Annotated in this window: 49 protein-coding genes (2 of these 49 only partly in view); 26 read left to right on the top strand and 23 right to left on the bottom strand. The window is 50.0% G+C overall.

From position 1 onward, the window contains the following. From ACTJJJ_RS10855 to argB, 4 genes are all read right to left on the bottom strand, one after another. Window positions 1-707, bottom strand: the 5' portion of a protein-coding gene (locus tag ACTJJJ_RS10855) for a vanadium-dependent haloperoxidase (RefSeq protein WP_440701785.1). 634 nt of this gene lie to the left of the window's left edge; 707 of the gene's 1,341 nt are visible here — the first part of the coding sequence; the start codon lies at window positions 705-707; its stop codon lies beyond the left edge, outside the window. Then, complete coding sequence (locus ACTJJJ_RS10850) at window positions 695-4,024, bottom strand: VCBS repeat-containing protein (RefSeq protein WP_440701784.1); 3,330 nt, start codon at window positions 4,022-4,024, stop codon at window positions 695-697. The genes ACTJJJ_RS10855 and ACTJJJ_RS10850 overlap by 13 nt, the downstream gene beginning before the upstream one ends. Before the next feature lie 27 nt (window positions 4,025-4,051). Beyond that, window positions 4,052-5,380, bottom strand: a complete 1,329-nt coding sequence (locus ACTJJJ_RS10845) for a cytochrome c (RefSeq protein WP_440701783.1) — start codon at window positions 5,378-5,380, stop codon at window positions 4,052-4,054. A gap of 149 nt (window positions 5,381-5,529) precedes the next feature. Further along, window positions 5,530-6,318, bottom strand: coding sequence for an acetylglutamate kinase (gene argB, locus ACTJJJ_RS10840; RefSeq protein WP_440701782.1), 789 nt, complete (start codon window positions 6,316-6,318; stop codon window positions 5,530-5,532). Window positions 6,319-6,520: 202 nt separating this feature from the next. Here argB and ACTJJJ_RS10835 point away from each other — a divergent pair, with 202 nt between their 5' ends. Both ACTJJJ_RS10835 and ACTJJJ_RS10830 read left to right on the top strand, forming a co-directional pair. After that, window positions 6,521-8,629 carry a protein-disulfide reductase DsbD family protein gene (locus ACTJJJ_RS10835; protein WP_440701781.1) on the top strand — a complete coding sequence of 703 codons (2,109 nt, stop codon included), beginning with the start codon at window positions 6,521-6,523 and terminating at the stop codon, window positions 8,627-8,629. 84 nt (window positions 8,630-8,713) lie between these two features. After that, window positions 8,714-11,197 (top strand): glutaminase domain-containing protein, encoded by a 2,484-nt coding sequence (locus tag ACTJJJ_RS10830; RefSeq protein ID WP_440701780.1) that lies wholly within the window; start codon window positions 8,714-8,716, stop codon window positions 11,195-11,197. An 11-nt stretch (window positions 11,198-11,208) separates the two neighbouring features. Here ACTJJJ_RS10830 and ACTJJJ_RS10825 read toward each other — a convergent pair whose 3' ends face one another. Then, the gene (locus tag ACTJJJ_RS10825) at window positions 11,209-11,988 is read right to left on the bottom strand and encodes a hypothetical protein (protein WP_440701779.1); all 780 of its coding nucleotides are present in this window, start codon (window positions 11,986-11,988) and stop codon (window positions 11,209-11,211) included. Between the two features lie 213 nt (window positions 11,989-12,201). Here ACTJJJ_RS10825 and ACTJJJ_RS10820 point away from each other — a divergent pair, with 213 nt between their 5' ends. From ACTJJJ_RS10820 to ACTJJJ_RS10800, 5 genes are all read left to right on the top strand, one after another. Then, the gene (locus ACTJJJ_RS10820) at window positions 12,202-13,377 is read left to right on the top strand and encodes an ATP-binding protein (protein ID WP_440701778.1); all 1,176 of its coding nucleotides are present in this window, start codon (window positions 12,202-12,204) and stop codon (window positions 13,375-13,377) included. Between the two features lie 33 nt (window positions 13,378-13,410). Beyond that, the gene (locus ACTJJJ_RS10815; protein WP_188938899.1) at window positions 13,411-13,794 is read left to right on the top strand and encodes a hypothetical protein; all 384 of its coding nucleotides are present in this window, start codon (window positions 13,411-13,413) and stop codon (window positions 13,792-13,794) included. Between the two features lie 334 nt (window positions 13,795-14,128). After that, entirely contained in the window at window positions 14,129-14,371 is a 243-nt protein-coding gene (locus ACTJJJ_RS10810) for a hypothetical protein (protein ID WP_188938900.1), read from the top strand. Window positions 14,372-14,503: 132 nt separating this feature from the next. Next, the gene (locus ACTJJJ_RS10805) at window positions 14,504-14,710 is read left to right on the top strand and encodes a hypothetical protein (protein ID WP_440701777.1); all 207 of its coding nucleotides are present in this window, start codon (window positions 14,504-14,506) and stop codon (window positions 14,708-14,710) included. Beyond that, window positions 14,707-15,141 (top strand): PIN domain-containing protein, encoded by a 435-nt coding sequence (locus ACTJJJ_RS10800; protein ID WP_440701776.1) that lies wholly within the window; start codon window positions 14,707-14,709, stop codon window positions 15,139-15,141. Before ACTJJJ_RS10805 ends, ACTJJJ_RS10800 begins: the two co-directional genes overlap by 4 nt. Before the next feature lie 76 nt (window positions 15,142-15,217). Here ACTJJJ_RS10800 and ACTJJJ_RS10795 read toward each other — a convergent pair whose 3' ends face one another. The 5 genes from ACTJJJ_RS10795 to ACTJJJ_RS10775 all read right to left on the bottom strand — a co-directional run bounded on the left by ACTJJJ_RS10795 (window position 15,218) and on the right by ACTJJJ_RS10775 (window position 23,128). After that, window positions 15,218-18,340: an efflux RND transporter permease subunit gene (locus ACTJJJ_RS10795; RefSeq protein WP_188938903.1), complete on the bottom strand. Its 3,123-nt coding sequence runs from the start codon at window positions 18,338-18,340 to the stop codon at window positions 15,218-15,220. Window positions 18,341-18,364: 24 nt separating this feature from the next. Further along, window positions 18,365-19,417 carry an efflux RND transporter periplasmic adaptor subunit gene (locus ACTJJJ_RS10790; protein WP_188938904.1) on the bottom strand — a complete coding sequence of 351 codons (1,053 nt, stop codon included), beginning with the start codon at window positions 19,415-19,417 and terminating at the stop codon, window positions 18,365-18,367. Between the two features lie 56 nt (window positions 19,418-19,473). Next, on the bottom strand, window positions 19,474-20,805 hold the full coding sequence (locus tag ACTJJJ_RS10785; RefSeq protein WP_440701775.1) for a TolC family protein: 1,332 nt from the start codon (window positions 20,803-20,805) through the stop codon (window positions 19,474-19,476). A gap of 86 nt (window positions 20,806-20,891) precedes the next feature. Further along, entirely contained in the window at window positions 20,892-21,359 is a 468-nt protein-coding gene (locus ACTJJJ_RS10780) for a MarR family winged helix-turn-helix transcriptional regulator (RefSeq protein WP_188938906.1), read from the bottom strand. A gap of 299 nt (window positions 21,360-21,658) precedes the next feature. After that, a complete protein-coding gene (locus ACTJJJ_RS10775) occupies window positions 21,659-23,128 on the bottom strand; it encodes a M48 family metalloprotease (protein ID WP_440701774.1) in 1,470 nt (489 codons plus the stop codon). 263 nt (window positions 23,129-23,391) lie between these two features. On the opposite strand from ACTJJJ_RS10775, the gene ACTJJJ_RS10770 reads away from it, so the two are divergent. Together ACTJJJ_RS10770 and ACTJJJ_RS10765 are read left to right on the top strand one after the other, a co-directional pair. Further along, a complete protein-coding gene (locus tag ACTJJJ_RS10770; RefSeq protein WP_440701773.1) occupies window positions 23,392-24,204 on the top strand; it encodes a lysophospholipid acyltransferase family protein in 813 nt (270 codons plus the stop codon). A 29-nt stretch (window positions 24,205-24,233) separates the two neighbouring features. Next, window positions 24,234-25,145 carry a TIGR01777 family oxidoreductase gene (locus tag ACTJJJ_RS10765; protein WP_440701772.1) on the top strand — a complete coding sequence of 304 codons (912 nt, stop codon included), beginning with the start codon at window positions 24,234-24,236 and terminating at the stop codon, window positions 25,143-25,145. A 6-nt stretch (window positions 25,146-25,151) separates the two neighbouring features. On the opposite strand, the gene ACTJJJ_RS10760 is transcribed toward ACTJJJ_RS10765, so the two are convergent. Beyond that, the gene (locus ACTJJJ_RS10760) at window positions 25,152-26,645 is read right to left on the bottom strand and encodes a M61 family metallopeptidase (RefSeq protein WP_426292617.1); all 1,494 of its coding nucleotides are present in this window, start codon (window positions 26,643-26,645) and stop codon (window positions 25,152-25,154) included. 107 nt (window positions 26,646-26,752) lie between these two features. Here ACTJJJ_RS10760 and ACTJJJ_RS10755 point away from each other — a divergent pair, with 107 nt between their 5' ends. The 9 genes from ACTJJJ_RS10755 to accC all read left to right on the top strand — a co-directional run bounded on the left by ACTJJJ_RS10755 (window position 26,753) and on the right by accC (window position 33,674). Next, window positions 26,753-27,418, top strand: coding sequence for a hypothetical protein (locus tag ACTJJJ_RS10755; protein WP_440701771.1), 666 nt, complete (start codon window positions 26,753-26,755; stop codon window positions 27,416-27,418). 85 nt (window positions 27,419-27,503) lie between these two features. After that, window positions 27,504-28,136, top strand: coding sequence for a NeuD/PglB/VioB family sugar acetyltransferase (locus tag ACTJJJ_RS10750; protein WP_440701770.1), 633 nt, complete (start codon window positions 27,504-27,506; stop codon window positions 28,134-28,136). 44 nt (window positions 28,137-28,180) lie between these two features. Then, window positions 28,181-28,789 carry a YceD family protein gene (locus ACTJJJ_RS10745; protein ID WP_440701769.1) on the top strand — a complete coding sequence of 203 codons (609 nt, stop codon included), beginning with the start codon at window positions 28,181-28,183 and terminating at the stop codon, window positions 28,787-28,789. A gap of 61 nt (window positions 28,790-28,850) precedes the next feature. Next, complete coding sequence (gene rpmF, locus ACTJJJ_RS10740; RefSeq protein ID WP_015813599.1) at window positions 28,851-29,045, top strand: 50S ribosomal protein L32; 195 nt, start codon at window positions 28,851-28,853, stop codon at window positions 29,043-29,045. Between the two features lie 131 nt (window positions 29,046-29,176). Further along, window positions 29,177-30,115: a phosphate acyltransferase PlsX gene (gene plsX, locus ACTJJJ_RS10735; protein ID WP_090156137.1), complete on the top strand. Its 939-nt coding sequence runs from the start codon at window positions 29,177-29,179 to the stop codon at window positions 30,113-30,115. An 89-nt stretch (window positions 30,116-30,204) separates the two neighbouring features. After that, entirely contained in the window at window positions 30,205-31,200 is a 996-nt protein-coding gene (locus ACTJJJ_RS10730) for a beta-ketoacyl-ACP synthase III (protein ID WP_188938915.1), read from the top strand. Between the two features lie 48 nt (window positions 31,201-31,248). Further along, window positions 31,249-31,815 (top strand): elongation factor P, encoded by a 567-nt coding sequence (gene efp / locus ACTJJJ_RS10725; protein WP_188938916.1) that lies wholly within the window; start codon window positions 31,249-31,251, stop codon window positions 31,813-31,815. Window positions 31,816-31,819: 4 nt separating this feature from the next. After that, window positions 31,820-32,302 (top strand): acetyl-CoA carboxylase biotin carboxyl carrier protein, encoded by a 483-nt coding sequence (accB, locus tag ACTJJJ_RS10720; protein ID WP_188938917.1) that lies wholly within the window; start codon window positions 31,820-31,822, stop codon window positions 32,300-32,302. A 28-nt stretch (window positions 32,303-32,330) separates the two neighbouring features. Continuing rightward, window positions 32,331-33,674 (top strand): acetyl-CoA carboxylase biotin carboxylase subunit, encoded by a 1,344-nt coding sequence (accC, locus tag ACTJJJ_RS10715; protein ID WP_188938918.1) that lies wholly within the window; start codon window positions 32,331-32,333, stop codon window positions 33,672-33,674. Window positions 33,675-33,749: 75 nt separating this feature from the next. Here the strand turns inward: accC and ACTJJJ_RS10710 are convergent, their stop codons facing one another. From ACTJJJ_RS10710 to ACTJJJ_RS10685, 6 genes are all read right to left on the bottom strand, one after another. Further along, on the bottom strand, window positions 33,750-34,121 hold the full coding sequence (locus tag ACTJJJ_RS10710) for a DUF5618 family protein (RefSeq protein WP_188938919.1): 372 nt from the start codon (window positions 34,119-34,121) through the stop codon (window positions 33,750-33,752). Between the two features lie 24 nt (window positions 34,122-34,145). After that, window positions 34,146-34,571: a helix-turn-helix domain-containing protein gene (locus tag ACTJJJ_RS10705; RefSeq protein WP_188938920.1), complete on the bottom strand. Its 426-nt coding sequence runs from the start codon at window positions 34,569-34,571 to the stop codon at window positions 34,146-34,148. Window position 34,572: 1 nt separating this feature from the next. Then, window positions 34,573-34,905: a type II toxin-antitoxin system HigB family toxin gene (locus ACTJJJ_RS10700; protein ID WP_188938921.1), complete on the bottom strand. Its 333-nt coding sequence runs from the start codon at window positions 34,903-34,905 to the stop codon at window positions 34,573-34,575. An 80-nt stretch (window positions 34,906-34,985) separates the two neighbouring features. Further along, window positions 34,986-36,293: a Gfo/Idh/MocA family oxidoreductase gene (locus tag ACTJJJ_RS10695; protein ID WP_440701768.1), complete on the bottom strand. Its 1,308-nt coding sequence runs from the start codon at window positions 36,291-36,293 to the stop codon at window positions 34,986-34,988. 134 nt (window positions 36,294-36,427) lie between these two features. Then, the gene (locus ACTJJJ_RS10690; RefSeq protein WP_440701767.1) at window positions 36,428-37,750 is read right to left on the bottom strand and encodes an Nramp family divalent metal transporter; all 1,323 of its coding nucleotides are present in this window, start codon (window positions 37,748-37,750) and stop codon (window positions 36,428-36,430) included. Window positions 37,751-37,803: 53 nt separating this feature from the next. Then, the gene (locus ACTJJJ_RS10685) at window positions 37,804-39,264 is read right to left on the bottom strand and encodes a TonB-dependent receptor (protein WP_188938924.1); all 1,461 of its coding nucleotides are present in this window, start codon (window positions 39,262-39,264) and stop codon (window positions 37,804-37,806) included. Between the two features lie 93 nt (window positions 39,265-39,357). Between ACTJJJ_RS10685 and ACTJJJ_RS10680 the strand changes: the two genes are divergently transcribed. Next, window positions 39,358-39,771 (top strand): gamma-glutamylcyclotransferase family protein, encoded by a 414-nt coding sequence (locus ACTJJJ_RS10680; RefSeq protein WP_188938925.1) that lies wholly within the window; start codon window positions 39,358-39,360, stop codon window positions 39,769-39,771. On the opposite strand, the gene ACTJJJ_RS10675 is transcribed toward ACTJJJ_RS10680, so the two are convergent. Then, the gene (locus tag ACTJJJ_RS10675) at window positions 39,746-40,513 is read right to left on the bottom strand and encodes a type III pantothenate kinase (protein ID WP_188938926.1); all 768 of its coding nucleotides are present in this window, start codon (window positions 40,511-40,513) and stop codon (window positions 39,746-39,748) included. The two genes, ACTJJJ_RS10680 and ACTJJJ_RS10675, sit on opposite strands and share 26 nt — an antisense overlap. 141 nt (window positions 40,514-40,654) lie before the next feature. Between ACTJJJ_RS10675 and ACTJJJ_RS10670 the strand changes: the two genes are divergently transcribed. After that, window positions 40,655-44,047: a glycoside hydrolase family 2 TIM barrel-domain containing protein gene (locus ACTJJJ_RS10670; protein ID WP_440701766.1), complete on the top strand. Its 3,393-nt coding sequence runs from the start codon at window positions 40,655-40,657 to the stop codon at window positions 44,045-44,047. A 114-nt stretch (window positions 44,048-44,161) separates the two neighbouring features. Here ACTJJJ_RS10670 and ACTJJJ_RS10665 read toward each other — a convergent pair whose 3' ends face one another. Genes ACTJJJ_RS10665 through ACTJJJ_RS10645 form a run of 5 tightly spaced genes read right to left on the bottom strand, consistent with a single transcriptional unit; the run spans window position 44,162 to window position 48,337 of the window. Next, on the bottom strand, window positions 44,162-44,725 hold the full coding sequence (locus tag ACTJJJ_RS10665) for a YceI family protein (RefSeq protein ID WP_188938928.1): 564 nt from the start codon (window positions 44,723-44,725) through the stop codon (window positions 44,162-44,164). A gap of 8 nt (window positions 44,726-44,733) precedes the next feature. Continuing rightward, entirely contained in the window at window positions 44,734-45,621 is an 888-nt protein-coding gene (locus ACTJJJ_RS10660; protein WP_440701765.1) for a DUF5777 family beta-barrel protein, read from the bottom strand. Window positions 45,622-45,633: 12 nt separating this feature from the next. Continuing rightward, the gene (locus ACTJJJ_RS10655; RefSeq protein ID WP_440701764.1) at window positions 45,634-46,149 is read right to left on the bottom strand and encodes a ubiquinol-cytochrome c reductase iron-sulfur subunit; all 516 of its coding nucleotides are present in this window, start codon (window positions 46,147-46,149) and stop codon (window positions 45,634-45,636) included. A gap of 54 nt (window positions 46,150-46,203) precedes the next feature. Beyond that, a complete protein-coding gene (locus ACTJJJ_RS10650; protein WP_440701763.1) occupies window positions 46,204-47,787 on the bottom strand; it encodes a hypothetical protein in 1,584 nt (527 codons plus the stop codon). Further along, window positions 47,768-48,337, bottom strand: coding sequence for an RNA polymerase sigma factor (locus ACTJJJ_RS10645; protein ID WP_188938932.1), 570 nt, complete (start codon window positions 48,335-48,337; stop codon window positions 47,768-47,770). Before ACTJJJ_RS10645 ends, ACTJJJ_RS10650 begins: the two co-directional genes overlap by 20 nt. 266 nt (window positions 48,338-48,603) lie before the next feature. On the opposite strand from ACTJJJ_RS10645, the gene ACTJJJ_RS10640 reads away from it, so the two are divergent. The 6 genes from ACTJJJ_RS10640 to ACTJJJ_RS10615 form a co-directional block, all read left to right on the top strand. Next, window positions 48,604-50,403, top strand: coding sequence for an ABC transporter ATP-binding protein (locus ACTJJJ_RS10640; protein WP_426292606.1), 1,800 nt, complete (start codon window positions 48,604-48,606; stop codon window positions 50,401-50,403). Further along, window positions 50,400-52,229: a MutS-related protein gene (locus ACTJJJ_RS10635; RefSeq protein ID WP_440701762.1), complete on the top strand. Its 1,830-nt coding sequence runs from the start codon at window positions 50,400-50,402 to the stop codon at window positions 52,227-52,229. Before ACTJJJ_RS10640 ends, ACTJJJ_RS10635 begins: the two co-directional genes overlap by 4 nt. A gap of 151 nt (window positions 52,230-52,380) precedes the next feature. Further along, window positions 52,381-53,697: an RIP metalloprotease RseP gene (rseP, locus tag ACTJJJ_RS10630; RefSeq protein ID WP_188939030.1), complete on the top strand. Its 1,317-nt coding sequence runs from the start codon at window positions 52,381-52,383 to the stop codon at window positions 53,695-53,697. Further along, window positions 53,697-54,281: a DUF6702 family protein gene (locus tag ACTJJJ_RS10625; RefSeq protein ID WP_229223340.1), complete on the top strand. Its 585-nt coding sequence runs from the start codon at window positions 53,697-53,699 to the stop codon at window positions 54,279-54,281. The genes rseP and ACTJJJ_RS10625 overlap by 1 nt, the downstream gene beginning before the upstream one ends. 135 nt (window positions 54,282-54,416) lie before the next feature. Further along, window positions 54,417-56,933: an endopeptidase La gene (lon, locus tag ACTJJJ_RS10620; RefSeq protein ID WP_229223341.1), complete on the top strand. Its 2,517-nt coding sequence runs from the start codon at window positions 54,417-54,419 to the stop codon at window positions 56,931-56,933. A 107-nt stretch (window positions 56,934-57,040) separates the two neighbouring features. Continuing rightward, window positions 57,041-57,671, top strand: the start of a protein-coding gene (locus ACTJJJ_RS10615; RefSeq protein ID WP_440701761.1) for a tagaturonate reductase. 860 nt of this gene lie beyond the right edge of the window; only the first 631 of its 1,491 coding nucleotides appear in the window; the start codon lies at window positions 57,041-57,043; the stop codon falls past the right edge of the window.

Below are 57,671 nucleotides of genomic sequence, written 5' to 3'. Positions count from 1 at the left end.
ACTTCCTTCATAAAGACACTGCCAGGCTCGGTGCTGAACGCAGGTGGCGGAATGGGCTTAAATTGCGCCGCCGAATCGAGCGAAACGGGGCGGATCTGGCTCCAATAAGGTTCCACGGCATCGATATAGCCGGGAGGTGTCGGCATCCATTTCCCTTTTTCCTTACTATATGTATAACGACGTTTTTTTCTGGTGGCGGCATAATTGTCGCGCGCCGCCCATGCGAGAATGCTGTCGCTCACCATTTCTCCCAGGCGCAGCGAATTTTGGTAAACGGCTTCGTCGTGCTCCCCACAGCTTGCAAGAATACTTTCCGCGCTGTCTTTGAGCATGGGCTCGGAAAAGACCAGCTGCCCGCCGGTCCTGAAAAACGCATACAAAGCCGCCAGTTTATAATTGATATCACCCGACGCACGCAAATCTTTTTCACGGGGCGCTTCTATCCTGGGAAACCCATTAGCTTGCCCGTAAAGGCTTTTATAGCCTTCGTTGCCAAGTACCAGTGTTTCATAAGCGGCCGCATTGGCATACAAATAAATGCGGCTCGCCACCGGCGGCGAAAATATATCGTGCACAATTACCCGCGTAAGGTTGTGCTCCGCGCGGTGCAGCAACGCCGTACGCGGCTGTGCATGCGTTGTTCCCGCGAGCATGCATAATGCATACACGAAACATCTGAGGGCCCTATTCCGGATCACTTTTTCCATTCCAACAAGACGGGCTGATCGTCATTAACGGTAAACAATATACGCTTTTTATTTAACAAAACCCCACCACGCACATCGCCGCCTGCCCATAGGCCGGTTTCCGCGGGCGAAAGTGCCTCGAATCGGAAAGGCACCACCTGTTTCAACACCGTCCCTACCGAAGCGTCGCAAGGCCCGAGCTGCACGCGATAAGGCGAAAAATTGCCCGCAAGTACGAGATCGGTTTTACCATCACCAGTCAAATCCTGTGCGATAATGCTGCTCGTCCGGGAGAACTGTGCCGCTTCGGGAAGCGCATGCCTTTTGAATCCAAAACTTCCCAGGTTTTCCAGCACAATGCTGCGTAGCTCTCTGCAATACACTTTCTTACTCTTCTCTACGGCATCTTTGCCAAAAATATCTTCCAACCTCGCATCGGCGTAGCCGGCATAGTTGGTGTATTTCCTTTTAAGGGCCGTCATCTGGTCGAGCATTTCGTCGCGGGAGAACATCGGGTAACTTTTCTCACCGATATAATAGGTACAAATGGGGTCGATCACACCGTTTTTGTCGAAATCGTCGTAATAGATCGTCACCGGGCGGTCGGGCGTTGATTTATATTGATTGTTTAAACCTGCATTACCGAGTACGAAATCAAGGTCGCCGTCCCCGTCGAGGTCGGTGGCTTCCATAGCGGCCCACATTCCGTCGGAATCTTTCAATGCTTCAACCGACTGGTTTTCAAATGTGATACCTGTATTCTTAAAAGCCATGACGGGCATCCAGTCACCTGCGAGCATCAAATCGGGCTTTTTATCAGAATTTAAATCGGTAAAAACTGCGGCGGTAACCATCCCCGGGTTCAGCAAAGCAGGCACGGCAGCCGTAATGTCCGTGAATTTTACGCTGGCACCCTGACTATCATTCCTTAATAAATAACTTCTCGCGGGCATCGGAAACGAACCGGGAACCGCGCGGCCTCCTACGAAAAGGTCCAGGTCGCCGTCGCCATCCACATCGGCCGCGGTAATGCACTGCTTGGGATTGCGCATGGACGGCAGCGCCAGTACTTCTTCGCGAAAAACACCTTTTCCATCATTCAGGTACAGGTGATCGCGGTACTCGGGGGCATTCTCGTCGAACTCATTCCCTCCGCTCACAACGTACAAATCCAGGTCGCCATCGCGATCGGCATCGAAGAACAACGCATTCACTTCCTCGCAAACCACATTCTGACGCCAGGGCTGGGCGGCAGCGCCTTCGAAAGTACCGTCTTGCTTTTGAATATAAAGCACGCCAAACTGGTGCGACGCGCCGCCCAGGAACACGTCGTCGAGGCCGTCGCCGTTCACATCGGCTTTCGCCAGCGCAGGCCCCAGCCGCGAAAGCTGATAAGGAAGCAGAACCTCCACTTTGAAATCCACAAAATCATTTTCCTTATGCACAAAATCGATCCCGGCGGCCTGTGCGGTCACCTGGTGAAACCAGGGGGCAACCACTGGCGCATTTGGCTTTGGATCAACACCTTCGGCTTCCTTCATTACCACCAGCCCGGCTGCCTGATTGGTCAGAAAACTGGTTTTACCCGAAGGCCACCCGATCGTCACCGAATCGGCTTTCCCGGCATTACCCAACCCGAAATGCAGGTCGGTAGTGACAGTCGACTGGTAACCCCGCACGGGGTAAAGCTCTGCATATTGCATAACCCCTCCCGCATACACGCGCACTTTCGCACCGAACGCCTGCGAATTGGCATTCGTGCCCATCAAGCGTAGTGTTAGGCCTTTTTTATTGGTTTGATTCTGATAAATCGAAACCGGGTCGTTGATATGTGAAATGACCATATCCAGGTCGCCGTCACCGTCAAAATCGGCGTAGGCAGCCGCATTCGACACCGCCAGCTCATTCATCCCCCATTTCTTCGAAACATCCTCGAAACCAACGCTTCCCGGCACACCAGTGTTCCTGAACAAATAGTTCCTCAGCTTGTTGGAAGGCATTTTCTGCACCAGATCGTAGGTTTTGAAATTCAGGTTTCCCTTCGCGGCCTCTTTCATCTGCTCGTCGGCCACGGTGTATTTCAGGAAATCCATATTGGTAAAATCCCGCAGGTAGCCGTTTGTAATGAGCAAATCCTTCCAGCCGTCATTGTCGAGGTCGGCCATTAAACCCGCCCAGCTCCAATCGGTGTTGCTAACGCCCGCCAGTTGGCCTATTTCGCTGAAACGCAGATTGCCCGCCTGGTCGATCCCGCGGTTCAGGTGCAGCATATTGCGCATATTCTGGTGGTAATACCCGCTGTCGAGCAACAGATGGTATTGATCGTACATATCAGCGCCTTTGAGCAACTTCTGGCGGTGGTTGTCCTCTGGCAGCATATCGAGCGTCAGCACGTCGGGCAGGCCGTCGTTGTTGAAATCGGCCACATCGGCGCCCATCGAGAACCTGGAAACGTGGGTAAACGACTTACGCAACGACTCGGTGAATGTGCCGTTCCGGTTGTTGACATAATAACAATCCACCTCGGTATAGTCGCTCGTCGTGTAAAGGTCCGGCCAGCCGTCCTGGTTCATATCCGCCACGACCACGCTCAGTCCGAAGTTCAATGCATTGTTGATAATGCCCGCTTTCTGCGTAACATCCTGGAATTTCAGTTTGCCCTTCCCGCCTACGTTCTCGAACAGCCGGTTACCGAAATAGGGGTTCGGCGTGGCCCGCATTTCCCTCGTGTTCAGAAACGGATTGACCGTGTGGTTGGAGTGGTTCAGCAGGAACATATCCAGGTCTCCGTCCTTGTCATAGTCAAAAAAAGCTGCCTGGGTCGATTGCGACCCGATCGCATTCAAACCTGCTTCCACGGCTACTTCCTTGAAAACCGGCACGCCGCCTTTCACGCCCTGATTGATAAACAGCTCATTGTTCTTGTCGGACAATTTCCGGTAAGGCCCCGAATGACAAACGTAGATATCGGGCAAGCCATCGCCGTTTACATCGGCCACGCTTACGCCCGTCGCCCATTTGCCATTGCCTTCGAGCTTCGCTTTCCGGGTCACATCATCGAATGCGATGCCCGCTTCCTGCGAACGATTGAGAAACAGCTTATTAGGAACCGTATTTCCGGAGATGAAGAGATCGGGCTTGCCGTCGCCATTGAAATCGCCCACACCGATCCCGTTTCCGTTGTAGAGATATTCATACCGGAAAATGTGCAGCGAATCGTTCTCTTCGATCCGGTTTGTGAAATTCACTCCGGTTTCTTTCGGGGGTAATTTCTTGAAAACAGGCTGGGAGAAAACAGCAAATGGCAGCAAAAACAACAGATAATAGAGTTTACCCATGCAATTCCGTTTATGAACCAATAAGAATCAATTCCATTTGAAAACAAGATTCTCGTCGCCAGGCTGCCTGTCGACATACATCAGGATGAGCGTCATCATCTCCTGATCGCTCCGCATATTGCCCGTCGACATGACCAGTTGTGGGGGGTTATGGGGGTTCGCTGGGTTACTTGCCGTATTATCGTAAGTCGCTTCCACGGTCACCACCGCACCTTTCGGCAGTACTACGGGTTTTTTGTATTTATAAATCTCCTGCCAGCGGAAATCCCACGCAGGCACGTGCACGAGACCGACCGTATCGCCCGAGGCCATCGTCGCATAAGCCTTGAACTCCTTGCCGAGGTAATGCATGTGCGGCCATGCGTACAGGAGTGAAATATCGGGCTGGTTGTTTGCGATGCGCAGTTTGAAACTGCTCACCTCGTTGGCAAAGATCATCAGCGGTGGCGAAATCTCCTTTTCACCGATACCTCCCGAGCCGAGGCTTATCACCTTTACCTTGCGTTTGATAGGCGTTTTTTTGAAGAAAATATTCAATCCGTCGATGCTTTGCGCATCTACCGAGCTGGGGCCGAAATGCACCGTCAGCAACACCACGCCCCGTTTGGGCATTATCCAACCCATATCTTCCGGGTAAGCCTCTACCGTCGTTCCCGGGATCCAGCCGCCGTAATAGGTCATTTCTTTTTTATACTTGACCCATTCATAATACTTGTCCCCCTCCGGCCCGCTCAGGTCCACGAAATCCACAGTGTTATGCAGGTCTACCGACGCGTCGGGCACAGGATGGATCGCAAAATTGGCGTGGTGGATAAGCTTCTTGTTGTTGGAAGTAAACTCGATGGCCTCTACATTGGCCTCCTGCGCCATCTCAAATGGTATCTTGAACATGACGAAGCGCTCCTTGGTGTCGCCTTTCAGCGTAAACGCCTCTTTCATGCTCAGTTTGAGGTCGGGCTTGCGTTTATAAGATGTGCCGGCGTCGAGACGGGCCTGCAAATCCTGTTCGGCCTTGACGTTGGCCTTCCCTTTGGGCGTGCCGCCGTCTATCCATCCGACAATCGTTTTGATCTCTTTTTCGCTCAGCGAGCGGTCGTTTGCGAAGGAATTATAATGGTTATCGGCCTTCCAGGGCGGCATATACCTGGAACTGACGACCTGTTTGATGAATTTGGAGCGTTTGGCAACATCCTCGAACGTCACCAGTTGGAACGGAGCTGCCTCGCCCGCACGATGGCACGGAACGCAATTGGTATGGATAATCGGTTGTACATCCTTATAAAACTCGGGAGCCTGGCCTGCACACCAACGACACAACAGCAAAAAAACCAGAACTAGGCCTTTTCGAAACAGCATGGTAATGAGTGGGTTTAACTCATGCAATTTAATAACTTTAAATTAAATTTTAAGAAAATTTAATAATTAGACAATAAAATTACATGTGCTCACCGGACACATCACTGTTAACCTAGAAATTCAGGAATTGAATTCCTAATCTTACAGCGTTAAGCAAGTACAATCGCAGTCCCGGCACCACCAGAAACCGCATTCGCGAGCTCATCCGCGTGGCAAATCGTCACCTGCTTTACACCCGAATGCAAGGCTGCGAACGCATTGTCGAGCTTGGGAATCATTCCTTTATTAATAGCGCCGGTGGATTTGTACTCTTCATAAGTAGCCGGAACGAGTCTGCCAATCACCGCATCGTCGTCGTCAGGGTCGGAGAGCACGCCTCTTTTCTCGAAACAATATATCAGGTTTACTTCGAATACTTCCGACATCGCGACGGCCGTTGCGGAGGCCATCGTGTCGGCATTGGTATTGAGGAGCAGGCCTTCGGCGCTATAAGTCAATGGGGCAATGATCGGTGTGAGGCCGCTGGAAAGGATTGCATTGATTTGTCCTCCGTTTACAGCTTCAATGTCGCCCACAAATCCGTAATCGATCGTTTTGACAGGCCGCTTGACGGAACGTATGATACCGCCGTCGGCACCGGTGAGGCCGATCGCATTGCAGCCCGCCGCCTGTAATTGCGCCACCAGGTTTTTGTTCACCAGTCCTCCGTATACCATCGTTACCACATCCAGCATCGGCTGGTCGGTAATGCGGCGGCCGTCGACCATTTGCGTTTCGATCTGCAATTTTGCGGCTACCTGCGTGGCGACTTTTCCGCCACCGTGCACGAGGATTTTAGGTGCATCGAGCTGCGCAAAGGCTTTGAGAAAACGGGCAGATGCTTCGGGATTATCGATCACATTACCGCCGATCTTGACTACGTATAAGGGCTGGGACATGTTAATAACTGTTAACTATTCTGAATTTGAGGCGACAAAGGTAGCAGAAACGTGAATCGGGGGAAAGGGAATTTCAAATGATGAATTTTTTTAGCCAAATTACGTTGGTTAAGAAAGCTCTATCAAAATTGTAGATTGATCGCCTGGCCCGGCGGACCTGCGACCCGGCGGACCGGCAAAGCCATTACCCCAAAACATCGACATGAAACGCGGTATTATATTCATTTTCAGCATTTGTCTCTTTGTAACAGGCCTCGCACACGCGCAGGTGCAAAAGGCGAAAGCACATTGGACTTATACATTTTCCAAACCGGAAGTCAAAAAAGGAGAAACCGTTGACCTGGTTTTTACCGCGACCATCGACAAGGACTGGTATATGTATTCCTCCGACTTCGACCCGGACCTAGGCCCGATGCTGACCACATTTACCTTTGAGAAGAACAATACTTTCGAGGTCGTCGGCAAACTGAAACCGCAGAATCCGAAAACGAAATTCGAAGAGGTTTGGCAGGGTAATGTGCGCTATTTCGAAGGAAAAGGTGTTTTTAAACAAACCGTAAAAATCCTGGCCGATAACCCGGTCATCAAAGGAGCTTCCGAATACCAGACTTGCAGCCACGTGAGCGGCCTGTGTATTCCCGGCGGCGACGATTTTGAATTTAAGGGATTGAAAGTTGCCGCAGCAGCGACTTCGGCGGGCGAGCAACCAAATCTGGGTGCCACTGCCCCGGCCGACAAGCCGAGTGCCGCACCCGTTGCCGCACCAACTGCCCCGGCCACACCCAACGATACAGCCGTAGCCATTTCGGCATCGGACATTCCTGCGACCACCAACAGCGCAACCACCGCAGCAACTACCATCGAAGCTTCCGAAACGCCCGTAGCCGACGGCTCATTGTGGGGTTTCGCATTAGCCGCATTCCTCTCCGGGCTGGTCGCGTTGCTTACCCCCTGTGTATTCCCGATCATCCCGATGACCGTGAGCTTTTTCACCAACCAGGAAAAGGGTAAATTCAAGGCTTTCCTATATGGTATTTCAATTATTCTGATCTATACATTAATAGGTACCGTCGTTTCGCGGCTGAATGGCCCGGCATTTGCCAACTTCCTCAGCACGCACTGGCTGCCCAATCTGCTCTTTTTCGCGATTTTCATCACATTCGGACTTTCCTTTCTGGGTCTTTTCGAGATCGTGCTGCCGAGTGGTTTTGTTAATAAAATGGACCAGAAGGCCGACCAGGGCGGCTATGCGGGTGTTTTCTTCATGGCATTTACATTGGTACTCGTCTCATTCTCTTGCACCGGCCCGATTGTCGGCAGCTTGCTCGTGGCCTCCGCGGGTGGCGAGGTCGTGAAGCCTATTGTGGGTATGGCGGCATTCTCGGCTGCATTTGCCATTCCGTTTACCTCGTTCGCATTATTTCCGCAGTGGTTGAAGTCGCTTCCCAAATCGGGCGGCTGGCTGAATACTGTGAAAGTGGTGCTCGGCTTTCTTGAATTGGCATTAGCATTGAAATTTTTCAGCATTGCCGATCAGGTTTACCACTGGCATTTGCTGGATCGTGAGATTTACCTGGCATTCTGGATCGTCATTTTCGCATTGCTGGGCTTCTACCTGCTCGGCAAGATCCGCACGCCTCATGATTCGCCCATTGAGAAAGTGAGCGTACCGCGCCTGCTTCTTTCTATTATCACTTTCACATTCGTCGTGTACATGCTCCCGGGCATGTGGGGGGCGCCGCTAAAAGCATTGGCCGGTTACCTGCCTCCGCAATCGACATTGGATTTTGATTTAAATAAAAGAAGTGCGGCCTCTGCAACGCCATCAGCTATTTCTGGTGAAACCCGCAAGTACGCAGACCTGTTCCACTTGCCTCACGAACTTGAAGGTTTCTTCGACTACCAGGAAGCATTGGCCTATGCCAAAAAAGTCAACAAACCCGTGTTCATCGATTTCACCGGCCACGGCTGCGTGAACTGCCGCGAAATGGAAGCACGGGTATGGGTAGATCCCGCCGTTCTACAACGTCTTCGCGATGATTACGTAATCGTTGCTTTGTACGTCGACGACAAGACAGAACTTCCCGAAGCGCAGTGGTATACTTCCAAATACGATAACAAGGCCAAGAAAACCATCGGTGCGCAGAATGCCGACCTGCAAATCGTGAAATACAACAACAATGCGCAGCCGCATTACTGCCTTGTGGATCATGAAGGAAACCTGCTCGTAGCACCTAAAAACTACGACCTGGATCCGGCCAAATTTGCGTCGTTCCTGGATAGCGGGAAAGCAGCATTCGCAAAGAACTGACCCAGAACCCAGAACCCAGAACCCAAGGCTTAAGCCTTGGGCTATTGAGCTGGCTAGACGATCATCCATACCCCCACTGAAACTATGTTCAAACGCTGGCTTACCGCGCTGACACTACTTACTACCTCAACAATTTTTGCCCAGTCCATCCGCCCGCCGGCAACGCCGCTGGTGACCGTCGACCCTTACACAAGCGTTTGGTCGTTCGGCGACCAGTTGGCCGGATCTGTGACCAAGCACTGGACAGGCAAACCGCACCCGATGGACGGCCTCATCCGAGTCGATGGCAAGGCGTACCGCTTCATGGGCGCTGCCGCAGCCGAAATGAAAACGATTCTGCCGACGGCTAAACAGGAAGCCTACACCGCTAAATTCACAACTACCAAGCCCGATCCGAAATGGTGGTTCAAGGACGGCTACAATATCAGCACCTGGAAACAAGGTCCCGCCCCATTTGGTACGCACGAGCGGAACGATGCCATGCTCCAAGGCGGCACCGAATTCCCGCAGGAGCTCTGGTACCGCCGCGAATTCAATCTTACGAATATAGATTTTGAAAAACCCGTCCTGAATATCTTCCATGACGACGACGTGCAGGTATTTATCAACGGCGTGCCCGCATTTGACTGCGCCCCTTGCTTTACGGGCGATTACGAGTTCAAACCGATCAGTCCGGCGGCTGCGAAAGCATTGAAGAAGGGAAAGAACACATTGGCTGCTTACGTAAAAAATGGTGCAGGTCCGGGGTATATCGATATTGGCCTGGCCGATGAAATTGCTCCCAAAGGCGCCGATGTGGTTGCATTGGCGAAGCAGACTGGTTTTGAAATGACGGCTACGCAATCAATTTACAACTTCGAGGCGGGCCCTGTGCAGCTTCAAGTGCGGTTTGTAGCACCGTTGATCATGAAAGATATGAACCTGCTTTCGCGTCCGGTGAACTATGTTGTGTACGAAGTCAAATCTACGGATGGCAAGCAGCACGACGTAAGCATTCTCAATGCAGTATCCGGGCTTTGGGCTACAAACGACGCCAGCCAATCGGTGGTCGGCAAGGAAGCGAACCAGGATGGCCTGACTACCCTGTCGCTCGCTAATTCTGTTCAAAATCTCCTGGCCAAAAAAGGCGACGATGTCCGCATCGACTGGGGCCAGGCTTATCTTGCGGCTCCACAAGGCACTGTGAAAGGCTCGGCAATCGGCCTGTCGACGGATATTATCAAAGAATTTGCTTCAAAAGGCTCCCTCAGCGTCGATCAGGCCGGCGCGGCTCCTGCGGATACCAAATCAATGGGTTTGATATTGAATGCTGGAAAAGTGGGAAGTGAAAGCAAATCGCTGCACACATTGTTGGCTTATGACGATGGTTATTCGGTCCAGTATTTTGGTCAAAACCTGCGTCCGTGGTGGAACCGCGAAGGCAACAAAACCATCGCCGGAGAGCTGAAAGGCGCTGAGAACGATTTCGCGAAAATCCTCCAAGCCTGCGAAGAAACTGATAAAACCATTTACGACGACGCATTCAAAGCCGGCGGCAAGCAGTATGCCGAGCTTTGCGTACTCGTCTACCGCCAGGCCATTTCGGCCCACAAACTGGTAGCCGATCCGACCGGCACACCGCTGTTTTTCTCCAAAGAAAATTTCAGCAACGGCTCCATCGGAACGGTCGATATCACTTACCCATCGGCGCCATTGTTTCTCCTCTACAATCCGACATTGCTGAAAGGCATGATGGAACCCATTTTCTATTATTCGGAGAGTGGCAAATGGACCAAACCTTTCGCCGCGCACGATGTAGGCACCTACCCCCTCGCGAACGGCCAGACATACGGCGAAGACATGCCCGTGGAAGAAGCCGGCAACATGCTCATCCTCACTTATGCCATCACCAAAGCCGAAGGCAATACGGATTTCGCCAAAAAGCATTGGAAAACCCTCAGCGTTTGGGCCAATTACCTGAAAAAAGAAGGTTTCGACCCAGCCAACCAGCTCTGCACCGACGATTTCGCCGGTCATTTGGCTCGGAATACCAACTTGTCGATCAAAGCGATCATGGGCCTCGCCTCCTACGCTAAACTCGCGGAGCAGCTCGGCGATTCCAAGGAAGCCACCGAAGTGAATGCATTAACCAAAGACTTCGCCCAAAAATGGATGCAAATGGCGGCCGACGGCGATCATTATGCATTGACTTTCGATAAAAAAGGCACATGGAGCCAGAAATACAACCTCGTTTGGGATAAGCTACTTAGGCTGAATGTGTTTCCTGAAACCGTCGCCCGGAAAGAAATAACCTATTATCTGACCAAACAGCAACCTTTCGGCCTCCCGCTCGACAGCCGCAAAACTTACTCTAAATCCGACTGGATCGTTTGGACCGCCACATTGGCCGAAAAGTTTGAGGATTTTCAGGCCATTATCCAACCTATTTACAAGTATGCCAATGGCACAACGGATCGCATTCCGCTTTCGGACTGGCATGAGACTACCAATGGAAAGTCGGTTGGTTTCCGTGCGAGGTCGGTGGTTGGGGGGTATTGGATGAAGGTGCTTGGGGAGCGGTGGAAGTAACATTCAATCACTCAAAAATCGTAACTGACCCCTTCCGGCAGGGCTTCCACAGCGACTTTCATCCATTTTCCTTTAATTTTAATCACTACCATGTCACGGTCTTTATCGTAAAAGATCGTCCCGTCGCCACCGCTTTTTAGCTCCTTATAGTTCACATATTTGGCATCTTTTTCCGCATTCTGTTCATCGTCACCGGCAGGTTTTGTGGTTGAAATATCTTCCCTCCCAATAGCGCCGAGCGTTAATGCATTGGTCAGTTTAAGCGAACCATAGAATAATGCCTTGTCGCGCCCGAACATAAAAGAATGCTGCCGGACATCGGAGCCGATTTTGAACCAGTTATAGGCCATTTCGTCGTGGTTATAGACCGTGGAGTAATAGTACAGCTCCGCTACCGGCCGCTCCGCCTCCACATGTTTATTGACCAGCATGGTAATGCGGGATTTATCGTCTTTGGCGTACCCCTCAAACACATGATACCCCCAGCGCTTCTTATTCCGCTCCTCCGCATTGCCCCGGACCTGGATCATATAGGGCGTACTCAAAATACCTTCCACGGTCGTGTACATTGGCGTTTTACCAGGTACAAATCCGAAGCTGTACCCCCGCTCCTTCCACCGGAACCAGGTGGTGTCGATATCCGACCGCAGCTCTACCCGTTTGAAAGCCGACTGTTGGCTTCCGTTCACAAGCTGGATGTAGGAGTTTGGGGAACCGGCTTCCTGCCGTTGCTGGGCCTGGGCGAACATGCCGGGAAACAGGATCAGTATTGAGAAAATGTGGTTTTTCATATTAAATGTATGTGGTTGGTTAAATCCTGCGCTGGTTGGGAAGGTTCCGATTATTGAGTTTGAGACAATTGAACAGATTTTAAAATTCGAGGCGCGTCATAATAAGGCTGAAACAAAATTTAAGACGACGAAAACTGCGGACGTAACGGTCGTAGTTGCTAAAAACTCGTGTTTATCCTTGTAAATTTAACGCTCGATGTTAAATTTACAAGGATGATCACGAGAGACGCACAAATTGAGATACTCACGTTGCTGGAAGAATTTCCAGCAGTAGGCATTCTTGGGCCCAGGCAAATCGGCAAAACAACACTCGCATTTCAGATTGCGAAGACGATTTCGCCCGAACCAATTTACCTTGACCTTGAATCTCCCTCCGATGTCGCGCAGCTGAATGAGCCTGAGCTATATTTCGAAAAATACGCTGACAGAACGATCATTCTTGATGAAATTCAGCGCACGCCTGAAATCTTCGCAGTACTTCGTGGTGTGATCGATAAACGTCGTCGGGCCGGGAAGCGCACCGGGCAGTTTCTGATCTTGGGCTCTGCTTCGCTCGATCTTTTGCAACAATCTTCCGAAAGTCTTACGGGGCGAATCGCCTACACGCGACTGCCCGGCATCAAAGCGACGGAGATCGAAGCAGTTGACCTTGACAAACTTTGGATACGCGGTGGCTTTCCGGAAAGTTTTCTGGCAACAAACCATGCATCGAGCTTCGAATGGCGCCAAAATCTGATCACGACCTACCTCGAACGCGACATTCCGCAATTCGGCTTTAAAATTCCAGCCATGGTCCTGCGCAACTTTTGGACCATGCTTGCGAACTCGCAAGGCGGCATCGCAAACCTCAGCCGAATGGCTGCCGGGTTGGGAATCAGCGTTCCCACTGCTACCCGGTATCTGGATTTACTGGAAGACTTGTTTCTGGTCAGAAAACTCCAACCCTGGTTTTCCAACATCGGCAAACGCCTCGTCCGCACACCCAAAATTTACATTCGGGACAGCGGCATTACCCATACCTTACTCAAAATCAGAAATCAGGAAGACCTGCTGGGCCATCCCGTCCTGGGCGGAAGCTGGGAAGGATTTATTATCGAAAACCTGATTTCAATGATTCCGTCGTGGGTTACTCCTTACTACTACCGTACGGCAGCTGGCGCTGAAATCGACCTGGTCCTGGAAATCAATCACCAGACCAGGGTTGCCATCGAGATCAAACGATCTCTCACGCCGGCCGTTAGCAAAGGATTTACCGTTGGCTGCGAGGACATCAAGGCTTCGCATAAGTATTTTGTGTATCCGGGGCAGAGTAGTTATGTTATTTCGAAAGATGTGAATGTGGTGCCGTTGGTTGAGATGATGGAGAAAATTAAAGCGTTGGTAGACTAGTAAGTATACCCATAATTGCATTAATTTCTGTTTATGTCCGAATTTCTACCTTACGAAACCAGTTTCGCCCGCAAACCTAATTTTCGGGTCAGATACCGGCTCTATTCCTATGAAGAAGGCGGCCGGTATAATCCTGCATTGCAACATTATAGATGCGATTTTCATTATAAGAATGACGGCAAATTCAAGCATTCACTCTACATGATCTGGCCGGAGTTCGAGGATGAAAATGGCCGCATTCTCGACGGGACAGAATTCGTACCCACGTCAGGGACTGCTACAATGTGGATAGTCAGCAAGGATTTTATCCCTTACCATAAGGAGTATTTGAAGATTGGAACGATTGGGTATTTTCATGAAGGGAATACGAAGGTTGGCGAATGTGAGGTGATTGAGCTAATTGAATTTAAGGTTTAGAAAACTGGACTCCGATTTACCAACTACTTGTCTGGCACAAGTTGCTCCCTGAAACTCTTCTCTAAATCGATATTTGCTGCACGTACAAGCATGGCGCCCTCGATGGATGGATTTACATTCGAGGATTTAACCGGCGGATAATCGCATTAACGTCTTCTTGCATTTCTCACAGTGCTTTCCCAACTTACGCCTACCTAAAAATTGTAACATTATGAAGAATCTTACTAGCATTGCCCTGCGATGGTGTGGGTGCGGCGAAAGCCCCCCGAACGTAGTTACATACGTTAGGTCACCTTAGGCAGGGCATCATTTTTTCACCTAAAAATGTAAGAAAATGAAACCATCAACACACATTCCCGAACCCGAGGATTCGGTATGCCTCGCTTACGGCAGGCAAGTCAAGGAACTTTTGAATGTAGGCAACCCTCCTGAGATGCTCGATCACCTATGGTCGATTTACAGCGATGCAATGGCATTTCAGCAGGAAGCCGGCCACAACCCGCGTGTTAGTGACATTTTCATGACTTTCCGGGAGCTGGTATTCTTCATCCAGCGAATTGAAAGTGTCAAGGCGTAGCTTGAAAAAATGGTCAGAAGTCCCCAAATCGAGATTTCTGACCATTTTAATAATCACTTCCTACCCCCTGCTCATTTACGACACCATATTTGCCTGAAAATGATTATATTCGAATATAACTGACGACGCGATATGATTATTGAAAGACAAAACGAGGACATCGTCATACGGCTCAACGCTTCTCTCATCAATATGGAGGAAGTACAAAAGCTTACCAGCTATTTCCGCTTCATCGAATCCAATGCCCAAAATAACGGGACGGAAGAGCAAGCCGCGGAACTCGCACGCGAGGTACATAGCGCGTGGTGGGCGAAGAACCGTAGCCGTTTTATCAAGTGATTATAATTGTAGATGTAAACATCATTTTCAGTGCTTTCATTACGCCGAATGGTAAACTCGCGAAAATTCTAACCCATCCCGATTTACCTGCGAGACGAATAAGTTGCTATTATGCGGTCGTAGAGCTTTTCAAGCACCAATCTAAAATTGTAAAATGTTCAAAAAAGTCAGTCGATGACGTCATAGGTGATTTGTTTGATGTGCTTACCGGCATGCACCTATTTAACGAGACGCTGATAGAAGCCGAATATTGGAAAGAGGCAGAACGCCTTACTGCTGGTGTTGATTCGTTCGATATTAATTACGTGGCCCTTGCTCTACAGACTGGCGGTGTGCTTTGGACCGGCGACAAAAAGCTGGTCGAACACCTGCATAAAATGGGTTTTAGGCAAACAGTTAGTACCGCGGAATTGTATGAAGCGCTATTATGAAAAAATGCCCCGCCATCAAAAAAAGCGGGGCATTCATTTATCTACATACCATCAGGCAGATTTAACCTAGGCATCATCAAGCCTCCAAAACCATCTCCTCCTTCACCTTCCGCTTCTTCCGCCCAGCTAACCGCTCCTTAATCCTATCCACCACATAATAAGCACTAGGCACAAGAAACAGCGTCAGCAACAACGAGCTAGTCAAGCCACCAATGATCACCCAAGCCATGCCATTCTTCACCTCAGCACCGTCGCCGGATGCGAGGGCGATGGGGAGCATACCGGCGATCATCGCAATAGTGGTCATCAAAATCGGACGCAGACGTTCCTTACCGGCTTCGATCAGGGCTTCTTTCAATGCATATCCTTCTTCTTTCAGCTGGTTGGCAAAGTCGACGATCAGGATCGCGTTCTTGGCTACCAGACCCAGGAGCATGATCATACCGACGATGGAGAATATGGTGAGGCTTTCCATTGTGAGCGCCAGCGCAGTGAGGGCGCCTACCAATGCAACCGGGATCGAGAAGAGCACGACGAACGGGTAAATGGTGCTTTCGTAGAGCGCCACCATGATGAGGTAGATGAGCACGATACCCAGCAACAATGCCACTCCAAGGCTGCCGAATGCATCGGCCTGGTTTTTCAGGTCACCGCGGTATTCGATGCTGATGCCTTCCGGAAGTTTCACTTTCGCCATTTTTGCCTGAATGTCGGCACCGATGGAGCCGGACGGACGACCAACCACCTGCGAGTTGATAGTGATCGACGACAGACGGTCGATGCGTTGGAGCACGCTTTCACCCATTCCTTCACGGATCGTCGCAAATTGTGAGAGTTCGAAGGTCTGGCCCTGGCTGTTCACAAAGGTGAGGTGACGAATATCGTCGGCCTTCGAGCGGTCGAACTGGTCGAGGTTGACCATAATATCGTACTCCTTGCCATTCTGTTTGAACTTCGAACGGTCGTCGCCGCGGAACGCAGTTTGCAATGTGGCCCCCACTTCGGCGGCATTGATGCCTAGTTGCGCCATTTTCTCACGATCAAGGGTTACCCCTACTTCCGGTTTCGGGTCGTCCACCGAGTAGTCGACGTTGGACGTACCGGGGACGGAGGAAACGATGTCCTTCACCTGCTCGGCGGTTTTACGGATCACGGCCATGTCGGTACCCTTCACCGCCACCTGGATCGGTGCCTGGTTGGCATTACCGGTGATCGAGGTTGGTGCGACGGTCACTTTTACGCCCGGAATTTGCAGGATTTCCTTTTGGACATTCTGTCCGAACTCTTCAGACGAAACGGTACGCTCCTTTTTATCAACCAGCTGAACAGTCAGGTCGGCAATATTGCTATTGGAAGTGGTTCCTAAACCGGTACTGCTGTAACCAACATTGGTAAATACTTTGGTTACCTCTTTTTTGCCCAAAAGAATCTTCTCAACACGTTGTGCCACCTGATTGGTCTGGTAAACAGACGCGGTAGGCGCCAATTCTATCGAGACGTTCAGCTCGCCACGGTCGCTTTGCTGCATGAATGCCGCTCCTACGAATCCACCCGGTACCAATGCGATGGAACCGACGATCAGGAAAATAGAGAGCAGGAAAATGTAGCGTTTGTGCCCCAGAACCCAGGTAAGGATTCTGCCATATTCTTCTTTCACATTATCCAGAAACTTCTCAAAACCAAGGTTCAGACGTCCCCAAAGACTGTTTTTATCCAAAACTTCTATCTTACCAAAACGCGAGGCGAGCAACGGCGTGAGCGTAAAGGATACGAGCAAACTCATCAATGTCGAGAACACAACTACGAGTGAAAATTCCCGGAGAATGTTACCGATCAGCCCCTGCGTCAATGCGAGCGGCACGAACACCACGACGTCCACGAGCGTAATTGCCAATGCAGTGAACCCAATCTCTGCTCGACCGTCCAATGCGGCCTGCCAGCGGCTCTTGCCCATTTCCATGTGGCGGTTGATGTTTTCCAAAACCACAATCGAGTCATCGACAAGGATACCCACCACAAGCGAGAGCGCCATGAGCGTCATCAGGTTCAGCGAGAAGCCCAGCATGCTCATCAGAATGAACGTCGGGATCATCGATGAAGGCAATGCCACGAGGATGAACATCGAGCTGCGGAAACTGTGCAGGAAGAGGAGCATCACCACGGACACGATCAGTACGGCGAGGCCCAGGTCAAATACTACCGCGTCCGCCGAAGCCAATGTGTAAATGGATTGGTCGGAAGCGATGTTGAATTTCAGCCCCTGTGACGCATATTGTTTTTCAAGGCTTGTCAGACGCTCGCGAGTCAGCTTGCTCACGTCCACCGCGTTCGCGTCGGATTGTTTCTGGATTTGTAATGCAACAGACGGCCGTCCATTGATGTGGTTCACAGCCGTAGCATCGGCTATACCGTCGTAAACCTCGGCAATGTCCCGCAAAAAGATCTGCCCGCCATTCGAGGATTTACCTACAATTACATTTCTAAGATTCGCAACAGTCGTCAGTTTCGCATCGAAACGGATGGATAGCTGGTCTTCCTGGGTTTTCACCTGACCGGCCGGATAAGAAGTGTTCGCATTGTTGATCGCCGCCGAAACCTGGCTGATCGACAAATGGTATGCCTTCAATTTGTCCTGGCTGATATTTACCTGGATCTGACGCTCGGTTCCGCCGATAATAGTCACCTGGCCCACGCCAGTCACGTTCGAAAGCTGCGGTTTCAGCTTATCATCGATCAAGTCATATAGTTCCGACGGCGAAAGGTTCGCGGTCACACCCATTCTCAAAACCGGGATTTCGTCGGTCGAGAATTTGTTGATCACCGGGCGATCGGCGTCATCGGGAAGGAGCGAAATCACCTGCTCCACTTTCCGCTGCGCTTCCTGTTGCGCCAGATCGACGCTAATGCCTTGTTTCAACTGGATAATCACGGACGACACACCTTCCTGCGAAGTCGAGTTGATCTGGTCCAGTCCTTCGATGGCCGACACTGCGTCCTCAATATGCTTCGTCACGTTCGTTTCGACTTCGTCCGCAGAAGCGCCGCGGTAGGTCGTCATCACGCTTACAACGTTGGCCTCAAACTTAGGCAACAAGTTGTAAGACAATTGGTTGTAGCTGATCAAACCGAATAGTACCAGTACTACGAATACTACGGTTATGAAGAGCGGTCTCTTTACGGCTACTTCGGTAATTGACATAATTCTTTCAGTTTGCTGATGACCTTATTTTGTAACGGTAACCGCCGCGCCCTCGCTCAGGTTGATCTGTCCGGTAGTAACCACCGTCTCGCCTGCTTTCAGGCCGCCGAGGACTTCCACATTGTCGCCTACTTCGCGGCCCACTTCGATTTTACGTTGTTTTGCCACGCCGCTTTCGATTACGTACACATACGGGTTACGCACGCTCTCCACGAGTGCGCTACGCGGGATCAGCAACGATTGCGTGCTGCTTTTCTGCTGGAATTCAACCGTCACGAATGTTCCGGCTTTCAATTCGCTGGAATTTCTCACCACAATTTCCACCGGATAGTTATGCGACTCGTCGCCTTGCGGAGCGATGTAAGAAATCACGCCGTCGATCTTTTTGCCTGGGAAAATGCTGGTGCTCACCTGCACGTGCTGGCCTTCTTTGAGTTTATAAACATCATTTTCATTAATCATCACCTGCACTTTCAGGCGCGACACGTCGAGGATGGTTCCCAGCGAAGTACCTACATTCACAAACTCGCCGGGCTCGATGTTTTTCTTCACAATGCGGCCACTGATAGGCGCCTGAATGGAGGCGTCGCTGATCTGCTGTTTGATCTGCTCAGCCTGGTTCAATGCATTGTCGTAATTGTATTTAGTATCGTTCACCTGTACTTCGGTAGCCGCATTACCCGCCAGCAATTTGGAATAGCGATCGGTATCCTTTTTCAGTTTATTGATATTCAACTCGGTCGCTTCGAGAGACAGTTCTTTCAACTTACTGTCCACTTTCACGATCGTCGCGCCTTGTGCCACATGAGTCCCGAGCTCGTATTTGACTGCCAATACCTTACCGGCTGCGGTTGCCATAATTTCCGCTTCTTTAAATGGAATAAGGCTACCTGTGCGGATCAGTTGCTGATCAGCGCTACCTTCTTTCACTGCAATGGCCGTAACCGGAATGGTTACATTCTTATTGTCGGGCATTTTGTTCTTTTCATCCATCTTTGCCTTGTTAGCTACCAGCCTGATGCCGATCAAAACGCCGATAATGGCGATGGAACCGATGATAATGAGTTTTCTTTTCATGGTATTAATGCAATGTTGAATGACCGAATGGATCAATTTTGGTTGTTGATGAAGTGTTATGGTAATGCTGTGTAAAAATCGTTGAGGCTGCCTTGTGACTGTTCTAATCCCAATTTGGCCTGGTAGTAGCTCAGCATCGAATTGACGTAGTTGCTTTGTGCTTCGTTATAAGACGTTTCGGCGTTGAGCAGGTCGGTCAGCGGAACAGTGCCTTCTCGGAATTGCAGCGTGGTTACGTCGTACACCTCTTTCGCCAGGGCTACGTTGCTTTCGTCGCTGCCCAGGCTCAGTTTTGCTTTTTGAAGCTGGGTCAATGCGTTGCTGTTTTGCAATTCGTAGTTCTGAACGTTCAATTTCAACTGTTCTTTCTGCGTCATCAGGTTCAAATCGGCCTGTTTATATTGCGCGTCGCGACGGAAGCTGTCGAAAATCGGAATGTTCACCTTCAACCCGATGGCACCATAGCTGAACCAGTTACCCCAGGATGTCCCCAGTTCATTACCCAGCGCCTGCATACCATAGCGTCCATAAACCGACACTTTTGGCAAATATCCCGCCTTGATCCGCGCTTTTTCCAGGCCCTGCAATTCCATATTCAGGTTTTGTATTTTAAAATCGGTAAGGTTCGAAGCATCGAAAGCACCGGGCTCTACAAGTTTGAATGGCTGATCCAGCGGATTGTCTGCCAGTTCAAGCTGCTCGTTCAGCCGCATTCCCATCTGGAATTTCAACTGATTTTCAGAAAGTGTAAGATTGCTTTCCGCCAGGGTCAGCTGCGATTTAATGTTGTTCAAATTCACCTGCGTGCGGTCGTAATCCACTTTTTTGATCACGCCATTGTCGAGTTGCAGTTTCAATGTGGCCAGGATCTGACTGGTTTTGTCCAGGTTATCTTTCAAAAGCGCGATCTGCTGCGAGGTCACAAAGACCTGGTAATAGGCATTCGCCACATTATATATGATCGTCTCCTTTGTCTTGCGTGAGTTCAATAAGGCGTTCTCCTGATTGGGCTTGTTGGCCTTAATCCCCACCAGCAGCGACTGGTCAAAAACCACCTGATCGACCTGCGCCGATGCATTGCTCTGGTATTTGGTACCCAACGCCACGCGGCGGTCTTCTCCTCCAAAAAGAGCACCGGGCAAAACGGTCGATTGCAGTTTCAGGTTATCGTCGAGCGACGCAGTACCAGCCACCTGGGGCAGATAGCCAGCCAGCGCTTCACGTCCCTGTTGCACCGATGTACTCTCCTTATACTGAGCGATTTTGACATTACCGTTATTCTTGATCCCGTAGGCAATACAATCTTTAAGGGTCAGGCGCGTCTGCGCCCAGCCCGGCGCCGCCGAAGCGGCGACTGCGATGATTGCGGCTATCCATTTACTTTTCATTTTGACCTGTTGTTGATTGTTTGTGGCTAATGACAGATAGTTGATACCTCTACTGGTGATATATCAACTATTAATTTAAAAAAATTTTACTTGTCGACGATTTTGACGACGCGGTCCAGATATCCCAGGAAAGTCGTCCATTCCTGCTCCGTAAAATGCTCCATAATCTGGCTGTTGAAAGCGATCGCAAGAGATTGAATGCGCTCGCAAACAAACTTCCCGCTCGGGGTAAGCGATATCATATTCTTTCTTTTATCCTCGATATCACTTTCGATTTTCAGGAAACCATCTTTATGTAATGTCTGCACAGAACGCTGGATACCCGCTTTATCTTTTTGTAAAATATTGGCAATATCCTGCTGCGTACGCGCCTGTTCCTGGAAATATACAACCATCAGAATAGGCAGCTGCTCGGCCAGCACAGGTATTCCCTCATTGACAAGCTCCGCATTCATTTTCTTGAAAACCGTTTTCGTAACAGCCCCCAGTTTGAACTGCAAGGAGTTCTTCAATTCTTCTCTAAGATTCTGCCAGCTATCTATGTTTGCGCTCATGATGATACAAAGGTATATTGTGTTGATATGTCAACCAAATTTCAAACGAAAAAGTTTTTGATAAGGTGATCAATGGTTGGATTGTTGGGATGAGTGGCTTGGGCTGAAGCCCTCGTGACTCCTGATACGCCCCCAACCCCTAGGCTTAAGCCTAGGGGTTGGTAGCCGACACCCTGGCTGGCTGCCCCAGACAGTTGCCGCGCCGCAGGTAGTACGCGCCAGACATTGGGGCTCCTGTATGCGTACGAGGGCGGCATGATCCACCATACCGCCCTCGAGTCATCAGTCTTATGCTTCTCCTACTTGCCCAGCGTCTTGAAAAGCGACCCTTTGGCCACCCTATCCGTTAACGCCATACCATTGATAATAGCTAGTTCGTCGAGCTTGCCGTCGGGCTGGTTGTTGTCTTTCAATACCTCGCGCAACGTTGCATCGCGTTGGGCAGTTTTAATGCGGATGCGCTCTGGCTGGCGGTTGAGGATACTTTGGTCCGAAACCGATTTGAAGCCTTGTGCTACTGAGCGGAACTGCCCCGCATTGGCGGCATAGTTTCCGGCCGTAGCCACACCGTGGATGGCGTAAATATTGCCGCCGTACTGGATCAACCACGTACCCACCTGAATCGTGTTGGCCGTCGCAGCGACAGCCTGGCCATTTTGCCCCTGCTCCGCTTGCTGCGATACCATCACCACCGCCGGGTTACCATTGATAGTGGCCTTTTCGTTCTCAATCACTTTCAGGCCATAATTTTTCACTACCGCTTGCGCCGCCTCATCCAACGTTTTACCCTGCGCCAGTGTAAAGAGCATCATCGATTTGCCGTCTTTGGCGGCCATCTGAAATTGCGCTGGCGAGTTTTCATATTGCCAGCCACTCGGCACCGGGAACTGGAATTTCAGTGATGGGTGGTAAAAGTTGTTGTTTTCTACAAAGCCCTGCTGCGGGTCGTTTCCATAAATAACACCGTCGATTTTGCGCAGGTACGCGTCGCGGTTCACATTGTACTTGCCCGGGTGGGCTATCTGGTATTCGGTAGCCAGTTTGCCCACCTTCTGCATACGGTCGCCTGGATCAGGGTGGGTGGACTGGAACGTCGGGATCGACTGGCCCGCTTTTTCAGAGATTCTTTTCAGTGTACCAAAAAAATCGGCCATTTCTTTGGCATCATACCCGATTTTACTCGAATAATCGACTCCGATTTTGTCGGACTCGGTCTCGTGGTCGCGGCTGTAACTTAAAAACAGCAAGCCCAGCGCTTGCTGCGCCTGCTCGCCCATGGCCCTCACCTGCGGAGAAAGGATCATCCCTGCTGCCAGGCCTACCTGACCAAAAATCTGGGAAGTCTGTTGCCGGGCCGAGTGCCGGGCCGTAATGTGGCCGATCTCGTGGCCGAGTACCCCGGCGAATTCGGCCTCATTATTAAAATGCGCCATAATCCCCCTTGTAAAGTATACGTAACCACCGGGTACTGCAAATGCATTCACGACCGGCGAGTCCACGATGAAGAACTTGTAGGGCAAATCGGGCCGGTGCGAGATCTTCGCCATGGCCATTCCCTTTTCGTTGATGAAGGATTGCAGGTTCTTATCGTCATAAATGCCCATTGTCGCTACAATAGACGGGTGCGATTCGGCTCCGAGCGCGATCTCTTTCTCTTGCGACATAAAGACGATCTCTTTCTTGCCCGTCACCGGATTTTTGGAACAACCTGCCAGCATTCCCACCGCCACAAACGCCGGCAGAATGCGAAATGAGTATTTCATTTTCATAAAATTCGAAAAATGACTTGAATGAAGGAGTTGGTCAAAATTAAAAGTTCTCTCGATTTATATGCAAAGAATCATGCCAAATAGTGACTTCGGTTGTTGGATATCCGCTTTCGGCAATCGGCCGGCCGCGATGAGTCCATGAAAAATATTTTCCTTTGCCTCTGCATATTATCTAAATTACGTCTTCATCCGTAACCCGGGCGGCATAAAACCTTTAAAACAGGAACCCTCGCCTTTTTGCATGAGACATCATTTACTACACTATGAGTTTTAAAAAGATCACATATAGCGCGCTTCCCTCCTGGCTCGCCCGACTGGATTTTCTGGGCCTTTTCGAGAAAGACCCGTTCGGCAACTACCTTGCTATTAAACGATTACTCATTTTCATACTGGGCTGGTTTACCTATTACCGTTACACGGCCGTCAACAAAATCCGCATTACCGGTACCGAAAACCTGATAGACCTACCCGACCAGGGCGTGCTTTTCCTATCGAACCACCAGACCTATTTCGCCGACGTCATCGCCTTTTTCCACATTTTCTGCGCTGTCAAATGGGGCTATAAAGACACCATGTCCCCACCTTTTTACCTGCTCTCGCCCCGGGCCAGAATGTACTATGTAGCTGCTGCAGAAACTATGAAAGGTGGTTTTTTACCCAAAGTGTTCAGTATGGGTGGCGCCATTACCATCGAGCGCTCGTGGCGGGCAAACGGCGAGGATGTAAAACGTCAGCTCGACACCTCCGCGCAGGACCGCATCGGCGAGGGTTTGCAGCATGGCTGGGTCGTAAGCTTCCCGCAAGGAACCACCAAACCGTATGCCCCTGTACGCAAAGGCACTGCACACCTGATCAACGACCATCGCCCCATCGTGATCCCGGTCGTGATTAATGGTTTCAGAAGGGCTTTTGATAAAAAAGGTTTGCGTTTCAAAAAAAGGAACACCAGGCTGACAGTACAATTCAAACCACCGATGCATTTCCGACCCGACGAATCGGTTGAAGAAATGATCGCGCGCGTAACACAGGCGATCGAGCAAGAGCCTCCCGGCGAACCGTCGCATGCCGACATTTAGCATGGTATGCTTTTTTCAAATCAGCATTTATGGGAAAGAAAGTACTGATCACCGGCGGCTCAGGCCTCATTGGCAGGCGGCTGACGCAAATGTTGCTCGATAAGGGCTATGAAATTGCATTACTAAGCCGGAAAAAGCTGAACATTCCATCTGTTCAGGTTTTTGAATGGGATATTCAAAAGGGTTATATCGAAGAGGGGGCGCTCGACAACCTCCATTTCCTCGTGCATTTGGCCGGCACCAACGTCGGCGAAGGCCGATGGACCGAAGAGCGCAAAAAATCCATACTCGAAAGCCGCACCGAATCGATCCGTCTCATCGCCCGAAAACTTGCCGAAAAGCAGATTAAACCGGCCGCATTCACATCGGCATCAGGCATCAGCTACTACGGACAGGACACCGGCGACCGCAAAAACACCGAAACCACACCTGCGGGCAGTGATTTTCTCTCCCATGTGAGCATCGAATGGGAAAAAGCGGCGGATGAAATTGCCGCATTGAATGTCCGTACCGTCAAACTTCGGACCGGCATTGTGATCAGTAAAGATGGCGGTGCAATACCGAAAATGGCACTACCAGCCCGCTTCGGCCTCGGTGCGCCGCTCGGCACGGGTAAGCAATGGCTTTCCTGGATACACCTTGATGATATGTGCAGAATGTATATGGAAGCGCTCGAAAATGAAAGCTGGCAGGGAGCTTACAATGCAGTTGCAGCACCACCCGTCACCAATGACGGTCTTACAAAAGCTATTTGCAAAATTCTCCATCGCCCGCAATGGCTTCCTAATGTGCCCTCTTTTGCATTGAAATTGGTTTTCGGAGAAATGGCAGCGGTAATATTGGGAGGGAGTTATGTGGTGAATGAAAGAATTGAACGCGAAACAGGGTTCCGTTATCAGTATGGCGAACTCGAAGATGCTTTGAAGGCAGAGCTCTCCTGACAACGGTCATTCTTCCTCCTCCCCCTCCAATTCTTCTTCCTCGATCGTCAACACCTGTACCGTTTCAAGCCATTTTTCCCGCTGCACCTGCGCTTTAAAATCATCCAGTACATTCAATTGCACATTGCCATTGCTGAAAACCGACATTTGCAATCCTACAAATGCGAGTACCTCATTCAGGCGGTCTTCGAGAGGTGTGGCGCTGAAAATACATTCTTCCCAATACCATTCCAGCGACTCTCCCGCCACCTCCTCCGCAATGCCGATATAATCTTCAAGCGTATAACCGATAAACGGCTTGCCAAAGCGCGTCCATAGCAACCGCATTACATCGTCCAGCGATTGCGCGTGATTGGTTTTCTTCCTCAAATACAAATCGAGGATTAAGGCCACCAGCGCACCTTTGTGGTAAACCGATACTTTCCGGTTCGGAATGCCTTTTTCATAGCCATCCAGCCAAAGGTCGAACGACGATTCGGCCAGCGATTGTGCCGCGTGCGCACTGCTTTCGAAATGGCGCTTCATATATACCTGCAACTCCTTCACATATGTCTCGTCGTTGAAAACGCCGGCGCGTCTCAGGAAAAGGTCGCCATAATAAGTGGTACAGCCTTCGGCAACGAAGCAGGTGCGGAAGTAGTTCTCTTTGGTAAAATCATAAGGCAAAAGCTCCGCCGGGCGGATCCGGATGATATTCCAGGTATGAAAAAGCTCGTGCGAGCTTATACCCAGGAGATCGGAATAGAGGCCTTCACCCTCGTCGTCGGGTCCCAAAACGATCATGGTAGAGTTCTGGTGCTCTACGCCGTGGTAGAATGCGTTCGGCAAAATCAGGTTCAGGAAATGGTAATCCTTTTCGGGGAACTCTTCCATCATGGCAATCTGCTCACGGGAGAAACGTCGGAAATCACGCTCGATACGCCGCCAGTTGGGTTTGAGATTACCATGCATCCATATTTTGAACCAGATACCGCGAACCGCGTATTCGCATTGCTGCAGGGTGGCGGAAGCCAGCATCGGGCTGTCAACCAATTGGTAAAAATCCCTTGCCGATAATGCATTCTTACCCGCAGATGGCAATCCGCACGCGATCTGGTAGCCATCGGGCAAATCAAGCTCCACGCGATAAGCTTCTGTAATCCGGCCCTCAGTGTACATACAGAAATTGACGAAGTTGAGATACCACAATTCTTCGTCTACATAACTGCTGCCCGCATTTTGAATGGATGCGTAATAGGTGTAATGTATCCGCACCTCGTTTTGACCGGCAGTTCCAACCCGCCAGCGATCTTTGGTTACCTTATGCAAAGGCAGTTTGTGACCGGCGGCTGATATTGCTTCGATAAATTGAATATTTTTGGCGAAGTTTTGAAGCTCGTACCGACCCGGGCGCCACGCCGGCAGCTGGATTTCGATCTGTTCGCTATTGATTTCGGGGATAGTGTAAATGATGTCAAGAAAACGGGATTGTGGGTCAGGTACCGAAATGTGATAGAGCATAGACGAAACGCGTGGTGTTAAGTGGAGCCGGAAGCGGAGTTTCAGTAGACAAAAAGCAGATAGTCCTACGTTACCAGTTACAACATTATAAAATAAACGATTTTAAGATGAAAAGTAAAATCCTCCTGCCAATCCTGTTCCTTCTGGCGGTTTTGATCAGTCCTTCGCTTATGGCCCAGAACGATGAATACTACCGCCCCGATTCACTTCGGAAGGACCAACCGGAAAGAAAGGAAGTACCTCCCGTTGAAAGAAAACCCCAGGACCAGAAGCCTGTTCTGGCAGAGAAGAAGAAATTGGCAGATTTCGAGGACAAAAAGTTTATTGAAAGACTGCGCCTCGGAGGCAGTTTCGGGCTGAGCCTGGGAACTGTTACCAATATCAACTTGTCACCAATGGCGGGCTACGAGCTGACCGAAAAGCTGGTGGGCGGCGTAGGCGCGACGATCATGTATTTCCGCTATAAATATTACGATATCAGCACGGCATACTACGGCGGCCGTGCATTCCTGATGTACAACGTGGTCCCGCCTGTTAACATCATCGCGGAATACGAAGCACTAAATGTGGAAGGATCGTACCAGAAAAGGCAGTGGCTGGGATCGCCCATGGCGGGGGCGTCGTATTCGCAGCCAATTGGCGGGAAGTTTATCAAAGCCGTACATTTGACCGCATTATACAATTTCAGCTACGACAGTCAGATCGACAAATACAGCGGGCAGAACCTCTCGCCCTATGGCAGCCCGTTTGTTTTCAGGGTAACGTTTCTGTAAGTATTATAGTTAAGCCAAATTTTTTAAGTCTTCATTTGAACTAACCATTCAGATGGAGACTTTTTATTCAATATCAACTCTAATTATGGAAAACCCCGTATTAATTTTTGGCGCCGGCGACCTTGGTATGCAGGCCCTCGATATTTTCAGGAGAAATAATGTACTCGTTTACGGTTTGCTCGACGACCACGCCGAGCTGCACGGCAAGGAATTCGCGGAAGTGAGCGTGCTCGGCAATACCGACGACACGAGCTTCCTCAATATACTAGGTTCCAAATGCGAAGCATTCATTGCGATCGGCGAGCGTTCGGTCCGGGAGCGGCTCGTCGAAACCCTGACCGAGGAATTCAAGAGTATGCCTGTAAATGCCGTCCACGACAGCGCGGTAATTTCGGGCATGGCGGCGATCGGCCACGGCAACCTCATCGCAGCCCGCGCTACCATCGGGGCACGTACGGTGGTCGGGCATCATTGTCTGGTACAAACGGGGGCGATCATTGACACGTCGGCTATCGTGGGCGACTTCGTGACCATTGGTGCCGGCGCAATCATTAATGACCGCGTAAAGCTGGCCGACGGCGTGTTCATCGGTTCCGGGGCGGTGATTGTTGCGGGAATTGAAGTGGGCAAGAATGCGCGGATCGGCGCAGGATCGGTCGTAGTTGAGAATGTACCTGCGGGAGCAACCTATTTTGGCAATCCGGCCCGAAAAATCTGACAACACAAAGGATTGGCGCCAGAAAGCAACAAATTTCCGGCCCAATGTTTTTTATTAAACTGAAACACATTACCTTTGCACTCCTTTTGACAGAAAAAGTGAAAGAGCTAAGTAAATACAACATAGACATTTACGGTTTGGAAGACAAACAGTATGACTATGATATGGAATCCGGCGACGCTTTTTTTGAGGAAATGGAGCAGGAACTGATCGAACACGGGCACTTCAAAACGCACGTCGTTCTGAACAAATCGACGACGATGATCCAGCTCCGTTTTCACACAATAGGAAGTGTAACCCTGACTTGTGACCGCAGCCTTGAGACGTTCGAAGAACCCATTGATTCCGACGAACGCATCATATTAAAGTTCGGCGATCACAACGAGGAACTCACGGAAGAGATCGAGATCATCGGCCGTAACACCAACAGAATTAACGTAGCGCGTTATATTTTCGATTTTATCGCGCTATCATTGCCTGTAAAAAAGCTCCACCCGAGCCTGCGAACCGAGGAAGACGAATTTGATTTGGAAGATGACGAGGAGGAGGGAACGCTGGTGTATACTTCCGGTGGAACGGAAGAAGGAGATGAAACGGAGGAAGAAGAAAAAGTTGATCCGCGGTGGGAAGCGCTCAAAAAACTGAAAAAATAGTAGTAACCCTAGGCTTCAGCCTATGGACATAAATAGTAAATAACAATAGACCAAAAATATCATGGCACATCCTAAGCGGAGACATTCCAGCACCCGTCGCGATTCACGCAGAGCGCACGATTTCCTTACCGGAAAGCAGTTGGGAACTGATGCTACAACCGGAGAAATCCACCAATTGCACCGTGCACACGTACACGAAGGCAACCTGGTTTACAGAGGTAAAGTTGTAGTAGAGAACTATACTAAAACGGTTTAGTTTCAGTCGATGAGCAATTCAATTTCGCAGCAGCCCTATAAAAGTTGTTGCGAAATTCTTTTTTACTGCGGCACATCTGCTAAATTTACACCTTCGGTTTCTAACTTATTTGTCAAAATAACAGCGTGTAAATGAAAATTGCGGTAGATGCTATGGGGGGAGATTTAGCTCCGCAAGCAATTGTTGAAGGGGTCATTCAAGCCTCTTCTGAGCTACCATCCGAGGCGAGAATCGTTTTAATTGGCCGTGAAAATGTGATCTGGGACATCTTCAACCAGCACAATTTCACCCCTACTAATGTTGACGTCGTTCACGCAGAAGATGTGATCGAGATGGGGGAACATCCTACCAAAGCCCTTTCTCAAAAACCCAATTCCAGCATTGGAGTAGGTTTCAAGCTTCTGAAAGAAAAAGAGGTAGACATATTCTGCAGTGCAGGAAATACAGGCGCCATGCACGTAGGCGCCCTTTTCAGCATTAAAGCCATAGAAGGTATTCTTCGCCCTGCCATCGCGGGGCTGGTGCCGCAGGTTGGGGGCGGTTATGCCGTTATGCTCGATATCGGCGCCAATGCCGATTGCAAACCGGAGGTACTTTCGCAGTTTGGTGAAATCGGCTCGATTTTCGCCCAGCATACCTTCCAAATCGACAAGCCACGGGTTGCATTGATGAACATCGGGGAAGAAGAGCAAAAAGGCTCTCTCACGTCGCAGGCCACCTATCCCCTTCTGAAACAAAACAAGCGCATTAATTTTATCGGAAATATCGAGGGGAAAGATCTCTTCACCAACAAGGCCGACGTGATCGTTACCGACGGCTTTACCGGCAATATTTTGTTCAAGCTCGGGGAGTCTCTTTATGAGATTTCGAAGAAAAGAGGTTTCCAAGACGATTTTATCGACCAAACGAACTACGAGTCCATTGGAGGCAGTCCCATTATCGGGGTTAATGGAAATGTGATGATCGCGCACGGGGTATCAACGCCTCTGGCCATCAAAAATATGGTTGGCTGGGCTTATAAGCAGGTGAAATCCAAAGCGTATCTGCACATCGCCCAGGCATTGAGCTAACGAAGGATGCAGACAACCACATGACTATGAAAAAACTGAAACTGTCCCTTTTTACCAAATCTATTCGGATTTTGAATAGTTGATTTATCATGACCCATATTAAAGCCTCTATAACAGGAATACAAGGTTATGTACCTGATTACGTGTTGACTAATGCAGAATTGGAAACAATGGTTGCGACGAACGATGAATGGATCGTTAGCCGCACAGGTATCAAAGAAAGGCGTATTCTCAAAGGTGAAGGTTTAGGAAGTTCACATATGGGTGCTGAGGCTGTAAAGGGATTGCTCGCCAAAACCAATACACGCCCCGAAGAAATCGATCTGCTCATCTGCGCTACTACTACACCTGACTTTGTTTTCCCCTGCACAGCCAACCTTATCTGCGATATGGCCGGCATCCGCAACGTCGGAAGCTTCGATATCCAGGCGGCTTGTTCAGGTTTTATTTATGCATTGACACTCGGCTCGCAGTTTATCGAGACCGGAAAATATAAAAAGGTCATCGTCGTAGGTTCGGATAAAATGTCCGCGATCGTCGACTACACCGACCGCAAAACCTGTATCCTATTCGGCGACGGCGCTGGCGCCGTGTTGCTGGAACCGGATACCGAAGGAAACGGGATTCTGGATTCTATCATCAAATCTGACGGAGCGGGCCTTCCCTACCTGAACCAGAAAGCCGGAGGAAGCCGCTATCCACCCACACATGAAACGATAGATAACAGGCTGCATTACGTTTATCAGGATGGTGCGCAGGTTTTCAAATTTGCAGTAACCAATATGGCCGACATTGCTGCCGATATTATGGAGCGCAACGGCCTGAACAGCGATAACGTAGCATGGCTGGTGCCTCACCAGGCCAACCGCCGGATCATCGAAGCCACCGCCAACCGCATGGGCGTAGGCATGGACAAGGTGATGATGAACATACACAAATACGGAAATACCACTGCGGCGACAATCCCGCTTTGTCTGTGGGATTATGAATCACAACTTAAAAAAGGCGACAACCTGATACTGGCGGCTTTCGGCGGAGGCTTTACCTGGGGCGCGATGTACCTCAAATGGGGTATCGGAGCGTAAGCATGTGATTTTCATTAAAGCATTATCATACAATTCATTAGCATAAAAATGGCAACTACTGCAGATTTGCGCAACGGTTTGGTAATTCACTTCAACCATGATCTTTTTCAGGTGATTGAATTTCAACACGTGAAACCCGGTAAAGGAAACGCGTTCGTACGTACCAAACTGAAAAGCCTTACTAGCGGCAAAGTACTGGACAATACGTTCTCCTCAGGCGCAGGCATTACGCCCGTGCGTGTGGAAAGACACAAATTCCAGTTCCTATATAAAGATGAGGTTGGCTACAACTTCATGAACTCCGAAACATTCGACCAGGTATTGATCGACGAAAAACTGGTGACCAACGCCGACCTTATGAAAGAAGGCCAGGAAGTTGAGATCCTGATCAATACTGAGACGGACGCTGCGCTGCTTTGCGAATTGCCTCCATTTGTTGAACTGACCGTTACCTACTCGGAACCTGGTTTGAAAGGCGACACCGCTAACTCTCCCAAAAAAGCGATCGAAGTAGAAACGGGCGCCCGCATTATGGTTCCTTTGTTCATTGAAGAAGGCCAGAAAATCAAAGTCGATACGCGCACATACGATTACGTAGAAAGGGTTAAATCTTAACTAAATGGAAACCAGAGAAATCCAAAAACTAATTGACTTCATTGCCCAATCGGGACTTGATGAGGTGAATATTGAAACGGCAGACCTGAAAATCAAGGTAAAACGCTTTGCAACTGCACCGGTAGTAGCCTATACTTCGGCACCCGTCGCGGCGCCTGCGCCTGCAATCGCTCCTGCGGCTCCCGCAGCAACTGCACCGGTAGCTTCGGCTGAGCCGACGGTTTCCAAAGAACCAGCTTCTTCGAACCTGATCACCATTAAATCCCCGATGATCGGTACTTTCTACCGCGCATCGAGCCCGGAAACACCGGCATTCGCCAACATCGGTGACGAGATCAAACCCGGAAAAGTAGTTTGCGTGATCGAGGCGATGAAACTGTTCAACGAAATCGAATCCGAAGTATCAGGTAAAATCGTGAAGATCCTGGTTGAAAACGCAACTCCGGTAGAATTCGACCAGCCATTGTTCCTGGTAGAACCTGCATAACGCAGCGAACCAAAACTCACTGAATTACATGTTTAAAAAGATACTCATTGCTAACCGGGGCGAAATTGCCCTGCGTGTAATCAGGACCTGTCGTGAAATGGGCATCAAAACTGTCGCAGTTTACTCGACAGCCGATCGCGACAGCCTTCACGTACGGTTTGCCGACGAGGCCGTTTGTATCGGTCCTCCGCCCAGCAGGCAATCATACCTGAGCATTCAGAATATCATTTCGGCAGCGGAAGTAACCGGCGCGGATGCGATCCACCCGGGTTACGGATTCTTGTCCGAAAATGCCGAATTTTCACAAATATGTGCCGATTACGGGATCAAATTCATCGGTGCCACCGCTGCCCAGATCAACGGGATGGGCGACAAGGCAACTGCGAAAGCGACGATGATCGCCGCCGGCGTACCGGTTGTGCCGGGCTCGGAAGGCTTGCTCGAATCTTTTGAACAGGGCAAGGAACTTGCGGAAGGCATCGGCTACCCTGTGATCGTGAAAGCGACAGCAGGAGGTGGCGGACGTGGTATGCGGGTGATTAACAAGCCCGAAGAATTCGAGAAAGCGTGGAATGATGCCCGCACGGAATCCGCCGCAGCATTCGGAAATGACGGTTTGTACCTCGAAAAATTCGTCGAAGAACCTCGCCACATCGAAATCCAGATCATCGGCGACCAGTTCGGAAAAGTGTGCCACCTTTCGGAACGCGACTGCTCTATTCAGCGTCGTCACCAGAAACTGGTAGAAGAAACACCATCACCCATTATCACGCCCGAATTGCGTGAGAAAATGGGAGCTGCGGCCATCAAAGGCGCTCAGGCGATCGGTTACGAAGGTGCCGGTACCATTGAGTTCCTGGTCGACAAGCACGGCGATTTCTACTTCATGGAGATGAACACCCGTATCCAGGTAGAGCATCCGATTACCGAAGAAGTTACTGATTTTGACCTGATTAAGGAGCAAATTAAGGTAGCGGCAGGGGAACCGATCTCCGGAAAGAACTACACGCCAAAGCTCTACGCAATGGAGTGCCGTATCAATGCAGAAGATCCCGCGAACGGATTTCGTCCTGCGCCAGGTAAAATCACCAACCTGCATTTCCCTGGCGGCCACGGTGTACGCATCGACAGCCACGTTTACAGCGGCTATACCATCCCGCCAAACTACGACTCAATGATCGCGAAACTGATCGTCAGCGGCCAGTCACGCGAGGAGGTACTTACACGTATGAAACGCGCATTACAGGAGTTTGTGATCGAAGGCATTAAGACTACGATTCCGTTCCATATCAAACTCATGGATGATCCCGGCTTCAAATCGGGCAATTTCACGACGAAATACCTGGAAACATTTGATTTTTCGACGCTCTAAAAAGCGCCGAAATGGATATGCAAAGCGGTCGGCAGATTCTCTGCCGACCGCTTTTTTGTTACGATTGAATGTAGATTAGGCGACCAGGGCCAACATCTTTTGTGTTGCATCGAGACCGTCTTTAATAGTCCTTACTGATGGCGTGCCATGGTAGTAGCCTGCTAAATGCAATGTGTCGTATGCTTCGTTCAAATAGGAAAGCAATGTTTTGTTGTACTTCCTGATGCGGATCCGGTATTCATCAATGCTTTGAGGCTTTGTAAATTTCGCGCCCTCTTTCTTCCTCAAATATTCATCCGCGATCATCAATGTCGCATTATAAGCCGTTCCTGACGCCATTTGAACGTATTTGATGTCTTTGTATTCCTGCCCCTCCTTATTTGCTTTGGTACTTAAAATTTCCCTCGCATTGGCGAGATAGCGTGTGATTTCCTGATAGTGATCCATTAGTATAGTGGTTTAATTTAATACTTACTCAGTAACTACTTCCTCCGGCTCCGGCATCGCTGGATAATCCGATATCAGCTTATAAGGCCTGTTAAATGCTTCCTGCCTCATCGCAAAACGCTCAGCAAGCTTGCGGATCACTTCTTTGGACATCCCCTTTTTGTAATGCAAAATTTCAGAAACGTAGCTTTTGCTGACGTTTAGCAGCTCGGCAAGATCTTTGGCCTTCATTTTGTGATCAGCCATGAGGGATTGAAGCATTTCCACCGGGTCGAAGTCTACCAAAGTACTGTGCTCGTTGTCATAGGCTTCGATCAGGACCATCAAAAGCTCCGCCTCGTCCTGGTACTTACCTTCGGCCTCTCCCGAATCATCTAATCTTTCCAACTCCCGACAGTAGTCGTAATACTGCTCCTTGGTCTTGATTACCTTATATTTCAGGTCTCCCATATTAAAATTGATTAACTGAATATTGCAGTCCACGTCTGCACAGATGTGTGTACTCAGCATGAGTTCCAATCCAACTTACATATAGACGGACATAGCTTATTCCAAATACATATTTACAAATCATCCGGTAACTATTTCCTCCGACATCAAACACTACTCGCGGAGAGCCGTTACCAAGGAAATCAACGGTCGGGTAAGTTTCCCGGATACTCTCGGGAGACATCCAGTTGGCCCCTTTCAGCCTTCTACGCCATTCGTCAAATGAAGACTTACTTCTCGCATGGTCTAGAACAAATCCTTCGATGCTCTCTTTTCTAATGAGATGTACTTTCATTAAAGTGTGTGAATATAAGAAAAGTTCTCATAAAGAGAACTTTTCAGGTAAGAATTATTTGAAACCAATGCGCCTGTCGGCTATACCACCTGCGGCAATGCATAAGGCCCCCGGTACTTCCTCGTCAGCAGCTTGTTAGCTTCCTCATCTCCTACAAACTTCTCTGTCTTGTTATCAAAAGTCAATGCGCGGCCGGTGCGGTAAGCGATATTGCCTAAATGCGCAAGGCCTGAAGACAAATGCGCCGTTTCAACAGGCCCGTTGAGCAGCTTCGGATCTTTAGCGATCACGGCATCGATGAAGTTTTTATAGTGGTCCCCACCCGCTTTGCGCGATGGGCCGGCTTTTTTGTCCTTACCCAGGAAGGTTTCATAGTAATCATAACCTTTAACCACCATATAGCCTTCCGAACCATAGAAGATATTACCGATGCCTACGCCTCCTTCCTCGTTCGTCATCCAGGGACGTACTTCGAACTCGATGATCTTCTTTTCTTTGGTGTACACAAATGAAGAACTCAGTACTTCCGGTGTTTCCTTGGCATCGTTCCAGAGGAATTTACCACCCGACGATGTAATCTTGTCAGGGAAGGTGTCCACGCCAAGGCCCCACATACACATGTCGGTTTCGTGGATGCCCTGGTTGCCGATATCGCCATTGCCGTAGTTCCAATGCCAATGCCAGTCATAATGGACGTAGTTGCGCGAGAATGGCTTCATTTCCGCGGGACCCGTCCAGAGGTCGTAGTTGAGGCCTGCGGGAATGGATTCGGTGCCTTTGTCGCCGATGTCCGGGCGCCATTTATATACGAGGCCACGAGCCATATAGACGTTACCGATCAGTCCGTCGCGAAGATGTTTCACGGCTTCCTTCAATGCTTCCGAGCTCCGGAGCTGGACGCCGTGCTGTACTACTCTTTTATATTTGTGGGCAGCTTCTACGAGTTTACGGCCCTCGTGGAGATTGTGTGAGCCGGGTTTTTCGACATACACGTCTTTTCCGGCCTGACAAGCCCAGATCGCCGCTAATGCATGCCAGTGGTTAGGCGTGGCGATGCTGACAGCGTCAATGGTTTTGTCGTCAAAAACTTTGCGGAGGTCGTTTTCGGTTTTGACTTTCTTGCCGGTCTTCTGCTCGAATTCCTGTGCCCGTTTCTGCAAAATGTTGTTGTCGGGATCGCAGAGCGTCGCTACTTCTACGTTGCTAAGCGCATTAAAACCGGAAATATGGCTCTGTCCGCGCCCGTTTACTCCCAGCACGGCTACACGCACGCGGTCGTTCGCGCCGAATGCGCTCGCGGGGATGATAGCCGGAATGGAAAGCGCTACTGCTGCTCCGGTGGTGTTTTTAAGGAAATTTCTTCTCGATACTTCGTTTGGTTTGTCCATATGAAAGAATTTAGGATTTCAGAATGAATACATTTTACCTGACCGGCAATCAGTTAGACGAAAATCGGAAGTAACTCCCCTATTCGTTCGTTATCAAAAAGTACTACTCATTTTAAATTAAGTACTATTCTTCCCTAAATAATTTGAATAATGCCATACCCGCTCACAAAAAGGATCGATAGCACGCTTATCCAGAAGAACATATCGTACAAAGCCGATGGCTTCAACGCAGCCGGCAAGTTGCGGTAGCGGAACACGAGCGAAACGTAAACAACCAGTAACAACAGCACCGAAGTAGCAATGCCACCGAGGATAACCATCCTCACCGGCGCCTGGAAAAACAGAAACAACAGGCACCAGACAATAGGGAGTACCCACGACAAAATGCCGATACTGCGCTTTTGCTCCTGCTGGGAGCCGAACTTCATCCAGCCGATCTGCCCGAATGCATCGCCCCAGACCCTCGCCCAACTGGCCGCGGCAGTAAACAATGTAGAATAAAGCACGAAGAATGCGCCAACCAGAAATATGTTCTTTGCCCACGGGCCCAACGTTTCCGTAAAAATGCGGGAGAGGGTCTCGATCATCTGGTAACCTTCCGGTACCGCGCCGCCGGTATGCAGCACTGCCGCGCCGAGGAGATAGAAAGCGGCCGTCACAATGGTGTAGACGACCATGGATAGCACCGCATCGAGGTACATCACCCGGAACCAGCCTTTTGCACGATCAGACCATTCTCTGGAGCCGTCATTTGGGCCGGTGTAGGCGGCGTAGCCTTTTTCGATACACCAGTAATTGTAATACATGATTTCGTCGCCTCCGACGCCGGTTATGCCGAATGCCCCGAATGCCGTGGCAACCAATGCGGTGGGCAGCGAAAATTGCAGACCACTTTCAAATTGCGGCCAATTGATGGCGTAGGGTGTCCATTGAAGCGAAATCACGGATATCAGAATGACGGCAGTAAAGAGAATGATCATCACGAGCGAGCCTTTCTCAACCGGGCCGTAGTTGCCCTTATAAACCCAGAATGAAGTGATTAACACCGAGATAATCGCCCAGAAATTGACGGGAATGAACGGAAAGGCCATATTCAGTACAATAGCAACGCCGCCGACAATGCCGCCGACTTGCAGCAGTTTCAACCCTTGCAATGAAAGCCAGAGCCAAATGCTCCAATGCGCCTTTCCGAGCCTCAGCCCAGGCAGATTGTTGAAATTGTGCATGATAAAGGTGCCGCTGTAAATGGCATTCTTGCCAAATTCCAGCTGCAATGCGACTTTGGCAAGACAGCTAAGAATGATCAGCCAGAACATGACAAACCCGGCTTTGGCACCCAATGCAGTGGTGGCGATGAGCTCGCCCGAGCCTACAATGGCGGCGGAAAGAATAAAACCGGGCCCCAGGTAGCGGAGGCGGCCGGTAAAAGTGGTAGGCGGCGTTAGAATTTTGGACATAAAGGAGATTTTATGTCCAAAAGCTAAGACCGGAATGTTTTTAATGCCGTCTCTTACAGATTCCCAACAGCCTGGTGAATCTGTTTCACAGTGTCTACGTAATTATTCTCACTAGGAAGCCCGAACAGCGCTTTCTCCTTGATAATCTGAGCCACATTCTCCGGCACCAGCTTCTCCCAGCCCGGCTCTCCGCGCTTGATCATTTCGAGCACCGAATCGGTAGTGATGTGCATATGCTCGGTATTGTAGTTCTTAATATCCTCAATCTTGTCGTTCACGATCAGATACTGGAACAATGGCCTCAAATGATCCGGCACACGGAAGTTTTCGCAGCTGTATACCGAGCCATCGGGCTGCAATGTAGGGTAAATATAAAGCTTCACCTTCCGGCTGAACAGCGTCGCAAATGATTCGAGAATGCCTCCTTGCAGGAATTGATAATGTTTTTCTTCAAAAATATCCTGCAAATTCGGGCTACCGAGCAGCAGGCCGGATTTCAGTTTGGTCAATCGCGATAAATAGGCCACCAAACGATAGTATTCATGGTGGTTGGAAATCATTACCATATGCCCGAGCGAGCAGAGAATATCGACGCGGTCGAGAAAATCCTTCTCATCAATATCCCGGTCGCCGGCTTTGAGATTATGCAGCGTCAGCTCTGATATCAACACCACTTTCGATTCGTCCACATCTTCCTCGGCCAGAAACTGCCGTTGACCGTTGCTGATCAGGTCGATATGCACGTTTGTGATCGGGCGCAGGCGGCCACGCATCATGAGAATGTGCTTTTTGTACAACGCTTCCGATGGCTGCAATACCCCGCCGTCGCTACCGAACAATGCAGCGTCGGTAAATCCATTTTTCACAAGCCGCAGGCTCATCAGGCGGTTGTCGACTTTGGCGAAGTCGGGTCCGCTGAAACGCACCATATCAATTTCTATCCGGTCGACCGTCAGATCGTCCATGAGCGACATCAGCAGGATCTCCGGCGATTTATGATAGTAATAACAACCATAGATCAGGTTCACACCGATAATGCCCAACGCCTGTTGTTGCAGGAGATTCTCGTCGTCGCGCATACGCACGTGGATCACGACGTAGTTTGTCGGGCCCATGGGCGTAAGCTGGAATTGCAGGCCGATCCAACCGTGAGATTCGTTCGTTTTTTGAAAGTTGAGGGCTACTACTGTATTCGCGAAAGCAAAAAAGGTGCTGTCGACGCCGCGTTTTTCCGAGAGCCGCTTTTCCACAAGGTTATATTCGCGGTTGAGCATTTTCATCAGGCGTGATTCCACCACATACCTTCCGCCTTCCTCAGTTCCATATATCGCGTCGCTGAACGTCATGTCGTAGGCCGACATTGTTTTAGCGATGGTTCCGGATGCGCCGCCGGCTTTGAAGAAGTAAGCCGCCGTTTCCTGGCCCGCCCCGATTTCCGCAAACGATCCGTAGATCCGGCGGTCGAGGTTGATCCTTAATGCTTTTTGTTTTGTACCAAGGTTCTTTTCGTACATAACGGTATATTAGTATAATGAAGAAGCTTACATGTAAATATAAGAAAAATACAGTTGTTCATTTAGCCGAATTTCTGATCTTCTGGCAGCAGAATGGAAAAGTTATATAATTTATTTACTTACGGCACTTTGATGCAGGGTTTTAGCAACCCCTATGCAACGAAGCTGCGATTGTCTTCAAACTATATAGGAAAAGGGCATTTCAACGGAAAATTGTTCCAGGTCGAGTGGTATCCCGGGGCACTTTACGAGCCCGGTGCCCCTACGCTCGTGCACGGGGAAATTTATCAGTTAAACTCCCTTGAAATACTCCAAGAACTGGATGAATATGAAGATGTACTGGAAGATGAGACCGCGAGTCTGTATGTGAGGAAGGTGGTACCTGTCAGGAATGCCGAGGAGGTGGCCATAGATTGCTGGGTGTATTTGTATAATAAACCCGTTGCTGATTTGCCTGTGATTGAGGATGGCTATTTCAAAACTACGCCCTCAGGCTCTCGCCGATAATGCGGAGACCGTCTAATGTTAACTTTCTGTCAATTTCCGTGAATTCGTCGCGCAGGGTGTCGATAATGGACGACAGGCCGCCTGTCGCGACGGCAATGCATTCTCCCCCTAGTTCTGCACGGATACGGCCTAGCAGGGATTTCACAAGACCTTCATAGCCCAGCAAAATACCCGCCTGGATGGCTTCAACCGTGTTTTTACCGATCGCCGACTGTGGGAGTTGCAACGGTACTTCCGGCAATTGCGCCGTATTTGCGAACAATGCTTTTACCGCGGTTACCAAACCGGGCAATATTGCTACGCCGAGGATTTTACTTTCTTTTGAAACAGTAGTGAAAGTCAATGCCGTCCCAAAATCGACGACTACGCAATTCTCCTTATAACGCGTTGAAACCGCCACGGCGTTGGCAATCAGGTCCGCGCCGATCTCGTGCGGGTGATCGATTTCGATGGATAATGCAGGATAAATCTCCGGTCCGACCACAATTACGCCGTCGCCGAACAGCGAACGGAGCATTCTCGATATCACGGGTGTCAATGCGGGCACGACGCTGCTCAGCACCACTGTTTCCACATCACCGAACCACAAGCCTGCTTCCAGGAAATGCAGCCGCAGTTTCGATTCGTAATGTGCCTCGTTTTCCTGTATCAGCGAGCGCATCCGCCAGATGTGCCCCCAGTCTCCTGAATCATAAAGCCCGAAAACAGTGTCGGTATTGCCGAGGTCGACAGCTAACAGCATAACAGAGAATTTACATGTGAAGGCAAATTAAAAGCATTCTTCAAATAAAACTTCATGGCGCCCTGGTTTTGCCTCCGTTTCTTTTTGATTATCCCTAATTTTAGCCCCCGAAATAAAAACGAGTGCTTTCTGGTCATTCATATGTCTTTTTCTACCTCCCGCGGACTTACGATACTGCTTTTTTTAATACAAATTCTGAACCAGGCCGTTCACGCCCAGGCTATTCCTGAGTGGCAGGACCCACAGGTCATCAGCATCAATACCGAGAAGCCCCATGCCGATTTTTTCCCTTATCCGACAGAAAAAACGGCACTGGCCATAGACAAAAAAAGCCCGTTCGTGCAATCGCTGAATGGTACGTGGAAGTTCAAATGGGCGCAGCACCCGTCGAAAGCACAGCTGAATTTTTACGACCCCAACATATCCGATGCGAACTGGGACAACATCCCTGTACCGTCCAATTGGCAGGTCGTAGGCGCACGCGAGGGCCGCAAATATGATCGGCCTATTTTCAGCAATATCAAACATCCGTTCAAAGCGACACCTCCACGCATTACCGCCGATACGAATGCGGTGGGCATGTACCGCACTACTTTCACGGTTTCGCCGGATGTGAAGGACAAGCAAATGTTCCTGCATTTCGGCGGTGTGCAATCAGCGTGCTATGTGTGGCTGAACGGCGTAGCGATCGGTTACCACGAGGATGGCATGACGCCATTTGAGTTCGACGTGACAGAAGATGTAAAGCCGGGTGTAAATAACCTTGCGGTGGAAGTGATCAACTGGTCCGATGGCAGCTACCTCGAAGACCAGGACTACTGGCGGCTTTCGGGCATTTTCCGGGATGTAAATCTGCTGCTTTTGCCCAAAGTGGTCCTTACCGATTATTCCGTCAGAACCATCCTCGATGCCAATCACGAAAACGCCACGCTGAAACTGAATGCGTATGTAAGAAACTACGGCGAGCAGCCCATTCATGCACATCAGGTGCTTTTTACATTGTACGATGCTTCCAAATCCGTGGTGGCGACGCCCGTTAGCCAGATGATCGGCACATTGGAAATGGGTAAAGAAGGCGCGGTGCGTGCAGAAATGCCAGTCCCTAACCCCGCTAAATGGAGCGCGGAAACCCCGAACTTGTACACGCTCACCGTCCAGCTCATGAACTCCGACGGTAAAGTCCTCGAAGCGACCAGCCAGCGTGTGGGTTTCAGGGATGTGAAGATCAAAGGAGGGCAGCTGCTCGTGAATGGAAAAGCCGTGACCATCAAAGGAGTAAACCGACACGAATTCGACCCTGAAACGGGCCGGGTAATCAGCCGCGAGTCGATGATCCGGGACATAACTTTAATGAAGCAGCACAACATCAACGCCGTGCGGACTTCGCATTACCCCAATACCTCCGAATGGTACGACCTGTGTGATCAATATGGCCTGTACGTGATGGACGAGGCGAATATCGAAAGCCATGAGCTTTGGAGCAAGAACATCATCCTGGCCGATAACCCGCAATGGCGCGCTGCATTTCTTGCCAGGGGTAATGCGATGGTCGAAAGAGATAAAAATCACCCGTCGGTGATCATCTGGTCGCTGGGCAACGAGTCCGGAATGGGGCAGAATTTCGCGGATATGGGCGATTTCATCAAGCTCGCCGATCCTACGCGGCCTGTCCATTACGAGGGACGCAAGGATTATAAACCGACGACGCTGAGCAGTTTCGACATTATGTCAGTTATGTACCCGTCCATCCAGGATATGGTGGAGTTGGTTAAAAAAGACAAAACCCGCCCGTTGATCGTTTGCGAGTATGCGCACGGAATGGGCAACAGCATTGGTAACCTTAAAGAATATTGGGACCTCATCGAAAAATACCCCACGATGCAGGGCGGCTTCATCTGGGACTGGGTGGATCAGGGATTAAAACTGAAACGCCCGGACGGCACCGATTACTGGGATTATTTCAACTACATTGACGGCGCTAATGCCGGCGATGGCCTTGTGAATCCCGACCGCACGCCCCAGCCTGAGCTGAACGAGGTCAAGAAGATTTATCAATATGTAAAATTTGAAATACTAGACTCCCTTAAAGCTGGCGAAAAGAACATTACACTGCATAATGCATACGATTTCCAATCACTCAATGCATTCGAACTGGTTTGGTCGGTGATTGAAAACGGCAAGGCTGTTGGCAAAGGCGGAAGTATTACCAATTTGCATGCACTGGCCCGCCAGAAACAGCAGATTACCATTCCTTATGAACTCCCCGCTTCGGCAAAACCCAATGCCGAGTATTTCCTGAACCTTAGTTTAAGATTAAAAGAAGCGACACGCTGGGCGCCGAAAGGGCATGAGGTGGCATGGCATCAGGTGCCGGTGATCAAACCGGCTGCTCCACGGCCAAATCTCAGCCTATACAGCGAACGACCGCTCCGCATCGCACAGGTAACAGCCGCCCGCGTGCAGATTTCAGGTCAGGATTTCACCGTGGTTTTTGACAAAAACGAAGGCCGGATCATTTCCTTCAAAAATAAAAAGGAGGAAATGCTCGAAAGCGGCCCTTATGCGAATTTCTGGCGCGTACCGACCGATAACGACGAAGGCGGTGCAGCGAAAAGCTATGCAGCCCAGTGGCGCAACGTTACGCTGGATACCCTGGAACGTGTTTCTTCGGAAATGAAAACCCAACGGTTGACAGCGCAGATCTACAAGGTGACGCTTAACCAGACATTGAAACAACCAAAAGGCGAGATGGACGTGCAATCGGTGTATATGGTCTATGCATCGGGTGATATTCATGTGCAAAACACATTTACTCCCCGTGGCGAATGGCCACCGCTCGCCAAGGTAGGAATGCAGCTGAGCATGCCTGCCACATTTACCAAAACACAATGGTACGGCAACGGCCCGCACGAAACTTATGCCGATCGGAAAACGAGCGGAAAGGTGGGCATTTACACCGGAACAGTGGCTGAGCAGCATTTCCCGTACATCACCCCGCAGGAAAACGGCAACAAAACAGGCATCCGATGGGCAACAGTTACCAATGCAGAAGGCATCGGGCTGCTCGTGGTGAGCGATACTGCATTCAATTTCAACGTCCATGACTATACGGACAAAGACCTGCTCGCCGCCAAACGCCGCGCGGCAGTTTTGAACCGCGGCACTTCGACGGTAGTGAATATTGACCTCGCACAAATGGGCCTCGGCGGTGACGACAGCTGGTCGCCCCGCGTGCATGGCGCATACCTGCTACCTGCAAAAACGTATTCGTACGCTTACAGGCTTAGACCGATCGAAAACACTGCAAATATCGAGCAAATAGCGGCGGTGCGTTTGCCTTACGTCGATCAGAAAGAAACGAATGAAACCGTATCGATAGCCGAAACAGCTGCGGCGACCGAAGAGGCCGTGGGAGATGAAGAGGAAGAAGAGGCCGTAGCCGCACCGGTTCGTAAAACGACCGTTAAAAAAGCAACTGTGAGGAAAAAGGTAGTGCGCAAAAGAAAGCCTGCCCGCCGGCGTCGCAGAAGGTAATAAAAAAGACTTGGCAAGTTCAAGAAAGGCTTACCAAGTCTGTAATACCCCACAGTTTTAATAAAGACCTGCGTTCCGGCAACTTTCAGAACGTTGCCGGAACGCAGGTCTTTATCATTTTTTATAAGGAGCCAATATATATTGCGCTTTCACCTTGATGATCTGCGCGATTTTTACAAAAACCACACTCGGCACGTCGATCTTGTGATCGACCAGTGCTACTTCGAAATCGGCATTGATGGTGATCTTGCCGCCGTCGATCTTCATTTTCCCCTTGATCGTCCGCTCCTTCGCAACACCATGAACCGTAAACTTCCCGGTCGCCGACACGTCGTAATCTCCGTCTTTAGTATAATCCGGCGCCTTATCGACCTTGCCTGAAAACGTCGCCGTCGGGTATTTCTCCGATTCAATATAGTTCTCGTTGAAATGCTCCTGCATCAGTTTATTAGGGAAGGAAAATTCCCGCATATTCATCCTGATCGCGATCTCGTTGTTGGCCGTGTTGAGGATCACCTGCGACTTTTTGTTCTCTGCTTCGATATTCTCCAAAGGTGTCGATGCCGAGAACTTCGTATTGCCGCCGGAAGTGGCGAACATTTGTGCGAAAGCGGTCCCGGAAAGCAAAGCGGTACTGAACATGGCCAGACAGGCCACGCGAAAAAAATGCAGTTTCATAGTATGGATCAGTTTGGCTGCTTCTTGTTCTTCTTGTCAAAGCTGAATGTACGGGAAATGTTGAACCCGTAATGAATATCCCCTTTACCCCAGCTTCCGGTCGTCTCGCCGATAAACTGTTTTTCGATCATGCCGAGGGAATTGGTAAAATGCAGTTGGAAAACGTGCCCGCCGGTTTCGATATCCACGCCGAACGACATCGAATCGTGGTAAGGGGCTGTCAACGTATTCTTTTCGCGGGCCGTATAGAAGTATTCACCGTTCAGCGACACGCGTTTCGAGAGCTTGAAACGTCCTCCGATCCCCACCGCGAACAGTACTTTTTCATCGCCCGTTACGTCCGGCATCGTCCGGTACAAATAGGTTGGCGACAGTTGAAGCGACAATCGCTCCCCGAATTTCCGCGCTATCAGCACCTGAGCCGTGTAATACAGCTTGTCCTGAAACTCCCGCTCCTTATCCACCGTAGCTACCCCCGTTCCGCCGAACAACGTCACCGAAACCGGGATATTCCGCGCACCTGAGGTCTGTTTCAGTAATTTATATTTACCAAAAAAATCATACACTTTTTGTGACGTGCTGCGGCCGACACCGATCATCAGATCGTCCGTCAATCCATATTCGAAACCCAGTCGCATGGTGGCCTGGTCGAGCCCGAAGAACTGGTAGGCCCCGGAATTCAGCTTACCGAAACGGTGTGATATCCGCAGATCCAGGTGCTTCTTTTTCATCGTTTCCACCGACTGACCATTCACAACGCGGGTCGATTTAAAAGTAGCGGTTACCGGAATTGTCTGCGCGCTGTCCTGTTTCGACAGCTCATTCAGCAAGTCATCCTGTGCATATAAAACTGTTGACGAACACATCAACATCACGAGTAGGCGGAGTACTTTCATGATCAATTCAGATTAAGCTTTCACTGTTAAAGTGTTCCCGTCAGTGGAAACGGTTACTGTATACGTTTTGAGCGGGGTAGCAGCGGGACCATTCGTCACGGCTCCGGCAATGCTGAATGTGGAACCGTGGGTTTGACAGAAAATGTCGTTGGATCCCGACCTATATGCAACCGGATTTCCCTCGTGTGTACAGATTTTGCTCAAAGCAATGTAGCTACCAGCCGTGGTCTTTGCTACCAGCACATCACCCGTGATAATAAAACCACCGTTGGTTTTCAGCTTTGTATTGTTTGAATTGGCCATATCAACAGTAAAATTGATCGCAGTGCCGGTTGTCGTGCCCGTGATTCCGCTACCACCTCCGCCGCCTGGATTTGGGTCCGGATCCGGATTGGGATCATCGTCTTTGGAACCGCAGGCCGTCATAGTGGTGCCGAGGCAATAGAATGCCATTAACGTTGAGGTGCTGAGCCCGAGGCTTCTCAGGAATTCGCCTCTTTTCATGCTTCCTTTTTCAATTGAGTTCATAGTAAATAAAAATTAATTGGTAGACTTAATTCAATGCTAATGTGGGCATAGTGCTCACTTGAAAACAGGGGTGTAGCGCACTGACAGCCAGAGGCCGGTGGTAATGAGGTTCACTTTTCCGTAACCGACACGTTTAAGCGGCATCCGGATCGATGGTTCGGCAAGCAGGGATAGCTTGCGGGATATTCGGTATTCGTAGCCGGCCGAAACATTGGCGTGGCTGAGCAGATACCAGCCGGTTTTACCTTTCCAATCCGGCCACTTTTGAGCGTTAGGGTCGTTAGGGTCGATGTAATGGTATTTGTATTTCTCACTATTCATATGGTAGGATGAAAAACCACCTGACGCAAACCAGCGCGACCTTTCCCCGGATTTAATGTCATATCGCACATTCAGCGGTATTTCCAGCACTTTGCACACGCCATCTATTGCACTTAGCGCCAACGGAGGGTACCAGCCGTATTTGGGCAATTGATAAGCCTCTGCCGATGCGGAATAGTCTTTCCTGCTCCAAACAGCACCGCTTTGCAAATACAATCTTGGCAAAAGCGAATACTCCACCAACAGCGACACAGACGTTCCCGGTTTTGAAAAATTTTTCAATCCAACCGTACTCAGGTCTGGTGAATAGCCGAATCTGACTGCTACAAGCGGCTGATCATCTGCCGACATCGATGATTGCTTTGCCGGCGCAGGCGGCTCCGCCAGCTCATACACCGGCTCGGAAATTCCGGGCAATTGCAATGCATTCCATTTCAGCGCTTTACTGTTCAATGCGGATGCTGAAATTAAGGTGCGGCCCGGCTCGTCGACCTTCGTCACCGATTCGCTTGCGCCTATCGGCTGGCCGGTTGCTTGTGGCATTGACGTCTCTCTGCCCTTCGCATTCGCATTATTTGTAATAGAAAGAGCCCCGTCGCCTCCTTCCACCTTTGAGCGGTTAGGCTCTAAGTACACTCCGCCTGCCTTAGATCGGCTCCGGGGCAATAGTTTTCTGCCATTAACAACGGCAGCATTCAATTCTGATTTAGAGGAAGATTTACCAGTCGCTTTGGAACCGGATTTCAACTTACCGCCAATATTCGTTTTCGTGTTGTCAGCAACTTTACCGCTGTTGCCAACAGATTCGTTGCGCTTATCAACAACAGCATTCCCTTTATCAACAACCCCATTATCGCTTTCAACTCGTTTATTCCCATTATCAACAGCAGCGGTTTCTTTATCAACAGCCGGTGTGCCATTATCCACAATCGCATCTTCTTTTGTTGCACCCTCAGCCGCACCACCTGGCTCCCTGACTACTTCTGACGTGCTACCTGACTTACCTTCAACCACATCACGCCCGGAACTTCTTTCCTCCGTTCCTCCATTCTCATCTCTCAAATCAACATTCCTTCCTCCTTCCTCCTTTCCTCCATTCTCCCCTTCATAAGAGTAAAGCACAATCCCGGCGGGAATCAGCAGTGCCAGTACACCCAGCGGCCACCATTTCCGCCACCACGCAGCCGGAGTTTTCCCGTCCTGCTGGTCGAGTCGCTTCCGCAGGTCATTCCAGTCATCGGGTTCGTATGTCGGATCAAGCTCTTCTGATGACTTTCTGAAGAGCTTGTCCAGTTCGTCATCTGGCAACTCTATCATAGTCGTCAATATTAATCTTGGATAACATTTCTCTCAACTTTTCCCTTGCACGCGACAAGTTGGATTTTGACGCTCCAACCGAAATATTCAGTTGTTCTGCAATTTCTTCGTGTGTGTAACCGTCAATAACCGATAGACTGAATACCAGTCGGTATGCCGGTGTCAGGCGCTGGATCAATCCGACCAGCTCATCGTGGGAAAGCTTACTGATAACCGTTTCGTCGACGGACACCTGTTCCGCGACTTCCACGTCGTCAAAAACATCTCTGCGAACTTCCTGTCTATAATGATCGAGGGCTGTATTAATCATGATTCTACTCAACCAGGTTTTAAATGGCCGACCTGCATCGAAACTGTCAAGCTTCGTGAAAACCTTCAAGAATCCATCGTTGAGTATTTCTTTCGCCTCTTCCCGGCTGCGTGTATAGCGCAAACAAATGCTCATAGCATAGCCGTAAAACTGTTTATACAACAGCTCCTGACTGCGGCGGTTTTTTTGTAAACAGCCGTCGAGTAGTTCTTGAAGAACGGCGGAGTTATACTCGGGCATGCTATTTGCTTTTTTGAACTTATACGTTTAAATCCAAAACAGGGTTGCCTGGGGGCTGCAAGTTTTTTACAACATTTTTTTCACCGGCAAAAAGGTACACGGTCCGTTCATTGAAAATTTATGAATTTTTAGCCACAATCGCACGTAAACTTGACGATAATGCCTTGCCCGGAGTCGCTTTAAATTATTGCTTACTTTTGCAGGCTACTATCCATATTTACCAAAACCCGGAACCGTTCATTTCCGGTTGTACCTGATCACATACAATGGCCAACGATGTAAAATCTCCATTTGCAGTAAAAAAGATCAAGTGGGAGGGCCTGAAAATTACGCTTCACCTGCTGCGCTATCTCCGCCCCTACCGCATGACGTTCGCGGCCGGAATGCTGTTTCTTGCGTTGTCGACGGGTACGTCGCTCGCATTTCCGAAGCTTGTGGGAAGCATTATCGAGGTAATTGAGGGTAAATCGCAGTTTACGATCAATCAAATCACCTTACTGCTCTTCCTCGTGTTGCTGGGGCAGGCGATATTCTCGTTTTTCAGGATCTATCTTTTTTCCAAAGTCAGTGAAAAGGCTGTAAACAATATCCGCCTGGATGTTTTTAGCAAGATTATCACATTACCTGTGCCGTACCTCGAAGAACATCGCGTAGGCGAGCTCACAAGCCGCATTACCTCCGATGTTTCGCAACTCGCCGGATTGCTGTCATTTACACTTGCAGAACTCTTCCGGCAGGCCGCGACGCTGATCGTCGGCATGTCCATTTTGTTCTATACTTCCTGGAAACTCACGCTTTTCATGCTCGCGACCGTACCGGTGCTCGCATTTGCTTCGGTATTCTTCGGACGCCACACGCGCAGGCTCTCACGCAAGGCGCAGGACCAGCTCGCAGCCGCTAATGTGGTGGTGGAAGAAACACTGCAGTCGGTCAATGTGGTGAAAGCATTTACCAACGAGCCGTTGGAAATCAACCGGTACCGGACGATCCTCGGCCGCGTCGTCGATCTTACGTTGTATGCCGCGCGGTTCCGGGGCGGTTTCGCTTCCTTTATCATATTTGCCATGTTCGGGGGGATTGTGGGCGTGATCTGGTACGGAGCAGCGTTGGTGCAGGCGGGCGAGTTCGGGCTGTCCGACCTTTTTACATTTATTCTTTACACCACATTCATCGGGGCGTCCATCAGTGGAATGGGCGATTTGTACGCGCAGATCAACCGGACAGTCGGCGCCTCGGAACGTATTTTCGAGATTCTGGGGGAAACATCCGAGGTTTCCGTCGACGAGGTGCAAAATGCGGTTGCCGGGCATATCGACGGTCGCATTACTTATCAGGATGTGCATTTCGCTTACCCATCGCGTGCAGACCTGCCGGTCTTGAAAGGGGTGTCCCTGGACGTGCAGGCGGGTGAAAAAATTGCATTGGTTGGTTACAGCGGCGCCGGCAAATCGACTATCGTGCAGCTCCTCATGCGATTTTATGAATACCAGTCCGGCGAAATCCTCGTCGACGGTAAGCCGCTGCCGGAATACGGAATTTCAGCATTGCGGAAAAACATCGCGATAGTGCCGCAGGAAGTAATGCTTTTTGGCGGGACGATCTATGAGAATATCGCCTATGGAGAGCCTTCGGCTTCGCGGGAGGCCATTGTGGATGCGGCGAAGCGCGCCTATGCGCTGGAATTTATCGAATCTTTTCCCGAAGGTTTTGAAACGATTGTAGGCGAAAGGGGTATCAAGCTCTCTGGTGGCCAGCGGCAGCGCATTGCCATTGCCAGGGCAATTTTAAAAGATCCCAAAATCCTTATTCTCGACGAAGCCACAAGCTCGCTCGACGCCGAATCCGAAAAACTGGTGCAGGTCGCGCTGGATGAATTAATGAAAAACCGCACGACCATCGTCATCGCCCACCGGTTGGCTACGATCAGGAAGGTCGATATGATCTACGTCTTGCGCGAGGGCCGGATCGCCGAGTCGGGCACGCACCAGGCATTGAGCACCGTTCCCGACGGCGTATATGCCAAACTCATTAAACTTCAATTCGAAACCGCTGAAAACCTTTCATGAAAAACGCTGAGCCAAATCACTCCGCATCACACGCATTTTTTCAAATACAAAAAGAAAAAGCGACAGCCGCGGAACAAAAGGAGCATGAAAGATTCAAAAATATTGCCCTGCTACGGCTGGCTGCATTTGCCGGAATGGTGATATTGGCAGTGGTTTGGAATAAAACCGGCGTAGGATTCTGGGGAATAGGCATATTGATACTCCTGCCGACCTTCCTGATCCTGATGCGCAAACAGCAGGAGGCCCGTATCAACCGCAATTTCCAGCGAAACCTGGTCGCCATCAACGAAGACGAGCTCGGGCGCCTCGACTTGCGGTTCAAAAGGCCCGATACCGGTGCCGAATTCCGCGAAAAGGACCATAATTATTCCGACGACCTCGACATTTTCGGAGAATATTCTCTTTTCAAGCTCCTCAACCGCACCCGCACTGCCGAAGGAAGCCGCCGGCTAGCCAACTGGCTCAAAAATCCCGCCGATGCGCCTGAGGTGACCCTCCGGCAGGAAGCCTCCGCCGATTTCAGCCGGCACCCTGAACGGATCCAGGCATGGGAAGCGACTGCACTGTTGCACGAACATGCCGCAAAACATGTGGGCCAATTCCAGTCATGGGTCGCCGAAACATTCCCGGCGCCTTTGCGCAACACATTACTATGGCGCTGGTACCCGTTGGTAACCCTTGTTATTGCAGTGTTGTATTTCACGGGCATAGTGCCGGGCATTGCCATGCTCGCGAGCCTTGCCATCCATCTTTTCATATTGGCCCGCTATGCCGAATATGTAAAAGTGCTCGCCAACAGCACGACTTCCATGGGCCGGACACTGACGGCTTACGCCGAATTATTGCAAAAAGCGGAATCCGCACCTTACCATTCGGCCTGGTGGCAATCGCGAAAAGAACGGATTGCCGGCTCGTCGGCAGCGCTGGCAACGGCTGGTAACCTCTTCGAAAAGCTCGATTACCGTAACAACCCTTATTTCGCCATTTTCGTCGGCATCCCTACGCTCTGGGATATGCATATTCTTAATGCCCTTGAAAATTGGAAAGCCGCGCACCACCAGCACCTGACCGACTGGCTCGACGTGCTGGCCGATACCGAGGCGATGAATAGCCTGGCCGGTCATGCGTTTGCCAATCCGGAATACATTGTGCCCCAGGTTCATGACGCCTCCGAAGCCACGGTCGGTGCCACCTCCCTTGGCCATCCACTGATTCCAGCTGCAAAACGGATCAGCAACAATTTCGCAATGCAGGGCACGGGCAAGACGATCCTCGTGACCGGCTCGAACATGTCGGGTAAAAGCACATTTTTGAGAACAATAGGCCTGAACCTCGTGCTCGCACAAATGGGAGCGGTCGTAAGCGCAGGCGCATTCGCGTGCTCGCCTGTGCGCGTGTTCAGCAGTATGCGCACGCAGGATTCGTTGGAAGAAAGCACTTCGTCCTTCTACGCAGAGCTGAAAAGGTTGCGAAAGTTGCTCCTGCTGGCCGATGAGCAGCACCGGGCACCGGTTTTCTATCTTCTGGACGAGATATTGAAAGGCACCAACTCCGCCGACCGTCACCGGGGAGCGGAGGCGCTTGTCCGCCAGTTACATTTCAAAAATGCATCCGGTATGGTATCCACGCACGATCTGGAACTCGGCGAATGGGGCGCAACCGAAACCTACATCTACAACTTCCACTTCCGGTCGGATGTAGAAAACGGTCAGTTGCATTTCGACTACCGTTTGCATGAAGGCATCTGCCGTAGTTTCAACGCTTCGGAGCTGATGCGGATGATGGGCATCGCTATCGGGCCCGATAAAACCCCGCTCGCACACTGATACCGGGCATTTGCACGGTTGTTGGAGGTTTTGCGTAACTTTACTGTTTACATTTACGTTTAAAACACTGATCCGGTAGCGGAGATCGAATTTTTTTGCTTAACAATTAACCCGTAACGATTACAAAACCTGAATGGAATTACAGAAAGCATTGGAAATATTGATCATGGCAGGGCAGCTTATCCTGGGCCTGTCGATCCTGGTGGGGTTGCATGAGTGGGGCCATATGGCCGCCGCAAAATTGTTCGGAATGAGGGTTGAAAAATACTTTATAGGCTTTCCTCCTAAAATTTTCAGTTTTCAGAAAGGTGAAACAGAATATGGTATAGGCGCTATCCCGCTTGGCGGGTTCGTAAAGATTTCCGGGATGATCGACGAGTCGATGGACACCGAATCGATGAGCCAGGAGCCACAACCGTGGGAATTCCGCTCCAAACCGGCCTGGCAAAGGCTGATCGTCATGCTCGGCGGGATTATCGTGAACGTGATCGTTGGTATTATCATCTTCATCGCCATCGCTTATCATGATGGCAAGAAGTTCCTGTCAATCGACGAGGTAAACAAATATGGTATTGTAGCAGGTGAGCTTGCGCAGGAACTGGGCCTAAAAACCGGCGACAAGGTGATCCGCGTCAACGGGAAACCTTTTACGGATTACAATGAACTGGTTAGCTCCGAAGTTTTCCTCGGCAGCAACAGTTCGTACACCGTTAGCCGCAACGGCCAGGAGATTCAGATCGAAATCCCGAACAACTTCATCGAAAAACTCTCCGACCCTGACGAGAAACGCAATTTTATCCTTCCGTTGGAGCCATTCAAAATTGGTGAACTGATTCCCGGAATGCCTGCGGAAGCAGCTGGCCTGGAACCCGGCGACAAGGTGGTTTCGATTAACGGCAAGCCTATTCAATTCTTCCACGAATTACAGGCGCAGCTGGAAACCCTTGCAGGCAAGGCTACGACAATGGTCGTACAGCGCGGCGCGCAACAAAAGACCCTGAAAGTAGAAGTGACCGAAGACGGCACGCTAGGTTTCTATCCTGAAACCCTGCTCCATTTCACGACTGTGAACTACACTTTCGGCGAAGCCGTAGCAATTGGCACGGAAAATGCCTTCGGGGTGGTGTATAACAATATCAAAGGTTTCGGTAAAATATTCCGCGGTGAAGTTTCGGCTTCCAAAGCATTGAGCGGGCCGATCGGCATTGCACGTATGTTCGGCGGCGTTTGGGACTGGGGCCGTTTCTGGTCGCTTACCGGCTTGCTGTCGATGGTACTCGCCTTCATGAACGCACTTCCGATCCCCGCACTGGATGGCGGTCACGCGGTAATCCTTTCGTACGAAATTATCTCAGGCCGCAAGCCTTCCGACAAATTCCTTGAAAACGCTCAAAAAGTAGGTATGGTCCTCCTGTTGGGCCTGATGGCCTTCGCCATTTTCAACGACGTATGGAAAGCAGTATTTTAATGAAAGGGAGGAAAGGGAGAATGGAGGAAGGGGAGAAAAGGAAATTCTCTCCCTCATCTTTTTCTTCCCTTTCCCCCTTCCTCCCTTTCCTCCCCTTCTTCCGTTCCCTCCCTTTCCTCCTTGCCTCCCTACTACTGTTATCTTTTATCCCCAAGCACGATTATCACGTTTCGGTGACGCAGATGCAATACAATGCGACGTCCCGGGTGTTTGAGGTAAGTATCCGAATATTTACGGACGATCTCGAAAAAGCATTGTCTGAAAGCCATTCCAAGCAACGTTTTGTGATCAAAGACAATGATCAAAATGATCGCTTCGTCGAGGAGTACATTCGTAAATCATTTGTTTTGACAGATAGTCAGAAAAAAAATACCCCTATCAAATATGTCGGGAAAGAACAGGAGGCGGATGCGACGTGGGTTTACCTCGAAATCCCTTTTCAGGGCACTTTGAACGGCTGCAAGCTTTTGAACGTTACGCTTATGGAAGTTTTTGACGATCAGGTGAATATGACAAACGTTAAGTTCCAGTCCGAAAAAAAGACGTTTTTATTTAAAAAAGGACAGACTTCTCACCTGCTGTAATTAGTTTGCGACCGCTCATAAAAATGCATGACATAATGTGTAGTGGCACGGCTATTTTGTTTTATAATGCCTTTCTTTTGAAAGTCATTATTTATATATTGGGAAAAGATTATCTGTCAATTTGACAGAATGCCTATGAAATTTGAACCTTCTGATCTATATAGCCGGCTGCTGATGTCCGACTCGGACATGGATAGCCTTGAAATCGTTCCTCTTGGTGGCCCCGATGGCTCTGACGAGCCTTTTGAACTTCCCAACGAATTAGCAATACTCCCGATCAGGCAAACAGTGCTCTTTCCCGGAATGGTAATCCCCGTAACGGTCGTGCGCCAGAAGGCCATCCGGCTTGTTAAAAAGATATACCGTAATTCCGATATCAATCAGCGTATTCTCGGTGCCGTCACCCAGGCCATTCCCAACAAGGAAGACCCTACGGCCGACGATCTTTACAATATTGGTACCGTTGCACAAATTCTGAAAATGATCACTTTGCCCGATGGCAATGTCACGATTATCGTTCAGGGACGCCAGCGTTTTGAAATCAAAGCCATTGTAAATGAGGAACCTTACCTGACCGCCGAAGTACGGGCGATCGAAGACTCATTTGTTGGCCCTACCAAAAAGGAAGCCAAAGCTTTGTTGCAATCGCTTCGTGACGGCGCGCATAAGATCATGCGCCTGAACCCGGAAATTCCGCAAGAAGCACGCATCGCGCTGGACAATATCGAGAGCCCGATCTTTTTGATCCACTTTCTGTCGTCAAATATCAACGTAGAGATTGCCGACAAGCAGAAATTGCTGGAAGAGCGCAACGGCCACAAGCAGGCAACGCTTTTGCTGCAATACATGATGCGGGAGATCGAAATGCTGGAACTCAAGCGGGAAATCCAGACGAAAGCCAGCTCGGATATCGATCAGCAGCAACGGGATTATTTCCTCCGCCAGCAAATCAAAGTTTTGCATGACGAGCTGGGAATGGACAGCCCCGAACGCGATCTGGACGAAATCCGCCTGAAAGCGAGCCAGAAAAAATGGGCGCAACCGGTAAAGCTCCACTTTGAAAAAGAGCTGACCAAATTGCAGCGCATTAACCCGATGGCCCCCGAGTATCCGGTAACGATGAATTACCTGGAAACGCTGGTGGATTTGCCGTGGGGGCAATATACCAAAGACAATTTCGACCTGGTAAGAGCCCAGAAAATCCTCGATACCGACCATTTTGGCCTCGAAAAAGTAAAAGAGCGTATTATCGAATACCTGGCGGTACTGAAACTGAAAGGTAACCTGAAAGCACCGATCCTTTGTCTCTATGGCCCTCCGGGTGTGGGTAAAACCTCGCTTGGCAAGTCCATTGCGAAGGCGTTGAACCGGGAATACATCCGGATGGCGCTGGGCGGCGTTCACGACGAAGCCGAAATCCGTGGACACCGGAAGACTTACATCGGCGCTATGCCGGGCAAAATCATTCAGAATATCAAAAAAGCAGGTTCTGCCAATCCGGTATTCATCCTCGACGAAATCGATAAGGTAAGTTCCGATTACCGCGGCGATCCTTCTTCGGCATTGCTGGAAGTTCTCGACCCCGAACAAAACTCGTCATTTACCGATAACTACCTTGAAGTAGAATATGACCTCTCCAAGGTCCTTTTCGTAGCGACTGCCAACTCGCTCGATACCATTCATCCCGCATTGCGCGACCGGATGGAGATCATTGAAATGACCGGCTATACGATCGAAGAGAAATTGCAGATCGCCAAACGTTACCTCGTTCCAAAACAGCGCAAGGACCACGGCCTGAAAGCGACGGACGTAAAGGTTGAAGACGCGGCATTGCTCAAAGTAATTGAAGGCTACACCCGCGAATCGGGCGTTCGTAACCTCGAACAGAAGGTAGGAACGGTAATCCGCAAAATCGCGAAGTCGGTGGCGATGGAACAGGACTACCCCAAGACCATCAAAGCGGATCAGGTAGAGAAATACCTCGGCGCGGAGATTTTTGATAAAGATCTGTATCAGGACAACGACTTCGCAGGAGTTGTAACCGGCCTTGCCTGGACATCGGTGGGAGGCGAAATTCTCTTCATCGAAACAAGCCTCAGCCGCGGCAAAGGTGGTTTGACGCTGTCGGGCCAGTTGGGCGACGTAATGAAAGAATCGGCTGTTGCTGCATTGTCCTATCTCAAAGCCAATGCGGAAAGATTAGGCATCGATTACCGTATTTTCAACTATTACGACCTCCATGTACACGTACCTGCGGGTGCAGTGCCCAAGGACGGCCCAAGTGCGGGTGTGACGATGGTTACTTCCATGGCCTCGATATTTACGCAACGCCGGGTGAAACCGTTTATCGCGATGACCGGCGAGATCACATTGCGTGGAAAAGTGCTTCCGGTTGGTGGCGTGAAAGAAAAGATTCTGGCTGCCCGCCGCGCGGGTGTGCGGGAAATTATTCTATGTGTGAAAAACCGCAAGGATGTGGAAGAAGTACCAGCCAACTATATCAAAGACCTGACTTTCCATTATGTGGACCAGATCGACGAAGTACTCGGCATTGCCCTTCTTCCCGAAAAAGTGAATAATCCGATGAGCTTCGTTTTTCCCGATGAAAAGAAGGAAAAAGAAGAAAGCGGATTTGCTGCAATGTCTGTTTAAGTCTAACTTGAAAAATATACAAAGAGGTGCCCAAAGGTGCCTCTTTTTGTTTAAGGGTTGTGCTTTCCAAACGGCGTCACACTATCAAACCTTTTATCTACTAAAAAATGTCGTTACCGCAGCTTTCTCCCCAACTGCTCGACCAGCAGCCCGAACTTCTCCCCAATCACGGGAAACTTCTTGCATTGCCTGAAAAAATCATCCAGTTCGGCACGGGCGTGCTGCTACGCGGTCTTCCCGATTATTTCGTGAACAAGGCCAATGCACAGGGCATTTTCAACGGCCGGATCGTGGTAGTTAAATCGACCAGCACGGGAGGAACGGATGCGTTCTCGGAGCAGCAGAATGTTTTCTCCCACAGCATTCGTGGTATCGAAAACGGCCGGCAGATCGACGAAACCGTTATCAACACCAGCATCAGCCGCACACTGGCAGCGTCCGGCGACTGGGCCGATATTCTTGAATGCGCGCACAATTCGCAGCTTAATATAGTTATCTCCAATACGACAGAAGTTGGTATCCAGCTTGTCGACGATGATATTTTTGCCAGCCCGCCCGTGTCCTTTCCGGGGAAACTTACAGCCTATTTATTCGAGCGCTTCAAAGCATTCAATGGGGCACCGGAGTCAGGGATGGTGATTGTACCGACGGAACTGATCGTCGGTAATGGCCCGAAATTGAAAGCCATCGTGCTCGAACAGGCAAGCCGGCATAGCCTCGGCGAGGCGTTTATGGACT

The organism is Dyadobacter sp. 22481 (genome assembly GCF_052044875.1).
Classification (GTDB): Bacteria; Bacteroidota; Bacteroidia; order Cytophagales; family Spirosomataceae; genus Dyadobacter; species Dyadobacter endophyticus.
The sequence above is the reverse complement of the archived record's forward strand: the minus strand, read 5'-3'. Positions and strand labels throughout refer to the sequence as shown.

Excerpts from the sequence above, each read along its gene's own strand:
- ACTJJJ_RS10690 (WP_440701767.1), bottom strand. The coding sequence starts at position 37,750 with ATGTCCAAAATTCTAACGCCGCCTACCACTTTTACCGGCCGCCTCCGC.
- ACTJJJ_RS10780 (WP_188938906.1), bottom strand. The coding sequence starts at position 21,359 with ATGAGCGCAAACATAGATAGCTGGCAGAATCTTAGAGAAGAATTGAAG.
- ACTJJJ_RS10640 (WP_426292606.1), top strand. The coding sequence starts at position 48,604 with ATGGCCAACGATGTAAAATCTCCATTTGCAGTAAAAAAGATCAAGTGG.
- ACTJJJ_RS10650 (WP_440701763.1), bottom strand. The coding sequence starts at position 47,787 with ATGATAGAGTTGCCAGATGACGAACTGGACAAGCTCTTCAGAAAGTCA.
- ACTJJJ_RS10765 (WP_440701772.1), top strand. The coding sequence starts at position 24,234 with ATGGGAAAGAAAGTACTGATCACCGGCGGCTCAGGCCTCATTGGCAGG.
- ACTJJJ_RS10695 (WP_440701768.1), bottom strand. The coding sequence starts at position 36,293 with ATGGACAAACCAAACGAAGTATCGAGAAGAAATTTCCTTAAAAACACC.
- ACTJJJ_RS10755 (WP_440701771.1), top strand. The coding sequence starts at position 26,753 with ATGAAAAGTAAAATCCTCCTGCCAATCCTGTTCCTTCTGGCGGTTTTG.
- accB (WP_188938917.1), top strand. The coding sequence starts at position 31,820 with ATGGAAACCAGAGAAATCCAAAAACTAATTGACTTCATTGCCCAATCG.
- argB (WP_440701782.1), bottom strand. The coding sequence starts at position 6,318 with ATGTCCCAGCCCTTATACGTAGTCAAGATCGGCGGTAATGTGATCGAT.
- ACTJJJ_RS10660 (WP_440701765.1), bottom strand. The coding sequence starts at position 45,621 with ATGAAAGTACTCCGCCTACTCGTGATGTTGATGTGTTCGTCAACAGTT.
- ACTJJJ_RS10820 (WP_440701778.1), top strand. The coding sequence starts at position 12,202 with ATGATCACGAGAGACGCACAAATTGAGATACTCACGTTGCTGGAAGAA.
- ACTJJJ_RS10685 (WP_188938924.1), bottom strand. The coding sequence starts at position 39,264 with ATGTACGAAAAGAACCTTGGTACAAAACAAAAAGCATTAAGGATCAAC.
- ACTJJJ_RS10625 (WP_229223340.1), top strand. The coding sequence starts at position 53,697 with ATGAAAGGGAGGAAAGGGAGAATGGAGGAAGGGGAGAAAAGGAAATTC.
- ACTJJJ_RS10785 (WP_440701775.1), bottom strand. The coding sequence starts at position 20,805 with ATGAAAAGTAAATGGATAGCCGCAATCATCGCAGTCGCCGCTTCGGCG.
- ACTJJJ_RS10705 (WP_188938920.1), bottom strand. The coding sequence starts at position 34,571 with ATGGGAGACCTGAAATATAAGGTAATCAAGACCAAGGAGCAGTATTAC.
- ACTJJJ_RS10810 (WP_188938900.1), top strand. The coding sequence starts at position 14,129 with ATGAAACCATCAACACACATTCCCGAACCCGAGGATTCGGTATGCCTC.
- ACTJJJ_RS10750 (WP_440701770.1), top strand. The coding sequence starts at position 27,504 with ATGGAAAACCCCGTATTAATTTTTGGCGCCGGCGACCTTGGTATGCAG.
- ACTJJJ_RS10730 (WP_188938915.1), top strand. The coding sequence starts at position 30,205 with ATGACCCATATTAAAGCCTCTATAACAGGAATACAAGGTTATGTACCT.
- ACTJJJ_RS10805 (WP_440701777.1), top strand. The coding sequence starts at position 14,504 with ATGATTATTGAAAGACAAAACGAGGACATCGTCATACGGCTCAACGCT.
- plsX (WP_090156137.1), top strand. The coding sequence starts at position 29,177 with ATGAAAATTGCGGTAGATGCTATGGGGGGAGATTTAGCTCCGCAAGCA.
- ACTJJJ_RS10830 (WP_440701780.1), top strand. The coding sequence starts at position 8,714 with ATGTTCAAACGCTGGCTTACCGCGCTGACACTACTTACTACCTCAACA.
- ACTJJJ_RS10700 (WP_188938921.1), bottom strand. The coding sequence starts at position 34,905 with ATGAAAGTACATCTCATTAGAAAAGAGAGCATCGAAGGATTTGTTCTA.
- lon (WP_229223341.1), top strand. The coding sequence starts at position 54,417 with ATGAAATTTGAACCTTCTGATCTATATAGCCGGCTGCTGATGTCCGAC.
- ACTJJJ_RS10745 (WP_440701769.1), top strand. The coding sequence starts at position 28,181 with ATGTTTTTTATTAAACTGAAACACATTACCTTTGCACTCCTTTTGACA.
- ACTJJJ_RS10760 (WP_426292617.1), bottom strand. The coding sequence starts at position 26,645 with ATGCTCTATCACATTTCGGTACCTGACCCACAATCCCGTTTTCTTGAC.
- ACTJJJ_RS10710 (WP_188938919.1), bottom strand. The coding sequence starts at position 34,121 with ATGGATCACTATCAGGAAATCACACGCTATCTCGCCAATGCGAGGGAA.
- efp (WP_188938916.1), top strand. The coding sequence starts at position 31,249 with ATGGCAACTACTGCAGATTTGCGCAACGGTTTGGTAATTCACTTCAAC.
- ACTJJJ_RS10680 (WP_188938925.1), top strand. The coding sequence starts at position 39,358 with ATGGAAAAGTTATATAATTTATTTACTTACGGCACTTTGATGCAGGGT.
- ACTJJJ_RS10775 (WP_440701774.1), bottom strand. The coding sequence starts at position 23,128 with ATGAAAATGAAATACTCATTTCGCATTCTGCCGGCGTTTGTGGCGGTG.
- ACTJJJ_RS10850 (WP_440701784.1), bottom strand. The coding sequence starts at position 4,024 with ATGGGTAAACTCTATTATCTGTTGTTTTTGCTGCCATTTGCTGTTTTC.
- accC (WP_188938918.1), top strand. The coding sequence starts at position 32,331 with ATGTTTAAAAAGATACTCATTGCTAACCGGGGCGAAATTGCCCTGCGT.
- ACTJJJ_RS10645 (WP_188938932.1), bottom strand. The coding sequence starts at position 48,337 with ATGCCCGAGTATAACTCCGCCGTTCTTCAAGAACTACTCGACGGCTGT.
- ACTJJJ_RS10675 (WP_188938926.1), bottom strand. The coding sequence starts at position 40,513 with ATGCTGTTAGCTGTCGACCTCGGCAATACCGACACTGTTTTCGGGCTT.
- ACTJJJ_RS10825 (WP_440701779.1), bottom strand. The coding sequence starts at position 11,988 with ATGAAAAACCACATTTTCTCAATACTGATCCTGTTTCCCGGCATGTTC.
- ACTJJJ_RS10770 (WP_440701773.1), top strand. The coding sequence starts at position 23,392 with ATGAGTTTTAAAAAGATCACATATAGCGCGCTTCCCTCCTGGCTCGCC.
- ACTJJJ_RS10815 (WP_188938899.1), top strand. The coding sequence starts at position 13,411 with ATGTCCGAATTTCTACCTTACGAAACCAGTTTCGCCCGCAAACCTAAT.
- ACTJJJ_RS10665 (WP_188938928.1), bottom strand. The coding sequence starts at position 44,725 with ATGAAACTGCATTTTTTTCGCGTGGCCTGTCTGGCCATGTTCAGTACC.
- ACTJJJ_RS10655 (WP_440701764.1), bottom strand. The coding sequence starts at position 46,149 with ATGAACTCAATTGAAAAAGGAAGCATGAAAAGAGGCGAATTCCTGAGA.
- ACTJJJ_RS10670 (WP_440701766.1), top strand. The coding sequence starts at position 40,655 with ATGTCTTTTTCTACCTCCCGCGGACTTACGATACTGCTTTTTTTAATA.
- ACTJJJ_RS10795 (WP_188938903.1), bottom strand. The coding sequence starts at position 18,340 with ATGTCAATTACCGAAGTAGCCGTAAAGAGACCGCTCTTCATAACCGTA.
- ACTJJJ_RS10635 (WP_440701762.1), top strand. The coding sequence starts at position 50,400 with ATGAAAAACGCTGAGCCAAATCACTCCGCATCACACGCATTTTTTCAA.
- ACTJJJ_RS10845 (WP_440701783.1), bottom strand. The coding sequence starts at position 5,380 with ATGCTGTTTCGAAAAGGCCTAGTTCTGGTTTTTTTGCTGTTGTGTCGT.
- rpmF (WP_015813599.1), top strand. The coding sequence starts at position 28,851 with ATGGCACATCCTAAGCGGAGACATTCCAGCACCCGTCGCGATTCACGC.
- ACTJJJ_RS10790 (WP_188938904.1), bottom strand. The coding sequence starts at position 19,417 with ATGAAAAGAAAACTCATTATCATCGGTTCCATCGCCATTATCGGCGTT.
- ACTJJJ_RS10835 (WP_440701781.1), top strand. The coding sequence starts at position 6,521 with ATGAAACGCGGTATTATATTCATTTTCAGCATTTGTCTCTTTGTAACA.